This window comes from Phormidesmis sp. 146-12 (genome assembly GCF_052939495.1).
In genome coordinates this window covers 1-57,671 of the sequence record NZ_JBJPHS010000033.1, presented here as the reverse complement: position 1 = coordinate 57,671, position 57,671 = coordinate 1, and the positions used below count along the sequence as shown (strand labels likewise).

General features: G+C 50.2%; 51 protein-coding genes. 29 read left to right on the top strand and 22 right to left on the bottom strand.

The genetic code is table 11. The features are described 5' to 3' along the window. Nucleotides 1-112: 112 nt before the first annotated feature. From ACKFKF_RS15560 to ACKFKF_RS15535, 6 genes are all read left to right on the top strand, one after another. Nucleotides 113-1,540 carry a PP2C family protein-serine/threonine phosphatase gene (locus ACKFKF_RS15560; protein WP_446860544.1) on the top strand — a complete coding sequence of 476 codons (1,428 nt, stop codon included), beginning with the start codon at nt 113-115 and terminating at the stop codon, nt 1,538-1,540. A gap of 357 nt (nt 1,541-1,897) precedes the next feature. After that, the gene (locus ACKFKF_RS15555) at nt 1,898-2,050 is read left to right on the top strand and encodes a type II toxin-antitoxin system HicB family antitoxin (RefSeq protein ID WP_446868508.1); all 153 of its coding nucleotides are present in this window, start codon (nt 1,898-1,900) and stop codon (nt 2,048-2,050) included. Next, on the top strand, nt 2,047-3,210 hold the full coding sequence (locus ACKFKF_RS15550) for a hypothetical protein (RefSeq protein ID WP_446868507.1): 1,164 nt from the start codon (nt 2,047-2,049) through the stop codon (nt 3,208-3,210). The genes ACKFKF_RS15555 and ACKFKF_RS15550 overlap by 4 nt, the downstream gene beginning before the upstream one ends. 189 nt (nt 3,211-3,399) lie before the next feature. Then, the gene (locus ACKFKF_RS15545; RefSeq protein WP_446868506.1) at nt 3,400-4,350 is read left to right on the top strand and encodes a branched-chain amino acid ABC transporter permease; all 951 of its coding nucleotides are present in this window, start codon (nt 3,400-3,402) and stop codon (nt 4,348-4,350) included. Nucleotides 4,351-4,416: 66 nt separating this feature from the next. Then, a complete protein-coding gene (locus tag ACKFKF_RS15540; RefSeq protein WP_446868505.1) occupies nt 4,417-5,343 on the top strand; it encodes an RluA family pseudouridine synthase in 927 nt (308 codons plus the stop codon). A 22-nt stretch (nt 5,344-5,365) separates the two neighbouring features. Further along, entirely contained in the window at nt 5,366-5,983 is a 618-nt protein-coding gene (locus ACKFKF_RS15535; protein ID WP_446868504.1) for a phosphorylase, read from the top strand. On the opposite strand, the gene ACKFKF_RS15530 is transcribed toward ACKFKF_RS15535, so the two are convergent. From ACKFKF_RS15530 to ACKFKF_RS15520, 3 genes are all read right to left on the bottom strand, one after another. Then, nucleotides 5,975-6,370: a RidA family protein gene (locus tag ACKFKF_RS15530; protein ID WP_446860550.1), complete on the bottom strand. Its 396-nt coding sequence runs from the start codon at nt 6,368-6,370 to the stop codon at nt 5,975-5,977. The two genes, ACKFKF_RS15535 and ACKFKF_RS15530, sit on opposite strands and share 9 nt — an antisense overlap. Before the next feature lie 27 nt (nt 6,371-6,397). Beyond that, nucleotides 6,398-6,988 (bottom strand): thylakoid membrane photosystem I accumulation factor, encoded by a 591-nt coding sequence (locus ACKFKF_RS15525; protein WP_446868503.1) that lies wholly within the window; start codon nt 6,986-6,988, stop codon nt 6,398-6,400. Between the two features lie 124 nt (nt 6,989-7,112). Further along, complete coding sequence (locus ACKFKF_RS15520; RefSeq protein WP_446868502.1) at nt 7,113-7,391, bottom strand: hypothetical protein; 279 nt, start codon at nt 7,389-7,391, stop codon at nt 7,113-7,115. A 137-nt stretch (nt 7,392-7,528) separates the two neighbouring features. On the opposite strand from ACKFKF_RS15520, the gene ACKFKF_RS15515 reads away from it, so the two are divergent. The 3 genes from ACKFKF_RS15515 (at nt 7,529) to ligA (ending at nt 13,745) form a co-directional block, all read left to right on the top strand. After that, nucleotides 7,529-10,276 (top strand): ATP-binding protein, encoded by a 2,748-nt coding sequence (locus ACKFKF_RS15515; protein WP_446868501.1) that lies wholly within the window; start codon nt 7,529-7,531, stop codon nt 10,274-10,276. A gap of 78 nt (nt 10,277-10,354) precedes the next feature. Next, nucleotides 10,355-11,644: a sensor histidine kinase gene (locus ACKFKF_RS15510; RefSeq protein ID WP_446868500.1), complete on the top strand. Its 1,290-nt coding sequence runs from the start codon at nt 10,355-10,357 to the stop codon at nt 11,642-11,644. Between the two features lie 49 nt (nt 11,645-11,693). Further along, nucleotides 11,694-13,745 carry an NAD-dependent DNA ligase LigA gene (gene ligA, locus ACKFKF_RS15505; RefSeq protein ID WP_446868499.1) on the top strand — a complete coding sequence of 684 codons (2,052 nt, stop codon included), beginning with the start codon at nt 11,694-11,696 and terminating at the stop codon, nt 13,743-13,745. A gap of 411 nt (nt 13,746-14,156) precedes the next feature. Here ligA and ACKFKF_RS15500 read toward each other — a convergent pair whose 3' ends face one another. Beyond that, entirely contained in the window at nt 14,157-16,127 is a 1,971-nt protein-coding gene (locus tag ACKFKF_RS15500) for a protein kinase domain-containing protein (protein ID WP_446868498.1), read from the bottom strand. Between the two features lie 125 nt (nt 16,128-16,252). Between ACKFKF_RS15500 and ACKFKF_RS15495 the strand changes: the two genes are divergently transcribed. Genes ACKFKF_RS15495 through truB form a run of 3 tightly spaced genes read left to right on the top strand, consistent with a single transcriptional unit; the run spans nt 16,253 to nt 19,527 of the window. After that, on the top strand, nt 16,253-17,974 hold the full coding sequence (locus ACKFKF_RS15495; RefSeq protein ID WP_446868497.1) for an alpha/beta hydrolase: 1,722 nt from the start codon (nt 16,253-16,255) through the stop codon (nt 17,972-17,974). 54 nt (nt 17,975-18,028) lie between these two features. Then, nucleotides 18,029-18,571, top strand: coding sequence for a Uma2 family endonuclease (locus tag ACKFKF_RS15490; protein ID WP_446868496.1), 543 nt, complete (start codon nt 18,029-18,031; stop codon nt 18,569-18,571). A 23-nt stretch (nt 18,572-18,594) separates the two neighbouring features. Further along, a complete protein-coding gene (truB, locus tag ACKFKF_RS15485; protein WP_446868495.1) occupies nt 18,595-19,527 on the top strand; it encodes a tRNA pseudouridine(55) synthase TruB in 933 nt (310 codons plus the stop codon). Between the two features lie 263 nt (nt 19,528-19,790). On the opposite strand, the gene ACKFKF_RS15480 is transcribed toward truB, so the two are convergent. After that, nucleotides 19,791-20,600: a hypothetical protein gene (locus ACKFKF_RS15480; RefSeq protein ID WP_446868494.1), complete on the bottom strand. Its 810-nt coding sequence runs from the start codon at nt 20,598-20,600 to the stop codon at nt 19,791-19,793. 150 nt (nt 20,601-20,750) lie between these two features. Between ACKFKF_RS15480 and ACKFKF_RS15475 the strand changes: the two genes are divergently transcribed. From ACKFKF_RS15475 to ACKFKF_RS15465, 3 genes are all read left to right on the top strand, one after another. Next, complete coding sequence (locus ACKFKF_RS15475) at nt 20,751-20,966, top strand: hypothetical protein (protein WP_446868493.1); 216 nt, start codon at nt 20,751-20,753, stop codon at nt 20,964-20,966. Between the two features lie 23 nt (nt 20,967-20,989). Beyond that, a complete protein-coding gene (locus ACKFKF_RS15470) occupies nt 20,990-21,190 on the top strand; it encodes a DUF2949 domain-containing protein (protein WP_446860565.1) in 201 nt (66 codons plus the stop codon). Between the two features lie 68 nt (nt 21,191-21,258). Continuing rightward, on the top strand, nt 21,259-21,567 hold the full coding sequence (locus ACKFKF_RS15465; RefSeq protein WP_446868492.1) for a hypothetical protein: 309 nt from the start codon (nt 21,259-21,261) through the stop codon (nt 21,565-21,567). Between the two features lie 89 nt (nt 21,568-21,656). Here ACKFKF_RS15465 and ACKFKF_RS15460 read toward each other — a convergent pair whose 3' ends face one another. Beyond that, a complete protein-coding gene (locus ACKFKF_RS15460; RefSeq protein ID WP_446868491.1) occupies nt 21,657-22,214 on the bottom strand; it encodes a DUF4174 domain-containing protein in 558 nt (185 codons plus the stop codon). A gap of 385 nt (nt 22,215-22,599) precedes the next feature. Here ACKFKF_RS15460 and ACKFKF_RS15455 point away from each other — a divergent pair, with 385 nt between their 5' ends. Both ACKFKF_RS15455 and ACKFKF_RS15450 read left to right on the top strand, forming a co-directional pair. Further along, nucleotides 22,600-24,345 (top strand): ShlB/FhaC/HecB family hemolysin secretion/activation protein, encoded by a 1,746-nt coding sequence (locus ACKFKF_RS15455; protein WP_446868490.1) that lies wholly within the window; start codon nt 22,600-22,602, stop codon nt 24,343-24,345. 444 nt (nt 24,346-24,789) lie between these two features. Then, complete coding sequence (locus ACKFKF_RS15450; RefSeq protein WP_446860569.1) at nt 24,790-25,419, top strand: esterase/lipase family protein; 630 nt, start codon at nt 24,790-24,792, stop codon at nt 25,417-25,419. Here the strand turns inward: ACKFKF_RS15450 and ACKFKF_RS15445 are convergent. Continuing rightward, nucleotides 25,416-25,847 carry a VOC family protein gene (locus tag ACKFKF_RS15445; RefSeq protein WP_446868489.1) on the bottom strand — a complete coding sequence of 144 codons (432 nt, stop codon included), beginning with the start codon at nt 25,845-25,847 and terminating at the stop codon, nt 25,416-25,418. The genes ACKFKF_RS15450 and ACKFKF_RS15445 overlap by 4 nt on opposite strands. 61 nt (nt 25,848-25,908) lie before the next feature. Between ACKFKF_RS15445 and ACKFKF_RS15440 the strand changes: the two genes are divergently transcribed. Further along, on the top strand, nt 25,909-26,685 hold the full coding sequence (locus tag ACKFKF_RS15440; RefSeq protein WP_446868488.1) for a TIGR00297 family protein: 777 nt from the start codon (nt 25,909-25,911) through the stop codon (nt 26,683-26,685). Here the strand turns inward: ACKFKF_RS15440 and ACKFKF_RS15435 are convergent. The 8 genes from ACKFKF_RS15435 to psbZ form a co-directional block, all read right to left on the bottom strand. After that, complete coding sequence (locus ACKFKF_RS15435; protein WP_446868487.1) at nt 26,682-27,551, bottom strand: SDR family oxidoreductase; 870 nt, start codon at nt 27,549-27,551, stop codon at nt 26,682-26,684. The genes ACKFKF_RS15440 and ACKFKF_RS15435 overlap by 4 nt on opposite strands. Before the next feature lie 54 nt (nt 27,552-27,605). Beyond that, nucleotides 27,606-28,385 carry an exodeoxyribonuclease III gene (xth, locus tag ACKFKF_RS15430; RefSeq protein ID WP_446860573.1) on the bottom strand — a complete coding sequence of 260 codons (780 nt, stop codon included), beginning with the start codon at nt 28,383-28,385 and terminating at the stop codon, nt 27,606-27,608. A gap of 53 nt (nt 28,386-28,438) precedes the next feature. Further along, nucleotides 28,439-29,758, bottom strand: coding sequence for a protein kinase domain-containing protein (locus ACKFKF_RS15425; RefSeq protein ID WP_446868486.1), 1,320 nt, complete (start codon nt 29,756-29,758; stop codon nt 28,439-28,441). 186 nt (nt 29,759-29,944) lie between these two features. Beyond that, on the bottom strand, nt 29,945-30,649 hold the full coding sequence (locus ACKFKF_RS15420; protein WP_446860575.1) for an FHA domain-containing protein: 705 nt from the start codon (nt 30,647-30,649) through the stop codon (nt 29,945-29,947). A 94-nt stretch (nt 30,650-30,743) separates the two neighbouring features. Next, nucleotides 30,744-31,469 (bottom strand): 6-phosphogluconolactonase, encoded by a 726-nt coding sequence (pgl, locus tag ACKFKF_RS15415; RefSeq protein WP_446868485.1) that lies wholly within the window; start codon nt 31,467-31,469, stop codon nt 30,744-30,746. A gap of 138 nt (nt 31,470-31,607) precedes the next feature. After that, nucleotides 31,608-32,624 (bottom strand): sulfate/molybdate ABC transporter ATP-binding protein, encoded by a 1,017-nt coding sequence (locus ACKFKF_RS15410; RefSeq protein ID WP_446868484.1) that lies wholly within the window; start codon nt 32,622-32,624, stop codon nt 31,608-31,610. A gap of 282 nt (nt 32,625-32,906) precedes the next feature. Beyond that, nucleotides 32,907-33,485 (bottom strand): 6,7-dimethyl-8-ribityllumazine synthase, encoded by a 579-nt coding sequence (gene ribH, locus ACKFKF_RS15405; protein ID WP_446868483.1) that lies wholly within the window; start codon nt 33,483-33,485, stop codon nt 32,907-32,909. A gap of 389 nt (nt 33,486-33,874) precedes the next feature. Further along, on the bottom strand, nt 33,875-34,063 hold the full coding sequence (gene psbZ / locus ACKFKF_RS15400; protein ID WP_446860579.1) for a photosystem II reaction center protein PsbZ: 189 nt from the start codon (nt 34,061-34,063) through the stop codon (nt 33,875-33,877). A gap of 95 nt (nt 34,064-34,158) precedes the next feature. Between psbZ and ACKFKF_RS15395 the strand changes: the two genes are divergently transcribed. From ACKFKF_RS15395 to ACKFKF_RS15370, 6 genes are all read left to right on the top strand, one after another. Then, entirely contained in the window at nt 34,159-36,963 is a 2,805-nt protein-coding gene (locus ACKFKF_RS15395) for a CBS domain-containing protein (RefSeq protein WP_446868482.1), read from the top strand. A 76-nt stretch (nt 36,964-37,039) separates the two neighbouring features. Beyond that, nucleotides 37,040-38,638 carry a serine/threonine protein kinase gene (locus ACKFKF_RS15390; protein WP_446868481.1) on the top strand — a complete coding sequence of 533 codons (1,599 nt, stop codon included), beginning with the start codon at nt 37,040-37,042 and terminating at the stop codon, nt 38,636-38,638. Between the two features lie 199 nt (nt 38,639-38,837). Then, the gene (locus ACKFKF_RS15385; protein ID WP_446868480.1) at nt 38,838-39,158 is read left to right on the top strand and encodes a DUF6825 family protein; all 321 of its coding nucleotides are present in this window, start codon (nt 38,838-38,840) and stop codon (nt 39,156-39,158) included. Between the two features lie 63 nt (nt 39,159-39,221). Then, nucleotides 39,222-41,141, top strand: a complete 1,920-nt coding sequence (locus ACKFKF_RS15380) for an ABC1 kinase family protein (RefSeq protein WP_446868479.1) — start codon at nt 39,222-39,224, stop codon at nt 41,139-41,141. 30 nt (nt 41,142-41,171) lie between these two features. Next, on the top strand, nt 41,172-41,918 hold the full coding sequence (locus tag ACKFKF_RS15375) for a Stp1/IreP family PP2C-type Ser/Thr phosphatase (protein WP_446860584.1): 747 nt from the start codon (nt 41,172-41,174) through the stop codon (nt 41,916-41,918). Between the two features lie 416 nt (nt 41,919-42,334). Then, nucleotides 42,335-42,532: an NblA/ycf18 family protein gene (locus ACKFKF_RS15370; RefSeq protein ID WP_446860585.1), complete on the top strand. Its 198-nt coding sequence runs from the start codon at nt 42,335-42,337 to the stop codon at nt 42,530-42,532. A gap of 327 nt (nt 42,533-42,859) precedes the next feature. On the opposite strand, the gene ACKFKF_RS15365 is transcribed toward ACKFKF_RS15370, so the two are convergent. The 5 genes from ACKFKF_RS15365 to ACKFKF_RS15345 all read right to left on the bottom strand — a co-directional run bounded on the left by ACKFKF_RS15365 (nt 42,860) and on the right by ACKFKF_RS15345 (nt 47,520). Continuing rightward, complete coding sequence (locus ACKFKF_RS15365) at nt 42,860-43,759, bottom strand: hypothetical protein (protein ID WP_446868478.1); 900 nt, start codon at nt 43,757-43,759, stop codon at nt 42,860-42,862. Between the two features lie 178 nt (nt 43,760-43,937). Beyond that, nucleotides 43,938-45,056, bottom strand: a complete 1,119-nt coding sequence (locus ACKFKF_RS15360) for a glycosyltransferase family 4 protein (protein WP_446868477.1) — start codon at nt 45,054-45,056, stop codon at nt 43,938-43,940. Continuing rightward, nucleotides 45,019-46,023: a hormogonium polysaccharide biosynthesis glycosyltransferase HpsE gene (gene hpsE, locus ACKFKF_RS15355; protein WP_446868476.1), complete on the bottom strand. Its 1,005-nt coding sequence runs from the start codon at nt 46,021-46,023 to the stop codon at nt 45,019-45,021. Before hpsE (ACKFKF_RS15355) ends, ACKFKF_RS15360 begins: the two co-directional genes overlap by 38 nt. Before the next feature lie 71 nt (nt 46,024-46,094). Continuing rightward, complete coding sequence (hpsE, locus tag ACKFKF_RS15350; protein ID WP_446868475.1) at nt 46,095-47,060, bottom strand: hormogonium polysaccharide biosynthesis glycosyltransferase HpsE; 966 nt, start codon at nt 47,058-47,060, stop codon at nt 46,095-46,097. 88 nt (nt 47,061-47,148) lie between these two features. After that, a complete protein-coding gene (locus ACKFKF_RS15345) occupies nt 47,149-47,520 on the bottom strand; it encodes a hypothetical protein (RefSeq protein ID WP_446868474.1) in 372 nt (123 codons plus the stop codon). Between the two features lie 115 nt (nt 47,521-47,635). Here ACKFKF_RS15345 and ACKFKF_RS15340 point away from each other — a divergent pair, with 115 nt between their 5' ends. Then, nucleotides 47,636-47,878, top strand: a complete 243-nt coding sequence (locus tag ACKFKF_RS15340; RefSeq protein WP_446868473.1) for a hypothetical protein — start codon at nt 47,636-47,638, stop codon at nt 47,876-47,878. Between the two features lie 174 nt (nt 47,879-48,052). On the opposite strand, the gene ACKFKF_RS15335 is transcribed toward ACKFKF_RS15340, so the two are convergent. Next, nucleotides 48,053-48,217: a type II toxin-antitoxin system HicB family antitoxin gene (locus ACKFKF_RS15335; protein ID WP_446868472.1), complete on the bottom strand. Its 165-nt coding sequence runs from the start codon at nt 48,215-48,217 to the stop codon at nt 48,053-48,055. 164 nt (nt 48,218-48,381) lie between these two features. On the opposite strand from ACKFKF_RS15335, the gene acnB reads away from it, so the two are divergent. Continuing rightward, nucleotides 48,382-50,991 (top strand): bifunctional aconitate hydratase 2/2-methylisocitrate dehydratase, encoded by a 2,610-nt coding sequence (gene acnB, locus ACKFKF_RS15330; RefSeq protein WP_446868471.1) that lies wholly within the window; start codon nt 48,382-48,384, stop codon nt 50,989-50,991. A gap of 451 nt (nt 50,992-51,442) precedes the next feature. Here the strand turns inward: acnB and ACKFKF_RS15325 are convergent, their stop codons facing one another. Then, entirely contained in the window at nt 51,443-53,020 is a 1,578-nt protein-coding gene (locus ACKFKF_RS15325; protein ID WP_446860593.1) for a PAS domain-containing sensor histidine kinase, read from the bottom strand. A 551-nt stretch (nt 53,021-53,571) separates the two neighbouring features. On the opposite strand from ACKFKF_RS15325, the gene ACKFKF_RS15320 reads away from it, so the two are divergent. From ACKFKF_RS15320 to ACKFKF_RS15310, 3 genes are all read left to right on the top strand, one after another. Beyond that, nucleotides 53,572-54,780 carry a GNAT family N-acetyltransferase gene (locus ACKFKF_RS15320; RefSeq protein WP_446868470.1) on the top strand — a complete coding sequence of 403 codons (1,209 nt, stop codon included), beginning with the start codon at nt 53,572-53,574 and terminating at the stop codon, nt 54,778-54,780. A 452-nt stretch (nt 54,781-55,232) separates the two neighbouring features. Continuing rightward, entirely contained in the window at nt 55,233-56,225 is a 993-nt protein-coding gene (locus ACKFKF_RS15315; RefSeq protein ID WP_446868469.1) for a hypothetical protein, read from the top strand. A 142-nt stretch (nt 56,226-56,367) separates the two neighbouring features. Continuing rightward, nucleotides 56,368-57,297: a TIGR04168 family protein gene (locus tag ACKFKF_RS15310; protein ID WP_446868468.1), complete on the top strand. Its 930-nt coding sequence runs from the start codon at nt 56,368-56,370 to the stop codon at nt 57,295-57,297. The last annotated feature ends 374 nt before the right edge of the window (nt 57,298-57,671 follow it).

The following is a 57,671-nucleotide window of genomic DNA, read 5'->3' as shown; positions in this document are numbered from 1 at the left end:
TCACGATTTGCAAGTCATTCGCTAATATTGATGTTCACAACTTGTTTCCTGAATCTCACCAGATAGACATTTTTTTGAACGCGCTGTCTGTTTCACCCCATGCCCTGACCTAATGACTGCTGTGCCCCTTCCCCGACAGCCCTCTCAACCCGATCGCAACGGTGTCCCGCCAGATGTCACCCCTGTTTTTGCACTCAAAGAACTCGTGGCTCGGCTCAACCGTGAGCAACACAAAATTCAGGATTTGTTGAGTTCTCTGGGGTTTGCACTTCGCAGTTTCAACAATCTCAACCAGTTTTTAGAATTGATCCCCTTGATGGCCAGCCGCGTGACGGATGCGGATGGGGGCGCTTTGGTGATGTTTCGTCCCAACGGTCAGGTGAAGCTGGAGCGATTGCACTGTCAAGATAATCATTGGGGACAAGAAATTCGTAAAGCGCTCGAAGCGGCCACCCGACAGATCACGACTTCGCTCGCTGGATTGCCCCCTAGTGAAGCGATTACCAAGTCTCCGCAAGCGATCGCCACGCTGGATTATCAGGTGAGCCGTCATCTGGGATCAGACATTCAGATTTTTGGGACGGCGATTTTGGTCAAAAATAGCGAACGGGGACGGCTGTATGTGTTCAGTCGCGATCCCGATTATTCCTGGACAGAAACGCGGCAAAAACTTGTGAGACTTGTGGCCGATCAGACGGCGGTGGCGATTGAAAACGATGAGTTGACGGTTGAACTTCGCAAAAAAGAACGGCTCGATCGTGAACTAGAAATTGGAGCCGATATCCAACTGCGTCTGTTGCCGCGTCAGTGTCCCAAAATTCAGGGGATTGAGTTGGCTGCCATGTGTAAAACAGCGAGTCGGGTGGGCGGCGATTATTACGACTTTATTCCGGCGGATTATGGGCAGGTTCGCAAGTCTGATGTGGAGAATGCATCGGGGCGGTGGAGTGTGACGATCGGCGATGTGATGGGCAAGGGCGTTCCGGCTGGGCTGATCATGACGATGACGCGGGGAATGCTGCGGGCAGAAGTGCTGAACGGTCACTCGCCTGCGCGAATTTTGCAGCATCTCAATCAGGTGATGTATTCTGATTTAGAAAATTCCAACCGATTTGTGACGCTGTTCTATTCGGAATACGATCCGACGACGCAAATTCTTTCTTACAGCAATGCGGCTCACAATCCGCCGCTACTTTGGCAAGCTAAAAATGACGCAATCAAGCGGCTCGACACGTTGGGAATGCTGATTGGACTGGATGCCGAAACTCAGTATCAAGATGCTCAGGTGCAGCTTAATCCTGGTGACACGCTGATCTATTACACGGATGGCTTTACGGATGCTGCCAATCAATATGGACGCAGATTTGATGAAGAGAATCTGACCAATGCGTTTCGGTGGGCCTGCCGCAATTACAGTGATCCGCAGTTGATTTTGAAGTATTTGTTCGATCGCGTTCAGCAGTTTATCGGCGTGGGCAATCACAATGCAGATGATATGACGCTGGTGGTGATGAGAGTGGATGAGAGGGATGAGGGATGAGGGCGAATAGAATGTGCGCCTAGAAGAACGAAGTTTACCTTCGCAGACTAGATTTAACGTGAATTCGATGAAATCCTTCGCTGCCGTTACAAATCCGGGCAGCCCCCTAAATCCCCCACGAGTGAGGGACTTTGAACGAAGAATCGTATCTAATAGTCCCCCAGATTGGGGGGTTGGGGGGCAGAAGCGCTGAAGACCGAAGCGAAAAACTCCCATCGAATTCACGTCTGATTATCGGTCTACGGTCTGTCTGACAGGGGTATGATTCTTTGTAGGGGCGATCGACATCTGACTTGAAAACGCTAAGATTACCGTCCAAATCCTTCCTCTTGAGAAAACCTGAAGTTGAGGCATCTGATGAAAACTAAAGTGGTCATTCATGAGGCAGAAGCGGGAGGATTTTGGACAGAAGTGCCAGCCATTCCAGGTTGCGCTACCCAAGGAGATACCTTTGAAGAGCTACTGCAAAACCTCTATGAAGCGATCGAGGGTTGTTTAGAAGATGAATGACAACCGGATTTGACAAATTCTCGACAAGCGATCGCCTACAATCACAGTGTCAATATGCGGCTGGATGGCTAGAGATGACGCGATCGTGGACGGGCTGTTTGAAGGGATTTCTAGCGTTGATAGCCAGTTTGCTGCTAATGACGACGAGCGCGGATGCTAATGCGCCTGCACCCCCGTCTTATTTTTGGATGACGTTTCAAGGTCGAGATGCCAAAGCGGTCAACGTCGAGGGTGCCCAGTTTGTAGAATGTGCGACGAAGACATGCGATCGTCCCATCTTGTTAATGAATACAGGAATCTGTACCGGAGAAGATTGTTTAAAGTCGAGTCCCATTCTCAGCGCTCCGCATCGGTTTGATTGTGTGCAAAACACTTGCCTCTATGCAGAATCGCAGTTTAGCCAGCGATCGACCGGCCCTTATTACAAATTGGTGGCTCAATTTGACGATCGCACCAAAACAACCCCCGCCTTCCCCTTAGATCTTCAGAATCCGCTGGTGGGCTATCCCAAACGTTTGAGCGTGACGGTGCAGCCTGATGACTTGACGATTGAAGTCGATCGCGCCCCCATGAAGCCGACTCGCTGGGAAATGTTTGGAATTGCCCTGGGTTTGACTCAGATCGCAGAGTTAAGTTTGGCGGCCTTGTGCCTGTGGAGATTGAAGATTGAGCGATTAGTGATGAGAATTTTAGTTGCGATCGCATTCATCAATCTATTAACTTTTCCAGTCGTCTGGTTTTTCTTTCCAGCGTTGCAGCCGTTTCAATACACCACGACACGAGTATTTGGAGTCTTGAGCTTGCTGATTGCGATCGGTTTCAGCATTTTTCTAGCCACCCGTTCAGAAATTACCATTAGAACGCTGCAAAAAGTGTTTTTGGTCTGGTTACTTTCGCTGCCTGTGGTGTTAGCGATCGGCTTTGTCGTCGCTATCTTCTTGGGATATGGCGAATCACTGCCCCCGGCAATGGGCGTTCCTTCTCTGATCACGCTGCCTGCCTCTGAAATTTTTGCTGTGGGATGGGAGGCATGGCTGATTGATCGATTGAGTCAAAAGCGTCTCATCTTTGCCCAGGTTCTCACTCTAAGTCTGTTGATGAATCTGGTAAGCTTGATTCTCGGTTTGGTGTTGCTTCCTGCAATCCAGCAGTTTGGTTAAGATCAAGCTTTTCCGCTGCGTTGTTTTGGGCTTCTGCCCCCCAACCTCCCAATTCTGGGGGACTTTTGGACAAGATTTTAAGACAAGCTTCTCGATTCAAAGTCCCTCACTCGTGGGGGATTTAGGGGGCAACCCGGATCTGTAACCGAAGCGAAGAGATTCATCGAACTCACATTTGTTAGTGTTTATATGGATGCCACAATATTTTTACAGAATTTCCTCAATGGATTGTCGATCGGCAGCATCTACGCCATTTTTGCATTGGGCTATACGTTAGTTTTTTCGATTTTAGGCATTATCAATTTTGCTCACGGGGCTATCTTTACGCTGGGTGCTTACTTTACTTATGCCCTGATGGGTGGTGCATTCGGATTCAATGGATTATTTGCAAATTTGGTGTTGCCGATCAAGTTGCCGTTTTGGTTAGCGATTATTTTGGGAAGTGCGATCGCTGGCATCGTCTCCGTAATCATCGAACGATTTGCCTTCCGTCCCTTGCGTCGTCGAAAAGCTGATTCTTTGCTGACCGTGGTTTCTAGTTTGGGCGTTGCCGTTGTGATTGTGAATCTGATTCAATATCTGGTCGGCGCAGAAATCTACACCTTTCCCCCAGATACTTACGGAAACTTGCCGCCAGCGATTAACTTTGGCACCGATAGCAATCCCATTCCGATTCGCAGTGTGCAAGTCGTAATCTTCTTAGTGTCGGGTATTGTTCTCAGCATTCTGACTTATCTGATCAATGGAACGAAGTATGGTAAAGCGATGCGAGCCGTTGCTGAAGATCAGACGACCGCTAGTTTGTTGGGCATCAATCCCGATCGCTTCATCGTCCTCACGTTTTTTGTCAGCGGATTTTTAGGCGGCATGGCAGGCACGCTCGTCGGGTCAAGTGTCAGCATTGCCGGCCCTTATTTTGGCATTGGATTTGGTCTCAAAGGGTTGGCGGTGATCGTGTTGGGCGGGTTGGGCAGCATTCCGGGAGCAGTCGTCGGAGGGTTAGCGATCGGCTTAGTCGAGGCCTTCGTTCCAAGCGACTATTCTGCTTACAAAGATGCCGTCGCGTTTAGCATTCTCTTCCTCATGTTGCTGCTCAGACCGCAGGGATTGCTAGGACGATCGCTGATTCAAAAAGTGTGATAAACCGCAGAATTAGAAACTAGCATAGAAGTGAGATAGCTCAAACCGTCCCATGCTCAAAGTTACATGTCCTTATTGACCGAAATTCAGGTTGAAGAAACGACCGATCGCCTCGATCGCTACCTCGCAGATGAGTTGGCAGATTTATCTCGATCGCGCGTCCAAAAACTGATCGAACAAGGACTCGTGCAGGTCAACGGAAAAGTTTGCACCTCCAAAAAAACCGAAGTGAGAGAGGGCGATCGCATCCAGGTCGAGATTCCTGAAGCCCAACCGTTAGAGTTATTACCCGAAAACATTCCCCTCGACATTCTCTACGAAGATGACTCGTTACTGATTCTCAACAAACCTGCGGGAATGGTTGTGCATCCATCTGCGGGACACGAAACTGGTACGATGGTGAATGCTCTGTTAGCACATTGCTCAACGCTACCGGGAATCAATGGCATCCAGCGTCCTGGAATCGTACATCGATTAGATAAAGACACCACAGGCGCGATCGCCGTCGCCAAAACCGAACAGGCGTTTCACCATTTGCAATCCCAATTTCGCGTCAAAACGGCTCGACGAGATTATCTGGCGATCGTCTACGGCGCACCCAGCACAGACAACGGAACCGTCGATCAGCCCATTGGACGGCACACCGTCGATCGCCAAAAAATGGCCGTCATTCCTGAAGAAAAAGGCGGACGGCGGGCAATCACTCACTGGCACATCAAAGAACGCATCGGCAACTACACCCTCATCCACTTTGAGCTAGAAACAGGACGGACGCATCAAATTCGAGTACACAGCGCTTTCATCGGGCATCCTATTGTCGGCGATCAGGTCTACGGGTCAGGACGGTCGATCGGCGTGAACCTCCCCGGTCAGGCCCTCCACGCTTGGCGGTTACGATTAATTCATCCCGTGACTCAAGAATGGGTCGAAGCGATCGCCCCGATTCCCCGATCGTTAACCACGCTTTTAGAAGTTCTCCGACGCAGAGCTTAGATTTCTCAAACGGGAGGTTGATTTGCTGATTCTCGTTCCTCAAGGTGCAGAATATCAAGCGGTTTGTCGGGGAGTCAAGCGCACGGCCCGTCCGCCTCAAGTGGTGCCGATTCCGGTGGGCATTGAGCCTGTGACTCGTTTTTTACAAACCTGGCAGCCTCTTCAATCCGACATTTTGGTCATGGGGCTGTGTGGCAGTTTGACGGCCCAGTTTCAAGTTGGCGATGTGGTTCTCTATCGTGAATGCGTGGATCAGTCGGGGACAATTTGGACGTGTGACGCTTCTCAATTTGAGAAAATTGCCCCTCCGGTCAGAGGGTTGACCAGCGATCGCATTCTCACCTCAGCGATCGAAAAACGCAACTTAGGCAAGCTTCACCAATCCGCTGTCGTCGATATGGAAGGGATCGCCATTCTCAAGGGGTTGCCGGGTGCGTCCATTTCAATGCTGCGGGTGGTGAGTGACGATAGTGAGTACGATTTGCCCGATTTGTCAGGCGCGATCGACTCAGAAGGACGACTCCAACCACTGCCTTTAGCGATGGGACTGATCAAGCAACCGATCGCCGCCACTCGTCTAATTCGCGGTTCTCTCAAAGGGCTACAAGCCTTACAGAGCCTGACTGCAAGCTTATTCTGAAATCACGGCAATACAATCCACCTCGACCAAGACATCTTTGGGCAAGCGAGACACTTCGACACAGGCACGAGCGGGAGCCGTCGCCTCATCAAAATATTGACCATAAACCGCATTCACGGCGGCAAAATCATTCATATCTGCCAAAAAGACCGTCGTCTTGACCACATCTTCGAGGGTTGCTCCCGCCGCTTCTAAAATGGCTTTAAGACTGTTCATGGCGCGCTCGGTTTGCTTGGCAACATCGCCTTCGCCAACGATCGTACCCGTCATTGGATCAAGAGCAATCTGACCCGCGACAAAGACCATCTGACCTTGGGCGGCGATCGCTTGATTGTAAGGGCCCACAGGCGCAGGCGCGGAATCTGTTTGAATAATTTTGCGAGACATACGAGTTTTGAGAAAGTTTTGAGAAGGCTATTTTTTGGCAGGAGCGGGGGGCACGAGTTCGGTGTTGACTTCGTTGACCTGGCGACGTTTTAAAGGAACGGATTCTTCTCGCGGCAATAGGTCAAACACTTTGCGAAATGCATCGTCAATTTGCTCGTAGGGAATCTCCCCCGTTTCATTCAAAACCACCTTACCAGACTGGTCAAACCCAACCGTCTGAGGCACGTAGCCCTTGTAATAGTAGCCCGCTTCGGTCGGCTCATATTTGTCTTTGATCGGCAACGAATCGATGCGAATTGCCAGAATATCACTCGCTCGACCATAAAACGCTTGAAACTGCGAAACAACGGTCGAATACTGCTTACAGTCGCTACTGTCGTCGGTATACAGCACCAGCAAAGTCGGTTTTTTTTGCTTGAGCGAGTCTGCCAGCGAGATCTTGGGCGGCACGAGAGACCCATTTCCGGCGTAGAGCGCAAAAATGTCACCATCATAGCGATCGTCGGTCAAGCCAGCCATCGCCGGAAGCGGAAACAGGAGGCAGACGATCGTCACCAGCGAAAACAAAACCGTCAAAAGGCGAGGGATTGATCGAAGAGACTTTGATCGAAGAGACATAGCGTTAGAAATTACAAGGTCAACATGCTACTCCTATTGTGTGACCTCAAGGGAACATGCTCAAACTTTAGCGGCCAAGGAACGTGAATTTAATAAAGCCAAAGGGTACAGAATTCTGAATTGATCACTCAACTTGCTCTCTCTCTGGCTTACGAATGGTAAAGGAGATTGGCCGCGGCGCCTTGGGGGGGTCAAGTTCGATCGGTTCTGACACAGACGCATCCAAAAACTCATCAGGCAGCAAGTTAAACGGAAAACTAGCGCGTCGATCGTAGTTAGAGGCGATCGCTAGAAAGGCTCCACCCAAAATGAATACGGGCAGCGGCAGCGAAAGATGCTTCATCCACTGAAACAGTTCTGATAGGGCAAACAGCACAAAAAAACTCGCTAACCAAACCTGCATCGTTAACACCACAAGTACATATCTACCAGGCAGAATACTCGATTCTACAAATTTTGCAACCGCATCGCCTCAGATGAATTTGGTATGAATCAAGATCCACTGGGCACACTGGCTTACAAAATATAGCTTGCGCCATCATGGGCTTCAGACTTCCCCAAAAATTTCCCCTTCGCTTTGTTTTAGTTATACCGTTTCTGTTGCAGACTTCTACGGCGGTTGGGCTAGTGGGATATTTTTCCTTTAGAAACGGACAGCAAGCCGTCAATGACCTGGCGCACCAGATGATGAACAAGGTGAACAACCTGGTCGATCAGCATCTTGACAGCTATTTAGCCACTCCTCACAAAGTTGCCCAAACCAACGGAGACGCGATCGACCTTAAGCTACTCGACACTCAGGACTCAAAAACGCTGGGTCAGTTCTTCTGGAAACAGATGCAAAGTTTTGATATAGGCTACATTCTCTACGGCTCCAAGACAGGAGAGTTTGCTGCCGCTGGATACTTCTTCAACAACGATCGCGTCTCCATCAACGAAGTCTCGCCTCGGCAGCATCAAAATGGCGACCTCTACACCTACGACGCAGACAGTCAGGGAAATCGCATCAAGTTAGCCGACATCGCCAAAGACTACGCCTTTCAAAAAGAAGGCTGGTACAAAGCGGCATTTGAAGCTAAGAAACCCGTTTGGAGCGCAATCTATCAGTGGGAGACGGCTCCCTATCCGCTGTCGATCGCCGCCAGTCGCCCTGTCTATGATCGCAACCAGAATCTGATCGGAGCGATCGGCGTTGAGCAGCGTCTTTCTCAAGTGAGTGACTTTTTACGTCAGCTTAAAATCAGTCCGTCTGGCAAAGCCTTTATTTTAGAGCGCAATGGCTTATTGGTAGCCGCTTCTAGCACCGAGCAGCCTTTCACCATTGTTAACGACAAACCGCAGCGACTTAGCGCGATCGACGTGGGTGATCCCCTCATTCAGGCAGCCAGTCAGCAGTTGGTCGCGCGTCTTAGTGACCTCAATAAAGTGCAGGACAGCCAGCAATTTGAATTTTTGCTCAACGGTCAGCGGCAGTTTGTGCAAGTGAGTCCGTGGCGCGATCGCTGGGGATTGGATTGGCTGGTAATCGTGGCGGTTCCCGAAGCTGATTTTATGGGACAGATCAACGCCAACACGCGCACCACGATTTTGCTGTCTCTGGGTGCTTTGGGCGTGGCGACTGTTTTGGGCATCTACACCTCTCGCTGGATTTCCCGACCCATTTTGCAACTCAGTCAAGCCTCCGAAGCCCTGGCCTCACACGTCGCTGATGGCACCAAGACCGGATTGGCTCAACCCGTCGAGGTCAAAGGAATTGGCGAACTCGAAACCCTGGCCCACTCGTTTAACCAGATGGCAACCCAGCTACGATCCTCGTTTGAGGAGTTAGAAATTCGGGTCGAGGCGCGCACTCTGGAACTCAAACAAGCCAAAGAATCCGCCGACAGCGCCAACAGTGCCAAGAGTGATTTTCTGGCGAATATGAGCCATGAGCTTCGGACTCCACTCAACGGCATTTTGGGCTATGCCCAGATTCTTCAGCGTGACAAAACGGCGACCGTCAAGCAAAAAGACGGCATCAGCATCATTCATCAGTGCGGTTCACATTTGCTGACGTTGATTAATGACATTCTTGACCTGTCTAAAATCGAAGCCCGCAAGCTCGAACTGTCTGCCAAAGATTTCTCGATCGACTCCTTCCTCACAAGCATTGTTGAAATCTGTCGCATTCGGGCCGAGCAAAAAGAAATTGCGTTTACCTACGAAGTGCTCAATCAACTACCCAAAGCCGTCTTTGCCGATGAGAAACGGTTGCGTCAGGTGTTGATCAATCTGTTGGGGAATGCGATTAAGTTTACAGATCGTGGCAAAGTCACCTTCAAAGTGGGCGTAGTCGGAGAGTCTCCCAAATCGTCTGAACCCTCGGAGGCGGACGTTCCAAAAATTCGCTTTCAGATCGAAGATACGGGCGTGGGCATGACTCCCCGACAGATCGAGAAAATCTTTTTGCCCTTTGAGCAAGTGGGCGACAAACAGCGCATGGCCGAAGGCACCGGACTCGGACTCGCTATCAGTCAGCAAATTGTAGAACTGATGGGCAGCCAAATTCAGGTCGAAAGTATTGCGGGACAGGGCAGCAGATTTTGGTTTGATGTCGAGCTACCCGAATCAGACCAATGGATTGAAACCGACGGCAAAGCGAGTCACAACATCGTGGGCTACCAGGGACGCAGACAAACGATTCTCGTCGTGGACGATCGCTGGGAAAATCGCTCTGTCATTCTCAATCTCCTGGCTCCGCTAGGATTTGACCTCATAGAAGCCGCCAACGGACAAGAAGGACTGAATCAAGCGATCGCTCAACCCCCCGATCTGATTCTCACGGATTTGGTGATGCCTGTGATGACGGGTTTTGAGATGGCGCAGCAGGTGAGGTCGTTGCCCAACTTTCAAACCGTGCCGATCATTGCGTCTTCTGCCAGTGTGTTTAACTTCGATCGTCAACAAAGTCAGGACTCAGGCTGTAATGATTTTCTCCCCAAGCCTGTGCAGTCAGAAGAGTTGTTTGAGCAGCTTCAGCGCCATCTCTATTTGACGTGGATCTATGAAGAGACAACCGTGTTGAAACCAGTCAATCCGCCGCTTGAGTCCTCGACCATTCCCACGCGCGAAGAACTGGCAGATCTTTATGGGGCGGCTCTCATCGGTGACATCAACGCAATCCAGCAGGCAGCCCTCAAACTACAATCACTCGATCCCACTTACCAGGCTTTTTCTGAACAAATTCTACAACTGGCGGATGAAATGGACGAAGAAGCCATCTTCAAACGAGTTCAGCAGTTTGTCTAAAGCGCAGTGAACTGAGTGAACTTCTAGCGATCGCAGTCCTTTTGTTTCTACTCTTTGTCTCTTTATCTACTTCGACCCATGTCCATTCACCAAGCCCTGATTCTTGTTGTAGACGATAACTCAACCAATATCAAAGTGCTGTTTGATGTGTTGCAAGAAGCCAGCTATCGGGTGCTGGTGTCCAAGAATGGAGAAAGCGCGATCGCCAAGCTACAAGCCGTTTCGCCGGATCTGATTTTGCTCGATGTGATGATGCCGGGAATCGATGGATTTGAAACTTGTCGTCGCCTCAAAGCCTCAGAACACACTCAAACTATTCCAGTTATTTTTACAACAGCGCTAACGGACGTAACCGACAAAGTAAAAGGATTTAGCCTCGGCGCGGTAGACTACATCACCAAACCTTTTCGTCGAGAAGAAGTGCTGGCCCGCGTCCAGATGCACTTAAAGCTGCGTCACCTCAACCAGGCACTCGAACAGCGGGTGTCCGAACGAACGATCGAGCTATCCGAGGCACTGACCAAACTCCAGGATTCTCAACTACAACTAGTGCAGAGTGAAAAAATGTCGGCTCTGGGGCAATTGGTGGCAGGGGTTGCCCACGAAATCAACAATCCCGTCGGAGCCGTTAGAGGCAATCTGGTTCATGCAGGCACTTATCTACAAGATCTCATGCAGCATTTGCAGCTTTATCAACAACAAGCGTCTGAAACAGAAATCGCAGACCATGCGGCAGAAATTGAGCTAGATTACCTGCTCGAAGATTTGCCCAAAATGCTGAAATCAATGAAAGAGAGTGTCGATCGCATTCAAAATATCAGTGTGTCGTTGAGAACTTTTTCTCGAACAGATGGGGAGGTCAAAGTTGCGGCAGATCTGCACGAAGGACTAGACAGTACGCTGATGATTCTCAAGCATCGACTCAAAGCCAGTAGTCAGCATCCGGACATCGAAGTGGTGCAACAGTATGGTGATTTGCCGCTGGTTAGTTGCTTTCCGGGGCTGCTCAATCAGGTGTTTATGAATTTGTTGGCGAATGCGATCGACGCGCTAGAAGAATCGAACCACGATCGCAGTTTTGACGACATTAAAGCTTCTCCCAACCAAATCACCCTGCACACTGAAGCAAACCATCATCAGGTCAAAATCTCTATCCACGACAACGGCATCGGCATGACAGACGACGTAAAGCAGAAAATTTTTGATTACCTGTTTACCACCAAACCGATCGGCAAAGGGACTGGAATCGGGTTAGCGATCGCCCATCAGATCATCGTCGAAAAACATCAGGGTACCCTGGAGGTACGATCTGAGTTAGGGCAGGGTTCAACGTTTATAATAACGCTTCCATTGATGCAAAATGGGTGAATTAGTGGTACACAATTACTATAATGGCAAGTGGTGTAGATAGGTAGATATGGACTCGTTAGAACAAGCAACCCCCGAAATCAAGCAGCGAGTGCAAGAATTAACCAAGATTCTGCAAAAAGCCAGCTATGACTACTACATTCTGGACGCGCCGACGATCGAGGATGCTGTCTACGATCGCCTCTACCACGAACTGCTAGACCTCGAAACCCGCCACCCCGAATTGATTTCGCCCGACAGCCCAACTCAGCGCGTGGGAGAGCGTCCCGCTAGTCAGTTCAATTCGGTTAAGCACAACGTACCGCTTTACAGTTTAGAAAATGCCTTTGGCAACGATGACTTGAGCTTGTGGGAACAGCGCTGGAAACGAGTCGCGCCCGATGTCACCGAGTTTGATTATGTGTGTGAACTCAAGATTGATGGGTCAGCGATCGCCCTCACCTACGAGAATGGCGTTTTGGTCAGAGGGACGACGAGAGGCGACGGCATTTCTGGCGAAGAGATCACGCAAAATGTGAAGACGATTCGCTCGATTCCCCTCCGTCTGAATCTAGAAAATCCGCCTGCTTTGATCGAAGTCCGAGGCGAAGCCTTTCTACCCTTAGACTCCTTTGAGCAAATCAACCGAGACCGCGAACAAGCCGGAGAATCGCTCTTTGCCAACCCCCGCAACGCCGCCGCCGGAACGCTCAGACAGCTAGACCCCCGCATCGTTGCCCAACGAAGATTAGATTTTTTCGCCTACACGCTGCATCTAGGCTCTAATTCCTCAACTCCTCACTCCTCACTCCTCACTCCTCACTCTCAATGGGAAGCCTTGGAACTGCTCAAAACAATGGGCTTTCGCGTCAATCCGGAGCGGCAGCGGTGCAGCACGATCGACGATGTAAAAGCCTACTGTGATCATTGGGCGATCGCTCGGACTCAACTGCGCTACATGACGGATGGCGTGGTGGTTAAGATCAATTCCTTTACGCTTCAAGAACAACTCGGCTTTACGCAAAAGTTTCCGCGCTGGGCGATCGCCCTCAAGTATCCTGCCGAAGAAGCGCCCACGATCGTCGAAAATATCAGCCTGAATGTGGGACGAACTGGAGCCATTACGCCCGTTGCAGACCTTCGTCCGGTGCAGTTAGCGGGAACGACTGTTGCCAGAGCCACGCTGCATAACCGCGATCGCATTGCTGAGTTAGATATTCGGATCGGGGACACGGCGATCGTGCGTAAAGCGGGCGAGATCATTCCTGAAGTGGTGCGAATTTTGCCAGAGTTGCGGCCGGCGGGTGCTAAACCGTTTGAAATGCCGACTCATTGCCCGGAGTGTAGTGAACCTGTGGTCAAGCCTGAAGACGAAGCCGTGACGCGCTGTATTAATCTTTCTTGTCCAGCGATTTTGCGGGGGGCGCTGACTCATTGGGCGAGTCGAGGCGTTTTGGACATTGACAGCGTGGGCGAAAAATTGGTCATGCAACTGGTGGATCAGAAGCTAGTTCGGTCGGTCGCTGATCTCTATGAGTTGACGGTTGAACAATTGCTGACGCTCGATCGCATGGGCAAAAAGTCAGCCGAGAAAATAGTCAAATCGATTCAGGCATCTAAGTCTCAGCCCTGGTCACGAGTGCTGTATGGGTTGGGAATCCGGCATGTGGGCAGCGTGAATGCTCAGGTTTTGACGCAGACGTTTCCCAATGTGGAGCAACTGTCCCAGGCTTCTCCAGAAGCGATCGCCGCCGTCTATGGAATTGGGTCTGAGATTGCTCAATCGGTGTATCAATGGTTTCAAAATCACGCCAATCAAGTGTTAATTGAAAGGCTGCGATCGGCGGGTCTGCAATTAGCGGGCGAGGTCAAAACCCCACAGGCGCAAACTGCCATCACTGGAAAAGTCTTTGTAGTAACTGGAACGCTCCCAACTTTGAAGCGAGATGAGGCTAAGTCACTGATTCAAAAAGCGGGCGGCAAGGTGACAGATTCGGTGAGCAAAAAAACGGATTATGTGGTTGTGGGTGAAGAGGCGGGTTCTAAGTTAGAAAAAGCCCAATCTTTAGGAATTTCTCTCCTTTCGGAAGCAGAATTATTAGCGCTATTAGAGTCAAGTTGACGACAATTTGATGAAGTTTTTTCGCTTCGATGTGTAGCGCTTCTGCCCCCTAAATCCTCCATTCTAGGGGACTCTCAGGATCACGAACTAAATAACTTCGTAGGTTGAGTTGAAGCATGAAACCTAACACCACGTGAATTCGATAAGAGGTTTTCCGCTTCGTTGTTCACGGCTTCTGCCCCCCAACCCCCCAACTTTGGGGGACTTTAAGAGAGGAATTCTGGTTCAAAGTCCCTCACTCGTGGGGGATTTAGGGGGCGTTCCTAGATCTAAAAGCGAAGCGAAGCGTTCATCGAACTGACGTTAACATCCTAGCAATCGTTGGGTTTCGCAAGGCTCTACCCAATCTACAGAAGTCGATGTTATTTAGTTTGCGTTCCTTAGATAAGATTTTAGCGAATTGATTTGAGATTAAGGGTCAATTAATAAGTGGTTTTGTCGTTCTTCTTGATGTTTTTTGCGCCTGTAAAGTAAGTTTCTCACTGGCTTAAAATATCTCATTAGCGTTAGAAAAAATGCGCCATTGCTGACTGCTACAACGAGGGAAAAAAGCAGAAATTGATCCTTTGAAATCCAGAGTGCGCCCCAACTGATTCCGGCGACGATCGCCAACAAAAGAATCCCTAAAGCCGTCACTTTCTTAAATCCTCGTTGACCAAACGATCGCAAAATTCGTCCTGTACTGGTACCGATCGCAGGAATCCAGAGCAACAGTTGGCGAATGACTCGAAAGCTCACCCAAAAGAGAATTTTTGTGACCAGTGCTGCGACCAATAAAGGAGCAAAGCGATCGTACCAGCTCTCCGTCACCCAGTCGCGAATGACGACCCAAACAATGCCAAACAGCGTCCCAAATAACAGTCCGTCAAAGGCTGCAAACAACCGAATTTCGGTGAATAAAGCAACGCTATCTAAAGCACAAAATAGTTTAGCGGTTGGAAACAACCCTCGTAAAACTGACCACCCGATCGCCCATCCGACTGCCGAGATTTCAAACGCATCGGGTAGCGCAACTCCCGAAAAGATTAGCGTATAAACGGTTGCGACAATAGGAATGATGGGAATAGAGGCAATAAAAACACCTATCAGATGAGCGTAGGGCAGAGTGTGGTTGACCGCAAGTGGCGCAATTTTTTGAACTTTGATTGTTAGCTCATACTGACTCGGCTCGGTATTTGTTTTGAGAATTAGAGCACGATCGTAAACCAGATTTGACATTAAATATTCAGGATTAATCGTCAGGTTGAATTGAATTTTGGTTTCGTGATTTTTAAGTTTGGTGCTAAATCTTTCTGGAGAAATTGTAATCCAGGTCAGGCGATCAACCGGAACAACCCATTCTCCCTTAAAGCTTGTGTAAGGAGTTGCATTGACAATCTCGATCGCTTGAGTAAGCTGTGCGGAATTAGTTTGTAAATCGGCTTCTGTAAACGTGAATTCTAACCGCGATCGAGAAACCATAATTTTGGGCAGCAAATCTAGATAAACGTCGTGGGCTGACTGATAGCGATCTTTGGCGATCGGCTCCAACAAATGATTCAAAACTTGTTTTAGCTGAGGCGTGATTTGGCAGCGGTTTAACGCTTCTTGCCACCAGGATTGGCTTTGAAAAAGCTGTTCGATCGCTTGAGGAGATTTCCCAGTGAGTAAGTGTAAACAAGTTGCGCCCAAACTATACAAATCACTGGCCGCCGAGGCACGACCTGAAATTTGCTCGATCGCTGCATAGCCTTCGGTAAAAACTCGCGTTCCAGGCTTACCTGCATTGGTTTCGGTAAATTTTTTGGCTACTCCAAAGTCAATCAACACAAGCTGATTGTCGTCAGTTCGGCGCATAATATTTTCAGGCTTGATGTCTCGATGAATCACATTTCGCCCATGCACTCGCTCGATTACGGGTAATAGTTCCCTCAAAAAACGACGAATCTGAATTTCATCAAAACTTCCTTTTTGTTGCAGTTCTTCTAATAGATTTGTTCCTCGAATATATTCTTGAACCATGTATAGATATTTGGAGGCGGACTGTCCCTTGGGTTGTCCTATTTGCTCTAGTTCTTGCTCAAAATAATCGAATAATGTGGGAATTTGAGGATGATGTCCCAATTCAGACAGCCGCGCCGCTTCTTCTCGAAAAAGCCTTAAGAAAGTTGTCAGTGCAGCGGGATTTTTTTGTACTTCGATCGGAGGCAATAACTGCTTGACCACACAGTGACGATTTGCTTGAGTATCCTCTGACAAAAAAACCTTTCCCCAGCCGCCTTTTCCTAATAGTTGAATCGCTCGATAGCGCTCCATCAACATCAATTTTGCACCACAACTTTGACAGTAGTTTTGACCACCGATCGCAGGAGATTTACACCGAGGATTAAAGCAATAGCCCATTCTTAATCACAATGACAAAGGATGCTTTCAGTAGATAAAAACCAACTTGAGAGCAATTAGAATAACCTGGAAGTAATTCTCAAGGAACGTTGCTCTCTAAGCGTCGAGGTACGGCACAATTAATTATGCCTGCTGCAAAGCAATTTAAGAAATCACCCTCACGGCTTACTCTTGGGCACTTTATGAACGATCGCGCTTCTCATCGGACTCGTCAAACCGCGAGTCAATTGCTCAAACGAATGGGCTGGGGACTGTTGCCCGTGGTTTTGATGACTCGCCCGGCACTCAGCGCTGAACGGCTCTACTTATCTTATGGGCTGCTGGAGCGATCGATTTCTGTGTCTGCTCTCGAAGCTTATGCCCAAAGAGGCGAACTGGACGAAGATTTGCTCGTTTATGCTCAGTACGCCAAGCCCCAAGATTTGCAAAACCTGCGAAAAGCCCTGGTTGCACGGGCAGATTTGACCCCGATCGCCGTCTCTCAGTTTCTCTACACGCCTCAAGGCGAAATTTTGCTGCGACGATTGGGGCAGGTGATTCAGCCAGAGTCTCGCGATCCAGGTTTTTTTGCGATTCGGGCGGCTCTGATTTTGGCATCCGACGATCCCCAGGGATTGACTCCTCTGAATGTGTTTCGCAAATTTCCTACCCGCGGAATTCGCATTGATTTGCAGCGGAGTCTTGAGATTGCCGGAAACCTCGAACAGATTGTCTCCCAGACCAACCGCGCCACCACGACGATCGCTCAACTGGCCACCCAGGAACCTGCCCCCCCTCTACAGGGCATCAGCGATTTGGGCACAAGAGGCCCTTACCCCTGGCAAAAAACAACCCTGAAGCTCATCGATCGCCGTCGAGGGTTTGTCACGGCTTTGGGACGCGATCGGATCTTTCCCGTCGATGTCTATTTGCCGCAGAGTCGGGGCGATCGTCGCGGGCAGATTCCTGTCATTGTGATTTCTCATGGGCTAGGTTCCGATCGAGAAACCTTCCGATATCTGGCAGAACACCTCGCCTCTCATGGGTTTGCGGTTGCCGTTCCCGAACATCCGGGTAGCAGTGCCAAACAAACTCAGGCCTTGTTAGCGGGCGTGGCTAATGACGTTGCAGAACCCAGCGAATTTGTCGATCGTCCCCTGGACATTAAATACCTGCTGGATGAATTGACTCGCCTTGCAAAGTCTGATTCTCGTTACAAACGGCTCAATCTCCAAGAAGTGGGGGTTTTTGGACAATCGTTTGGCGGCTACACGGTCTTTGCCCTGGCAGGTGCCTCAATTAACTTTGAGCAATTACAAAAGGACTGTAACCCAGCTGCCCTGGACGATACGCTCAATATTTCTCTGCTGTTACAGTGTCGGGCGATCGCGCTACCTCAAATCAATTACGATCTGTCTGATCCGCGAGTCAAAGCGATCATTGCCATGAATCCGGTGAACAGTGGCATTTTGGGTCAAGCAGGTCTTAACCAAATTAAAATTCCTACCATGATCATTGGCGGGAACGCAGACACGGTTGCTCCGGCGCTACCCGAACAGATTATTCCTTTTACCTGGTTACAGACGGTCGATCGCTATCTGGTTCTCATCGATCGGGCGACTCATTTCTCAGCTTTGGCTGACTCCAAAAATGATGCTTTCGTGTTGCCGCCCGATGTGGTGGGCCCGACTCCTGCGGTCGCTCGTCGCTACACAAACGCGCTCAGTCTGGCCTTTTTTCAAACCTACATCGCCAATCAGCCTAGCTATCGTCCTTATCTATCTGCCGCCTACACAAGCATTCTCAGTCAGGGTCCCTTGCGGTTGAGCTTGATTCGATCGCTGAGTGCCGACCAGATCGCAAAATAAAAGATGCCAGTTCAAAATAAAGCATAGACTCAAAAATCCTCTTTGGGAGGCAATATGTTACTCACCGCCAAAGACCTGGAAATGCTTCAGGGAGAGCATCCCGACTTAAAGATGGAATTGGTTTCTGGAGAAATTATTGTCAGGAGTCCATCGGGCTACGAATCAGACGAAGTGGCGTTTGAGTTTGGCGCTCAGTTGCAAAATTGGGTTAGACCTCAGAAACTTGGTCGAGTCACCGGGTCGATCGCTGGATTTGTGTTGCCCAATTCTGATACTTGTGCCCCAGATGTTTCGTTTGTGCAAGCCGATCGACTGCGCCGAAGTCCCCGATCGTTTGCCGAGTTAGCCCCAGATCTGATGGTCGAAGTCAAGTCTCCGAGTGACAGTCTGACCCAGTTGAGAAACAAAATCGATCAATTCCTCACCCTGGGAACTAGAGTAGGAATCTTGATCAATCCTGAAGGTCGATCGCTTGAAATTCGTCGCTCTAATCAGGATGCTGTCGTCCTGCATGATGGAGAGACGTTGACCATTCCCGATCTGCTTCCAGGTTGGGAAGTGCAGATTTCTGATCTTTGGGCACCTGAGTTTGATTAATTGTCCCTGTGTAGATTTTGCTTGTGAATGGTTTTATAAATCTCAACAAACCTGCTGGCTTTACGTCTCACGACTGTGTAGCCAAAGTGCGACGGCTGCTCAACACCAAGCGAGTCGGACATGCGGGCACCCTCGATCCGGCTGCGACGGGTGTGTTACCGATCGCCCTCGGTCGTGCCACTCGACTACTTCAATATTTGCGGCAAGACAAAGCCTATCGGGCCACGATTCGGTTAGGAATCACAACCGCTACAGACGATTTGGAAGGGGAAGTTTTGACTCGTCAAGCCGTTCCTGACCTTACTTTGGAAAGCGTCAAAGCGCAGTTACCTCAGTTTGCGGGCAAGATTCAGCAGGTGCCGCCAAACTATAGTGCGATTCAGGTACAGGGAAAGCGGCTCTATGATCTAGCCCGATCGGGACAAGCGATCGACGTGGCTGCCCGATCGGTCGAAGTTCATCAAATCGAAGTGCTGGATTGGCGACCGGGTGATTTTCCAGAATTGGAGTTGGCGATCGCCTGTGGGCCGGGGACGTATATTCGAGCGATCGCCCGTGATTTGGGAGCCGCTTTGCAGACGGGCGCGACGTTGGCAGCTCTCATTCGCACAGAAAGCAGTGGGTTTGTGCTGTCAGAGAGTTTGACGATCGAGGCGTTAGCGGCTCAGATTGAAGCGGGCCAATTTTCTCCCCTGTCGCCGGAGGTGGCGCTGTCTCATCTGCCGATTGTCACGCTGTCTGCGGAAACGGCTCAACGCTGGTGTTGGGGTCAAAAAGTAGCCACCGATGAAGTTTTGATCAATTTGACCAATCAGCACTCAGCCGCCAGAGTTAGTCATCCGTCGATCGTGCAAATTCGCCATGAGGACGATCGATTTTTGGGCATCGCACAGCAGGTCGAGTCGTTTGATAACATTCTGCTGGTTCCCCAAATGGTGTTTGATCCGATGCAGTAAATCGACGTGAATTTACGTGAATTCGATGAAGTCTTTCGCTACGGTTGTTAATCCAGGCAGCCCCCCAACCCCCCAATTTTGGGGGACTTTCAGAGAGAAATTCTGGTTCAAAGTCCCTCACTCGTGGGGGATTTAGGAGGCTTCCCAAGATTGGTAACTTCTCTGCTAGAAATCTCCTTAGATCGAAGGTTCTCAAATTTGTTTTATCCAACGTCTCCTGTCCAATGTCTCCTGTCCAATGTCTTCCGTCCAACATTCCTACCCTACGGCGTTCCCGTGACGCTGGCCCAAAAGTACTTCTTGAACGAGGGGAGATCTATGTCGAGATGGAGTTTTTTTGACCAGGTGTAAAGATCAAAGCTGACGCGCTCTCCCACTGCCACACCACCCAATAGCACCACCCAATGACTCGGAAACGGAATCGGCGGTGGATTGTTCTGCAACATGCCTTCAGCAGTGACCAACATCAAAGCGACACCGCCTGATTGGATGGCGATCGCACCCTGATTTAAGGCACTAACATCATTCATCAAGTAGGCGTGATAATACTCTGACTTGCGGTAGCCGAGAATTTCACGAATCCAGCCGCGCATCTCCCAGGATTTGGTCATGCCCGCGATATTGCGAATCATTTCTGGTGCGTTTGGCTCAACGGGAAACAACAGATTTTCAGACTCGCGCAGCGTTGCCAACACCATCCAATCAGCCTGCCCCATTTTGAGGTCGCCGCGACTAGCCTGACGCAGATTGTCAGAAGCCGAAATCCAGCGGGTCGTCGCTTGTAGTCCTCCTGACTCAAACAGGCTTTGGCAGATTTGCACATAGCGCAACGGTTGCTTTCTGACTAGCTCAAACAAGACCGCGGCCGGCCCACAAAACGGCTGTCCTCCTTGATTGATTTGAAACGGATCACTGACCCGTGATCGCATTTCTCTAATAATCGTCGCCTTGTCCAAAAACACCCATTTGCTCGGTGCGCTCGACTGTTCAAACGTGTCAATAGCAGCCGTGGCCGTTTTAACCAGATCAGGATTGGGAAGATATAACCCGGTTGATGCGTTAGTCACCGTCATAAAAATTCCTCTTACTGAGTTTTCAAAGGGGAGACGTGATGGATATCACTCGATCGCTCACAAAATGTCACACCTGCGCGTCTAACTTGTCACCGAAATTTAACAGCCGCAAGCTGATACTAATAACATCACATTCCCAACAGGTTCCCGATGATTGCTGGCGATCTCCTTCCAGGTGCGATTTCTGAACTCTACGCCGACGCTGCCTCTACGGGCAAACTGACGATCGGCGATCGCTACGCCATTAGAACAGCCCTGGTTAATGATTTGCTCGATCCAGAAGAACAAGGTGCCCTCGATCGCTTGCTCTACGCATTTCGTAAAGGAAAAGTGCAGCTTGTAGAGGAACTGTCTGCTATCCTGTAGTCTTGTTTTCGCAGGGTGCCCCTATGAAGTTATTAACTCATCCCCTCATCCAATTTTTGACTGACGAACTGGGACTGTCTCAAGCCTCGATCGCACTGGCACTAGAGCATTCTGAGCAAACCCCTAGCCTATTGCCAATGACCCTTTGGAAGTATGGACTGATTACACTCCCACAGCTAGACGAGATTTTTGATTGGTTAGAGCATTATGGCTCGCCGCTGTAGTTTTCAGCCTATTGAGGTTGTGAATTGATATAACAGGGACAAGTCCTCAATTCGCTCTTTAGTTTGTGATGAAATTCAAAGTTTTGTCCACCGCCGCTCTCATGACGATCGCCCTGATCGCTCCCGTCAGAGCCGAAAATCAGCCCAAAACCACCGCTCAATCTCAGCCCGATCAGCGTCAGATTCTCGAAGCCTGTGTCCAAAATCGCGCCGAAACTTTACCTAACCCCTTTAGCGATGTGCCCGCTAATCATTGGGCTTTCAAAGCCGTTTTGACGATGCACTACTGCGGAGCCTTTCGCCAGGCCACCCCGCCCAGTCTGGTCGATCGCCTCGTCAACGAATCACAGTCCCCCCGACCGCAGCCCGTCCAATAACTATCATAAAAACACAGCGAATCTCTTAAGGCCCACAGAATTGGCAGCTTGGGGAGCAGAAGCGTTGAACGTCGAAGCGAAAGCGCCATCTAGTTAGCACGATCGCTCATCTCTTGTCGGCGCATGGGCATTTGATCAATTTGGCGGTAGATTGCATTCATCGCAGTAGGAACCGGTTCCCGTCGCTTTTCGGTGCCATCTTTGCCCACCAGAATGATGCGAAACTCGTCTGATTGAATGCCGTAACGCTTTCTCAGTTGAGCGATCGCCTCCGAGTTGATCGCCTGATCTTCAACAAAGCCAGTTTCTTTAAAGACTCGAATCAGTAATAGATTGCGATCGACCAGTTGAGACTGTTGAGCCTTGAGAAACTGAAGCTGCGATCGATAGTCAGGACTGCTTTCAGAAGGCGCAAAGATCAGTAGGAGGCGATTTTTCCACTGATATTGGTCAAGATCCATTGCAGTTCTTTTTGGTAGTAAAGTGGATTGCGGAGCGGCCTGACCTTGCAGCAGTAAAAAGCCGAGCAAAATCGCCAATGGGAAAACAATTCGCATGAGGTAGAGAGGGCCCGATCGTTCAAAAATCTCCTCAAGTCTAGCGATCAAAGCGAGGAAGAAGAATGTCCAAACGGTGGGATCTTCCACTTATTTTTTTAGTCTGATAGGCGATGTGCAACTTTCCTGAAATGCTTGCCAAGATTGCCCTCACCCTAGCCCTCTCCCAGTGGTAGAGGGAAGCGGAACTATCCGGAAGCCTTTCTCCTTGGGGAGAAGGGTTGGGATGAGGGCAAATTAGTTGCACATCGCCTTCTGATCTAATCAAATATAATCATCAGTGGAGCAATGTCCGCTCTAGAGCCACGTTAGAAGTAATCTCTCTCAGGGAAGCATTGACTCGAACCTAGACCCTACTTTCAATCCCAGTGTTGAATTCTCACCCTGAATTACTGATGGAAATTACATCATTCTGATAGCTAACTAAGGGAGCGAAGGCGACGGTTCATTCACTTTGGTCACTCTTTCTCCTGCCATGTCCCCCAACTTTGTCCGTCGCTACCCGGTTTCTCTCGGTTTCTCTGTTTTGGTCGCGAGTTTGAGCCTGCAATTTTCAACGACTCAGGTGATCAGTGCTCAACTGCCGCCTGCGGACAATCCCCTTCCTCGTGAGCCACAGCCGCCCTCAACCCAACCTCAGCCTCTCCCCGAAGCGCCTCCCCGTCTGCCACCTCCCGCCGAGTTGCTTGCGCCCACCGCTCCCACGCCCGGAGAAACACCTTCTGAGGACACGCCCCAATCCATTACGGTGCAGGAGTTTAAAGTCACGGGCAGCACCGTGTTTGAGGCGGCAGACTTTGCCAAAGTGACAGAGCCGTTTACCAAGCGACCCATTTCGCTGGCGGAGTTGTTTCAAGTGCGGGATGCGGTGACCAAGTTTTATGTCGATCGTGGTTACATCACATCAGGCGCATTTATTCCTCCGCAAAAGCTTGAGGCAGGAGTGGTTGAGATTCGCGTCGTCGAGGGCGGACTAGAAGACATCAAAGTAACCGGATCGGGGCGATTGGCTCCTAATTACGTGAGAAGCCGAGTTGCGATCGCGACTCGCAAACCCCTTAATCGCGCCAAACTCCTCGAAGCGTTGCAGCTATTACAGCTCAATCCACTGATTCAAAATCTGTCAGCAGAACTCTCAGCCGGAACCACACCCGGACAAAGTTTGCTCGAAGTCAAAGTGACCGAAGCCAAGACCTTTGCGGCTCAAGTAACGTTGGATAACTCTCGATCGCCCAGTGTGGGCACCAATCGCCGTCAGATTCGACTCAGTGAAGCTAATCTACTCGGTCTGGGAGATGGCTTGAGTGTGGCTTACACCAATACCAATGGCAGCAATTCGGGAGACATTAGCTATACATTGCCGATCAATCCGCGCAATGGCACTCTCAGCTTTGACTTTGGCATTTCGTCGAGCAAGGTGATTGAGCGTCCGTTTGACATTTTGGATATCGAATCGGCTTCTCGCTACTACGAATTAACCTATCGTCAGCCAATTATTCAGAAACCGACTCAGGAATTGGCGATCGGCTTAACGGCGACGCGACGAGAAAGTAAAGCAACCCTTTTGGATGGTGAAATTCCTTTCCCCGCTTTGGGTGCAGACGACGAGGGAGAAACCAAACTCACCGCCCTGAGATTCTTTCAAGAATGGACGCAGCGCAGTAGTCGATCGGTGTTTGCAGTTCGATCGCAGTTTAGTTTGGGCTTGAATGCGCTAGGTTCTACAATTAACGAGACGGCTCCCGATAGTCGATTTTTGGCGTGGCGAGGTCAGGCGCAATGGGTGAGATTGTTGGCTCCCGATACGCTGCTATTGGTGCGATCGGATCTGCAACTGGCGGATCGAACGCTCTTACCGTTTGAGCAGTTTGGGCTGGGTGGACAAGACAGTGTGCGGGGCTATCGTCAAGATGCGTTGCTGACCGATAACGGGTTGTTTGCCTCAGCAGAAGTGCGCGTCCCCATTTTTAGAGCGCCCAGATCAAATCTACTGCTACAACTCACGCCCTTTGTCGATTTTGGGACAGGTTGGAATCGATCGGGCAGACCCAATCCAGAAGACCGTACTTTAGCATCGGCGGGGTTAGGCTTACGGTTACAGGCGGGCGATCGCTTCACCGCAAGGCTTGATTGGGGGATTCCACTGCTGTCAATTTCTGGAGAAAAACGCACTCTACAAGAAGATGGTGTGTATTTCTCCGTCAGCTACAGACTATTTTAAAGAAGGCGTTGCTGAATCAGGGGATGAATTGCCCCAAAGCGGCGGGAAACCCAAGGTTCAAAGTCCCCCAATTTTGGGGGATTTAGGGGGCGAAAAGATGGACACTTCCCACAGATATCCCTCCAATCAGCAACGCCTTAAAGAAAGCCAGAAAGTGTTAGGAGCGTTCATGTCTAGCTGTTGTGTGTCTTGAATAGAAACAGAACGGTCAGCGCAAAAGGCAATGATCACCGTGACGATCGCGCCTTCGATGATTCTCGCTCTGACTTTTGAAACCCCTTGAGAAGGATTATGCAATCGCGTTTGGGGTTAGTTGCCTGATAGGTTAGCTCTCGCATCATGCCATTTCAAACGCTGTCCTCGACCTAACCGCAACGATCGAGGGATTCTACTAAGCTAGTGATCTGATGATGAACTGCTTACCCAAAATCACCTTTCTCAAGAATGACTACCGTAGACTCTCGCAATCCCGTTGTGCTAGTGCATGGATTGACCGACACGACGGCGATTTTTAGAACCATGACCAAGTATCTGGCGACCCACGGCTGGAATGTCTATAGCTTGGATTTGATTCCGTCGAATGGCGATCGCCCCCTCGATTATCTAGCCCAACAGCTTGCCGAATTTGTCGAGACGACTTTGCCCAAAGGTCAGTCCTTTGATCTGGTGGGCTTTAGCATGGGGGGTGTGGTTAGCCGATATTATGTGCAGCGATTGGGAGGACTCGATCGCGTTCAGCGGTTTGTTACGATCTCCTCTCCCCACAAGGGCACGATCGTCGCCTATCTCTCTCAGCGTCCAGGCTGTGTGCAGATGCGTCCTGACAGTTCATTTCTCAATGACTTAAATCGAGATGTGCAGATGTTGGATCGGCTAAATTTCACCTCTGTTTGGACACCGATGGATTTAATGATCGTGCCAGCCAGCAGTTCTCAACTTCCCGTCGGAAAGGCGATTCAGGTGAATGTGCCGCTTCATGCCTGGATGGTGACCGACTCAAAAGGCTTAGAAGCGGTGGTCAATGCGCTCAAAGAACCCGTGCGCGGGGAGAAGGTGACAACCGATGTCCGTTAGCGATCGCCAATTTGCGCCAGTTGACGATCGCCAAAAACAGCAGAACTGTGAGCGTAGTGCTTAAACTCCATCAGATTTGAAAAGGGGTCTGAGAGAAAAAAGGTGCAATGTTCGAGGGGCGTTCCGGCAAAGCGTTCTTTGGGTTGTTGGTAGAGCGCAAGCTGCTTTTGCTGGACTCGTTCTAGAAGAGTTTGCCAGTCCGATCGCGCTGTAAACACCAGCCCAAAGTGACGCGGATAAATGCCCTTTTGAGTGGTCAACGGTTCCTCAGTCAAGTGGGCGACAAGCTGATGTCCATAGAGATTGAGAATCACAGCCTGAGCGCTTTCTCGCCCCAACCCACAGCCCAATCCATCCACATAAAATTCCTTAGTCTGACCAATATCGCTCACTGGGAAGGCTAAGTGAAATAAAACAGGAGAAGTCATGAGAGGTGAATTCCAAGTTGAGGGGTGTCACAATAAATTATCGCGAATTTTCTAATCACCGATGCCCTCACTCCTCACTCTTCACTCCTCAGTCCTCACTCCCTGGGTGATCGCCGTTGCGATTAATACGGTCTTGCTGACGATCGTTTGGTTTGCTCCTAAGAAACTTTTGACTTTAGCGGGTGTGATTCATGCCTGGATATTGGGTGTGATTGTCTGGGGCATTTTGGGCTGGCAGGGGTATGCGATCGTTGGGTTTTACTTCTTAGTCGGGTCGGGCATTACCTTTGTCGGCAAGGCGCAAAAAGAGGCGATGGGAATTGCAGAAAAGCGATCGGGTGCCCGCGGCCCTGAAAACGTTTGGGGGTCGGCTTTGACAGCAACCTTGTGCGCGTTGGGCGTTTTGGGATTACAACTTGCACAACAGCCTCAATTCATTCCCGTCTTGCTGTTGGGCTATGTGGCCAGCTTTTGTACAAAACTTTCTGACACTTGCGCCAGCGAAATCGGGAAAGCGTATGGACAGCGCACTTTTTTGATCACAACGCTACAACCTGTGCCACGAGGGACAGAAGGAGCCGTCAGTTTAGAAGGGACACTTGCAGGAATTGTCGCATCCGTCGCCATCGCTTTCCTCGCCTGGGCTGTGGGCATGATTTCCCCGATCGGAGTCGGATTTTGTATTATTGCCGCTTTTATTGCAACCAATCTAGAAAGCGTAATCGGAGCTACATTGCAGTCGAAGTTTGACTGGCTGACGAATGAATTTGTGAACGTTTTGAATACACTAATTGGAGCGATCGTCGCAATACTACTGGGAATGGCGACCGGCGTTTAATTACTCACATAGCGTCGTAAAAAACTTTCTAACGTCTCCAACTTCAAATCAAACAGTGATTCGATCCGTTCAACTTCCGCAGGCGTACAAAAATACTCATTTGCCAGCAGCGCTCTCAACGTCCCCAAAGATTCCCGGACTTTTGGATTGAACAGCCCAACTACATTGCGAATGCCATCAAAGGCAAGCAGGGGCGGATTGATCAGAATGGGTTCACGGTCAAAGACTCGCCCAAAGATCTGAGGAACATCCTGACGCTGCAAAACTTCTGGGCCGCCCACGGGCAAGATCTGATTTTTGGCACCCTCGACTGAGACGGAGGCGATCGCAATTTTTGCCAAATCATCGGTACTCACGATCGACGTGCGACTTTGAGGATCTCCAATCAGCAGATAGGTTCCCGTGCGGCGAAACTGTTCAGCGAGAGGCAGCAAATTGGACGAAAACCCCGCAGGTCGCAGAATCGTATAATTCAACCCACTGTTTTGTAAGTACTTCTCAACTTCTCGCTTGGCTTTGAACACAGGCGCATCCTCATAGCCACGATCGACTCCCAACACAGAAATGAACACAAAATGCTCAACGCCTGATTCGAGGGAGCGATCGATTAGTTCAATATTGGCGCGATAGTTAATCGATTCACTTTCTCCCCCGTGGGCGCTGATCACATACTGCACATTTTGAACGGCTTTTTGAATATCGCGATCTCTGGACAAGTCACCAATAAAAACGTCTGCCCCACGATTTTCCAGTTCGGCATAGTTTGACATCAAGCGTACAAACGCTCTGACCGCCAAATCTTGCTCTCGCAGCGATCGCACAATTCGACGACCCAATCCACCTGTTGCGCCCGTGACTAAAAACATATCATTGCCTGTTGTGACTTCTTATTGGTAGCGGTTAATGGTCTAAAGTTCAACTTAAAGTTCGACGATGACAGGCGTGTGATCGCTGGGTTGGGTGAGGTTGCGAGGGGTGGTGTCGATCGTGCAGCTCGTCGATCGTTCATACAAATCCGGGGTCAGGTAGTGGTGATCAATTCGCCAGCCTGCATTGCGCCGAAAGGCACCCGTCCGATAGTCCCACCAGCTAAAGTTGCCGCCTTCTGAAGTAAATTTGCGAAACGCATCCGACAGTCCCAAGGACAAAACATTCCGCAGGGCATCCCGTTCTGCATCGGTTGCCATCACTTGTTTCTGACGGTTTTTGGGGTCGTGAATGTCGATATCTTCTAGCGCAATATTGAAATCTCCACACACCAATAGACTGCTGGACTGTTGTAGTAATACCTGCAAGTATTCGCGCAGAACTTTTAACCAGTGAAGTTTGTAAACGTATTTGTCACTGTCGATCGCCGACCCATTGGGCACATACAAATTCACTACTCGAACGCCGTCTACAACGCCCATGATCACCCGCTTTTGCTCATCCAAATCACCCACATCTGGCAAAACGGCCCCAAAGCCCATCCTCACATCTGACAGTGGCGATCGGCTGACCAGCGCCACCCCGTTGTAGCTTTTTTGACCATAAATATAAGTTTCATAGCCCAGATCCGTGAAGGACGATCGCGGAAATAGCTCATCCACGACCTTCGTCTCTTGAAGACACAGCACGTCAACCGGATTCTCTTGAAGCCAATGCGTCACCTGCTCCAGGCGCGTCCGAACCGAGTTCACATTCCAGGTTGCAATTTTCATGAAAATATAAAAATGTCCAGGCAGACGATTTTAACTCGTTTCGCCCAGCATTCTCATCCGATCTCTCGAAGCGCTTCTACCACTTCTTGAGCCGACTGATAGCGATCGCTTGCCTCTGGGTTCGTCAATTTGCGGATCACCTGAGCAATCTCCGTCGTCAGACCCGGCACATATTCTGGATAAAATCGATGACCCTGCTCTCGATAGCGATAAAACGCCTCTGGCTCTTGTCCTGATAATAAAAACGCCAGCGTTGTCCCTAATGAATACAAATCAGACGCAGGTGTGGCAATGCCCTTTTGTTGCTCAGGAGCCGTATAGCCCAGAGAACCGATCCGCGTCCCCGACTGCAAACCCAACAGCCGCACCGCCCCAAAATCAATCAGCGTCACCTCATGAAAAGCCGTAGGCACCGATCGCCGAATCAAATTCTCTGGCTTAATGTCACGATGCAAAACTGACCGTCCATGCAAATATTCCAGAATGTTGCAGATTTCTAGCACCCAAGCGATCGCTTGTTTTTGGGGCACCGCACCCCACTTTGTCACCTGCTGATGCAGCGATCGACCATAGATCATCTCCATCACCAAATACGGCTGTCCCGCTTTGATAAAAAAGTCTCGCCACTCAGGAATTCCCGGATGCTTTAGCTGCCTGAGAACAAAGGATTCACGCTCAAATAGCTCCACCGCCTTACGCTCACCCAGCCAGCGATCGTTCAGCGTTTTGAGAACCAGATGCTTACCATCTCGCCAGACCAGATAAGTGCTGCCCATGCCGCCCTGTCCCAGCAGTTTGACCACCTGATACTCGCCAATCACCTGCTGAATTCTGAGCGGCGCACCACAATCAATACAGAATCTCAGATCGGGCGTTTTGCGAGTGTGGGCACAGACCACATTTAGCTGAGGTGGCTCCATTGCGGTCTTACGATCGGGAAGTTGTGCCCCAACTGCGGCCGAATTCAACGGTTGAGTAGACTCTCTTTCGGGCGAGTGTTCTTCTAAATCAGGCTTGAGTCGCTGAGAAAGCGTCCGTTCTCCCGTGATCTTTTTCGCTTCAGCACGAGCAGACACGCCGACATGAATCTGAATATTGGGGCCCGATCGCGCCAGACGAATAATCATCCCATTCTTAATTGGCACCTGCTCAATGCGTTTGCCATCGACATACGTACCATTAGCACCCAGACTCAAGACAGCCCAAACCGCACTGTCACACTGGATTTCTACGTGATACCGAGAAACCACCGCACTGTAGAGGACAACGTGATTATCCGTCGATCGACCAATGCGAATGACAGATTCATCCTCAAAAGTCCAACATTGAACGGGCGTTAACTGGACGGGGTGCAGCAGGGTCAGAGTAATCACGTTCGCTGGAGAGCATGAAGAGGCAGACAAACCAAAGGGCAACCTGAGAGGCTTTTGATTCTAAAGTTGTGATGAATGAAAAAATCTAAAAAGAAAACAGTCATCCATCTAAATTAGCCCAGAATTATCCAATCAGATTGCCGAAGTTACTAAAGATACCGTGGGTAAACGAGACAAACGCAGACTTTAGGATAACTGAAACAAGAACGAAACCTTGTCTCCTTTACCCAGAGAGATGCGATCGCCTGCCCGCAGTCGATGACGATTGCCCAAAGGTAATGGCGCATTGTTGATATAGGTGCCGTTTGAGCTTCCCACGTCTTCGATAAAATAAGCATCGCCCTCCATGCGAATGTCTGCATGAATCCGCGAGACAATTTCTGAGTCAGGAAAGCCAGACACATCTACATCGGGCGGAATGCGATCGTTGGGTTTGCCCAAATGCACGACAGGTAGACCAGGCGGTAACTCGATCACCACATCGGTTTGAATGTGAAGCAATTTGGCGCTTTGTTGCTGTAGCTGAGTGGCACTGGAGGCAACGGGCGTGACAGGAATCGGAGCCATAACTGCTTCTTCAGGCTCAGAGGCGACGGGGGAAGGATTGGGTGACATTTCAGGAGAAACGACTAAAGGGTCGGGGGGAACCAGGGGATCGAGGTCGATCGAATCCGGGGGTAGATTCACGATCGGGTCGGGCGTTTCCGGATGGCTCTGACTCATGGTGGCTGTCCTCAAATTAAAGCCGCACTGACCACAAAAGCTAGCATCTGCCTGGACGGTCGCGCCACAGTTTGGACATTGCATCGTTGCCGGAAGGGGCGTATAGCAAGCCTCACACTGAACGGCACCCTCCGGATTTTGATGATTACAATTTGGACAAACGATCATGCAGGTTCCCCATTCACCAAAGTTAATGATAGAGGAAGACTGGTCAGAGGAAGGAGTTTGCGTCACCTTCTATTTAGAATTCACGTCTTAGAATTCAGGTCTCTGCTAGGTTCTCTCCGGCGGGTCGATCGAGGAGCCACCACAATTCCGCTTGGGCTTGAATAAACCGGGCAGGATAGGTGTTTCCATCCGCAACGGGCGCAAAAATCTGAGCCAGCGCAGACTGTTTGTTAGCTCCGGTCACCATAAAAAGAACAGTACGCGCTTGATTGATTAGAGGAATGGTAAAGGTGATACGCGGCTGACCGTCTTTGTTGCCTACAGTGATTAGGCGATCGCACACCTGCAATGCGTCTGTGTGAGGAAACAGCGAAGCCGTATGAGCATCATCACCGATTCCTAGCAAGATCACATCCAGGGATGGAAATTCACCCGATTGAGTCTGAAAAAATTCTTGCAGTTCGGCTGCGTGTTTTTGAGCCGCGATCGCCGGATCGGCTTCATCAGTCGGCATCGGATGAATGTTTTTTGATGGGATGTCTACTTTATCTAACCAGGCTAATCGGGCCATTCGCTGGTTACTGTCTGGGTGATCTGGAGAAACGTAGCGCTCATCGCCCCAAAAAATATGCACTTTATCCCACGGTAACGATTCACTCGCTAGCTTTTCGTACAAGGGTTTGGGAGTACCGCCACCTGCCAGCGCGATCGTCGCCATTCCCCGTTCAGCGATCGCCGCTTGTAGTTTCTGAACGACGATTTGCCGCGATCGCTCTACCAGCGCCGTTAGATCGGGCAAAACTTCCACATATTTATCCATACCGTTTCCTGAAAACCACACCGCAAGGATAAAGGAAGATCGCGCGATCGTGCCTTGCTCTCCGGAATAGTTTCACATCTGAGTCACATTTGAGGCAGGATTCTGGAAGCTTTGAACAACACAGATCGATAAATAGTATCAGATCGAATAGTAGAGCGGAAAAGATTTGGCATCTTTGGGCTTGATATAGACATGCTGATCCGGTTCTAGCTTCAATTCATCGAAGCGATCGCGGGTCAGATGGGCGGTCATCACCTGTCCGTCGTCGAGGGTCAGTTCTGCTTGAATTTCCCAACCTAGATGAATCAGGCGAGTCACTCTAGCAGCGACAGTGCTGCCATTGGGCGAGGTCTCTACCAAAATATCGTGCGGCCGCAAAAACATCTCAGGATTGGCTGAGTCAAAGCCATTGTTTTGAAACAGATGAGACGAACTGGGCAACACATTCACCGGGCCAATAAAGCTCATCACAAAGGCGGTTGCCGGATGGTCGTAGATTTGGGCGGGCGTGCCAATTTGCTCGATTTTGCCCTTGTTCATCACGACAATTTCATCGGCGACTTCCATCGCTTCTTCCTGATCGTGAGTCACGAAAACGGTCGTGACATGGACTTCATCATGCAGACGACGCAGCCACGCTCTCAAATCTTTGCGGACTTTGGCATCCAACGCCCCAAACGGCTCATCTAGCAGCAATACTTTAGGCTCAACCGCCAGAGCACGAGCGAGGGCCACCCGTTGGCGCTGCCCTCCTGAAAGTTGAGACGGATAGCGATCGCCCAGTCCGCCCAGTTGCACCAGATCCAGCAGTTCTTCGACGCGCTTTTTGACCTTCCCTTTCTCAGTTTTGCGAATCTCCATTCCAAAGGCAATATTTTGCCGCACCGTCAAATGTTTGAACAAGGCATAGTGCTGAAAGACAAATCCGATGTTGCGATCTTGTACGCTGCGATCGGTGGCATCTTCTCCCGTCAGCCAGATCTTGCCCACATCGGCGTTTTCTAGCCCTGCAATCAGCCTCAACAACGTCGATTTTCCTGATCCAGACGGGCCCAGCAGCGCGACCAGAGAGCCACTTTTGATTTCTAGATTGACGCGATCGAGTGCCTGAAAGCTGCCAAACTGTTTAGATACGTCTTCGACTACAATGCCCACGACAAGAAACCTCTTAAGAACGGTGAGGGATGAGGAAAGTTAATCGCATTCAGGACTTACGGAGAGAGTCCAAGAACTTTGAGCTTCTCATCAACCTTTAATCTCCGGTTTTTAGATGAGATTACTGTAGATTTATAGCACAAAACTGGTAGCAAATTTTCAAGACAATTTGAAACCTGGAATTTAATCCCAGGGTCGTAACCACGATCGCTAGAGGCGATTAACCTCTCTACAAACCCAGTGGGGGCAACACTGAGTCAGGATAAAGCTTTAGGAGTTACTCTACTCCGACGCTTCGGCAACGGCACTGTGCATTGAGGCAGAAAGCGTATGGTGAGCCGCTGGAGAAAGCGCTCCATTAGTAAAGTGTGATGTGCTGCCTTTGATTTGTCGCATCAGACTGGCCATCTCTAGGGCATTCATCCCATAGCCCCAGCCGTGATTGCTCTTGATACCTGCCCGCTCTAAGGCCTGCTGCATGGTGTCAGCAGTGATCACCCCAAAAATTACAGGGACTCCGGTCTGAAACCCAACTGCCGCAATCCCTTTAGAGACTTCGGAGGATACGTAGTCAAAGTGAGGCGTCTGACCGCGAATCACGGCTCCTAGACAGATGATGGCATCGTAGCGACCAGAGAGCGCCAACTGTCGGGCGACAAGGGGCAACTCAAAACAACCGGGCACCCAGGCATAATCGACCTGAGTTCCTTGAGAGTCAAGATCGACGTTTACGCCGTGACGCTTGAGGCAGTCTTGACAGCCTTCTAAAAGTTTGTTGGTGATCATGTCGTTAAATCGGCCGATCACGATCGCAAATCGGAAACTATCAGAATGAGCAAACGATCCTTCAAATAATGTCATTGTTTCAATCTAAGTATCAATGATTCACAGCTACGATCTCAGAATGAGTCTCAAAAACGCTTTTAAAAGCATCTTTGAATCTATTCTTTATGAACCGCATTTCATCCAAAAGATGAGTTCTTCCGGATATCCACTTAATCTAGCGGCATCGTCAACTTTTGAACAGAGCTAATTTAGTGAATTTATGTAGGTTTTATAGTTGAGATGGGTTTTCTGGGTATCAGAGAAAACAATTCGCAACTCTAAACGTTCATAATCAACTTAAGGAAGATAACTTTGGGGTGGCTGAATGACGAATCAGGTCTTAACTTGTTTTGCAACAAAAGATAGCGTTTGAATTGCAACGCCTGTGTTCATCATTCAGCACATTTTGAGAGGTGACTTGAAATTTAAGCAACCAGGAAATTGAGTGCGCCTACGGCAAAAACCAAAATAATCCAAAGTCCCGACCCCAAAAGCAATAACCGCTTTGACTGATCCCAATTGCGAGGAGAAGCGTAGGCAACGGGCACTGCGACCACCATGACAAATGAGAAGATAACGAGAGCAGCTAAGGCAATCTGAAACAAAATTGACATCTTTTTTCTCCCAAACTCAGCAAATAAATAAACCCAGCTTTGGCGGCAGATAGACTGCACTTATCACCAGCCCATGAAAGTAACCTATCAGAAAAATGCACCTGATTCTATGCCATACGACGGCAGATTTTGACACGCTGGGGGCGGCCGTAGGGCTGACTCGTCTCTTACCGGGATCGCGGATCGTTTTGGCGGGGGGTGCCCATCCGACGGTGCGAGATTTTTTGGCGCTGCATCGCGATGAGTTTGCTTTGATTGAGCGGCGATCGATTGCTTCCGATACCATTCATGCGCTCTCTTTGGTGGATGCTCAACGGCGCGATCGCTTCGGCAAAATGGCGGAATGGTTTGATCTGCCCAACCTGACGATCGCAATCTATGACCATCACTCAGCAGCAGATTGTGACATTCCCACTCATCAGCTTTGTGCGGAATCGGTTGGGGCGACGACGACGTTAATTGTAGAAAAACTCCGGTCAGCGCAAGTTTCACTCAACGCTGTAGAAGCCACCGTCATGGCGCTGGGTATTCACGTCGATACGGGATCGCTGACGTTTGAGCAGACGACTGCACGAGATGCGACGGCGTTGGCGTGGTTGATGACGCAGGGGGCAAATTTGCGAACGATCGCCCATTACGTCGATCCTGGACTTTCTCCCACTCTGCAAACGCTGCTCAGTCAAGCTTTAGACACCTTGCAGTCAGAAGTCATGGAGGGCTACACCGTCTCATGGGTGCTGTTAAAAACAGAGGACTATGTGCCAGGACTGTCTAGCCTTGCGTCTCGATTGATTGACATGACTGAAAGTGATGCGCTGCTGTTGGCCCACCAATACTGTCGCGGGGCAAATCAGTCGGAGGCTAATGTTTTGACCGTGATTGGGCGATCGCGCATCCCAGGCACCCATCTCAATGCGCTATTCAAACCTTGGGGGGGCGGCGGACATTCTCAAGCGGCAGCGGTCACGGTGCGAGACGGCGATCCAGACCTTTTGGCACAGTTGGTTACTGCCTTGAGCGCTCAGATTCCCCAGCCGCCGATCGCCCGTGAGTTGATGTCGGCTCCGGTTCGCACAATTCGCCCTGAGACGACGATCGCCGAAGCTCAAAGAATTTTGCTGCGCTATGGGCATTCTGGCTTGTCGGTGGTGGATTCTCAAGATCGGCTTGTCGGCATTGTGTCGCGTCGCGATCTGGACATTGCCTTACATCACGGGTTTAGTCACGCTCCAGTTAAGGGCTATATGGCGACGAATTTGAAGACGATCGCGCCCGACACACGCCTCCCCGAAATCGAATCTCTGATGGTCACCTATGACATCGGGAGGCTTCCCGTTTTGGACGAAGGTCAACTAGTGGGCATTGTGACGCGAACGGATGTGCTGAGACAGATTCATCAACAAGAAACCGGGGAGCAGAGCAGCACCAAGGAGCCGTTCACTCAAATCTCAAAAGTTAACCCTCCAACCCTCGATCGACTTCCTGAAAATCTCCGGAGAATCTTGACGATCGCCGCCCAACAAGCCGAACTGCGAGGCTGGCACCTTTATCTAGTGGGGGGTGCGGTGCGCGATCTGTTGTTAGCCGATTCGGATGTGATGATTACGGACATTGATCTGGTGGTGGATGGCTACCATCGATCAACCGACGTGGGCGCAGGTGTGGAATTAGCGCGATCGTTGCAAACGCTTTATCCCAACGCTCGTCTGGAGGTGCATGGCAAGTTTCAAACAGCAGCGCTGCTGTGGCACAAAGATCCTGGTTTTGATTCACTGTGGATTGACATCGCCACGGCTCGGACGGAGTTTTATCCCTACCCGGCGGCTAATCCAGAAGTAGAGGCGAGTTCGATTCGGCAGGATTTGTATCGTCGAGATTTCACCATTAATGCGCTGGCCTTGAGATTGACGAATCCGCGCTCTGGCGATCTGTTGGATTTTTTTGGCGGCGTTCTCGATTTGCAAACAAAACAGATTCGTGTCCTCCACACCAACAGCTTTATCGAAGATCCGACGCGCATTTATCGGGCAGTCCGGTTTGCGGTGCGGTTGGGGTTTGAGATCGAGCCACAGACCGAAGGCTACATTCGTCACGCGATCGCCAGTGGCATTTACGAACAGATTCAAAAAGTTGCCGGACGGGTCAACGCGCCCGCTTTGCAAACTCGCCTCAAATCAGAACTCAAATACAGTCTGCAAGCCCCTTACTGGAAGGCAGCCCTAGAGAAGCTAGACGACCTGCAAGCCTTGCGCTGCATTCATCCCAATCTGAAATTCGATCAAGCCGTGAGTTGGCAACTGCGATTTGTAGAAAAGCTAATTGCCTGCGATCGTTTGCAAACCCTGACTCCCTGGCAACTGCGGCTAGAAGTTTTGATCGCGCAGCTTGATCCCGCCGATCGCCTTCCGGTCGCCCAAAATCTGCAACTTGCGAGTGATAGCCGCGATCGCCTCTCCCAGTTAGAGACAGTTCAACATCACCTAGACGAGAATCTGCCTCACTGTCATCGTCCCAGTCAAATCGCTCGACTGCTCAAACCTTATGATCTGCCGATGCTCGTTTTAGTGGCGGTCAAGAGTGCGCGATTAGCGCAAGGCGCAACTCCGAAGGAACCGATTCGCAGACAAATTTGGCGCTACGTCACGGTCTGGTCAACGGTGAAACCCGCGATCGACGGGAAGGATTTGCAACGGTTGGGATACAAACCTGGCCCTCAGTTTAAGCAAATTTTGGACGATTTGTGGGCGGCTACGCTGGATGGAGAATTGAGCGACCCCTTGCGGGTAACTCAAAGCGACCCCTTGCGGGTAACTCAAAGCGACCCCTTGCGGGTAACTCAAAGAGATCGCTCTCAGACAGAAGCGTATCTAGCCCAACACCATCCTCTGCCAAATTGCTGAAAAATTCCTAGTTCCTGATTCTAGGTAAATCTGCCCGAAAGGGGTAGCATGGTTTGAACTGTGCAGAGAGACAGCGATGGAACTTAAAGCGGGAATCACTCTCCAGGGCGGAAAATATCTGCTCAATCAGGCGTTGGGCAATCAAGATTTTGGCATCACTTATCTAGCCACCCAGACCTATTTAAGTCAAACAGTAGTTGTCAAGACGATCGACCCCAGCCTGCAAATTACCCGTAGCTTTCCTCACCTGCACCAGCGCTTTGTCGAAGAAACCCGCCTTTTAGCGAGAAGTCAGCACCCTAGCATCGTCCGGGTTCTCGACTTTTTTCAAGAAGAAAATCTGCCCTTTATCGTCATGGATCAGGTGCCCGGAAGAACCCTGGCCGAAATCATCCAGGTCAAAGGCGCACTCACCGAAGCTCAAGCCGTCTATTTTATTCGGCAAATCGGGGCGGCTCTGGCAGTCGCTCACCACAACGGACTGATTCACCGCAACCTCAAGCCTCAAACAGTAATTCGCCGACAAGGAACTAATCTCGCCGTTTTGGTTGGATTTGGGATTGCTCACGACCTAGCAACCTCTGTGACCCCCTCACAAAACTCCGCCGCCGACCTTAACTCATTCGCCCCGCCTGATGCCTCTTGGCTCGGTGACAATCGATTTGCGATCGACCTCTACGCCCTCGTCGCCCTCTTTTATTACTTACTAACCGCCCGTCCGCCCAGTCAGCCCCTGCAATTTGACGGACAACTCTGGAATCCTGCTATCAAGCAAGCGATTTTGCGGGGTCTTTCTAACGACAAAAATGTGCGCCCTCAGACGATCGCTGACTGGCTGCGCCTCCTACCGAGAGAATCATTGCCGCTGGTCGCCCCACCAACTGCTGCCGCCCCACCGCCGCCTCCCGTTTTTAGTAACGGACACTCAGCCAATGCTGCCGTCCCGATTGCTCAAGTTGCGATTTCGCCAGTCCCGCCAAAGCCATCCACCGACAACGGTAAGGGAGCCGCTTTGCCGATCGTGCCCGCCGCCATCACACAGCCCCCTTCTACCGTGAATGCAACCGCTGTGTCTGCCGCCAAAAAACTCGCCCCGGTTCCCGCTGTCTTACCCCCCCGCCTGCCCAAGATTCTTGGACTCACCAGTGTAGCGGCGGCTGCGATCGGCGTATGTTTTGGGCTAGTTTTACGCTTTAGTGCCGCCCAAGCCCCCGGTGCCAGCCTCTTTCACCCCGAACAGTCTTTTCCGTCAAAGAACTGGAAAGGCACGCCAAACGCAGAAGACTTGTCAGAGATTCCAGTCGAGAAGCCTGTCACCGGAGCCTCCACCCGCAACGCCGTCAATGCACGTCCATCAGAAACTTCGATTCCTAGCGGCTCAGACTATAAAAACGCGCCTCCTGCTGATACCTACCTCGAACCCGCTCCGCCCAAACCTGTTGAGCCTCGTCCTGCCACCCCTCGCGCCAAAGACCCTGTTGAGGTAGCTCCCCCGATCGTCAAGCCTGATCCGGTTCCTGCACCCCTCGCTCCCGTTGCGCCTGCCCCCAACTCTCAAGCCCCCGAACCTCCCGCTCCCGAACCTCCTAGCGCCGCGCCGGAGCCGCCCCCTGTCAACAAGCAACCGATCGGAGGCAGCACTCGTGATACTGCTCCCGTCCCGCCTAAAGAATGAGAACTTGAGATTCAGGAACCCATTCCTTTCATTCAATTTGTGTGAGGAATGTAGCCAAATTCGATGAGTCAGCAATCTCTTGCGGCTTTGGTCGCATGGATTTGGAAAACTAGCATTAGCTCAATTAGCAGTTTCTCGCTACCCCACTCCTGAGTTCAAGCAAGCTATAATTCAGGGCAGTGTGCGTATGAAAAACCCCATGAGTAGTCCTTTGATTCACGCCTTTTTTATCGGTCGAGCGATCGCTGAAATCGCCTATGAACAGCTTGAAGCGGGAGTCACAAATGCCCTAAGCGAATTGGGCAAATTTGATGCCGAACAGCGAGAAAACTTGCGAACCTTTGTCGATCAAGTCACCGAACGAGCCAACCGCGAAGCAGAAATGGCCCAGCGATCGCAGACCTCTACGATTGTCCGAGTCGATGCTCCCACTGATTTGCAGGCGACGATCGACGACCTTCGAGCCGAAATTGCTGAGTTACGCTCAGAGTTACAGCGCTATCGCAGTCGTTCTGTTTAGCAATTTAAGCAACATTTCTACATCAATAGCCGATAATTAAACCAAAGTTAGTTGGAAGGTCGAGTGTCTGTTTCTCCGAATGACTCCAGCACGCCCCAGCACCCCGCGGAGCCAGTGACAGGTGCTGAACCACAAGTGTGGCAAAAATTGTCCCTCGATCCGGGTGGGGCAAGCAATGGTGTATCTAAAACACTGCCTTCTCACATGACCCACGAAAGCGACGATTCTCTAGAAGAACTGCCCCTTGGTCACGCTCCCTCAGAAAGTCTGCTTGCTACCCCTTCTCGCAAAGCGATCGCCAAGCCTCACAAAGCCAAAGCCTATCGCTGGAGTCGAGAACGCTACTCAAAACAAGGGCGCTTTATTGATATTTGGGCATTTGTCCTCAAGCTGTTGGGCGCAAGGTGGCTTTACAACAAGTCTTGGAGCTACCAGGGCGGCATCTCGGATGCAAAAAAAGCAGCAAGGCGGCGATCGCTGGCCGCTTGGATTCGCGAAACGCTGCTTGATCTGGGGCCGACTTTTATCAAAATTGGTCAACTTTTTTCGACTCGGGCCGACCTTTTTGCCGTAGAGTTTGTCGAAGAATTGTCGAAACTTCAAGATCGCGTTCCTGCTTTTAGCTACGAACAGGTCGAGACAATCGTTGAGCAGGATTTGGGCAAGTCGATCGCCGAACTCTACCGCAGTTTTGATCCGATTCCCCTTGCTGCCGCCAGTTTAGGGCAGGTTCATCGCGCTCAACTCTATTCGGGTGAAGAAGTTGTTGTCAAAATTCAGCGTCCCGGTTTGAGACGACTGTTTGAGATCGACCTGGCCATTCTCAAGGGGATCACGCGCTATTTTCAAAGCCATCCCGAATGGGGACGTGGACGCGACTGGATTGGCATTTATGAAGAATGCTGCCGGATTCTCTGGGAAGAAATTGACTACCTCAACGAAGGCCGCAACGCCGATACCTTCCGCCGCAACTTTAGAGGACTGGATTGGGTCAAGGTGCCCAGAGTCTACTGGCGCTACGCTTCTCCACGAGTGCTGACCCTGGAATATCTGCCGGGGATCAAGATCAGTCACTATGAGGCGCTAGAAGCGGCAGGACTCGATCGCAAGCGTTTGGCCAATCTGGGCGCAGAAGCCTACCTGCATCAACTTCTTGACAATGGGTTCTTTCACGCCGACCCGCACCCTGGCAATATCGCAGTCAGCGCCGAAGGAGAGCTAATTTTCTACGATTTTGGCATGATGGGGCAGGTCAAAGCCATTACTCGTGAGAAACTGCTTGACACCTTTTTTGGCATTGCTCAGAAGGATGCCGATCGAGTCGTTGAATCCTTAATTGCCTTGGGTGCTTTGGCTCCAACCGATGATATGGGGCCGGTGCGGCGATCGGTGCAGTTCATGTTAGACAACTTCATGGACAAGCCCTTTGAGGATCAGTCCGTTAGCGCCATTAGCGACGATTTGTATGAGATCGCCTACGGTCAACCCTTTCGATTTCCGGCTACCTTTACCTTTGTGATGCGAGCTTTCTCGACTCTAGAAGGGGTTGGCAAAGGTCTCGACCCAGACTTTAACTTTATGGAGGTTGCAAAACCGTTTGCAATGCAGCTTATGACGAATGGAAACTCTTCATCCGAAGCGGGAAGTTTGCTTAATGAATTAAGTCGGCAAGCGGTACAGGTGGGCAACACTGCCTTTGGGCTGCCCCGTCGCATCGAAGACACCCTCGACAAGCTAGAGCGGGGCGATATTCGAGTGCGGGTTCGCTCTACAGAGACCGATCGCATTCTGCGGCGGATGAGTGGGGTTAATATGGGGACAAACTACACCCTGCTGACCTGCGCCTTTACATTGTCGGCTACGATTTTATTTGTTAACAACTTCCCGTGGATCGCGGCGGCGATGGCAGGGGCGGCGGTTGTAAGCGCGATCGTTCTGATTCGGCTACTCGTCCGGCTCGATCGCTACGAGCGTCTGCCTTAGCTCCCAAGTCTTTCCACCCTTCTCCTCGCTATGAAACTCCTTTTTACAGGGATGACGGATACGGGCCTCGTTCGGTCTGTTAACCAAGATGCTTACTACATTGACCCAGCGGGGCACTTTTTTGTGGTGGCAGATGGGATGGGGGGTCATGCAGGTGGGCAAGAAGCGAGCCGTCTAGCTACTGAAGCGATTCGAGCTTATCTAGACACTCACTGGACTTCGACAACCTCCTCTCAAGATCTTCTAGAAAAAGCCCTGCTGGAGGCCAACTACGCCATTCTTGAAGACCAGCGGCAAAACCCAGAGCGATCAGACATGGGGACGACGGCGGTGGTCGTTATTTTTCGAGATGACCAGCCGATATGCGCCCATATTGGAGATTCGCGGCTATATCGTCTGCGGGGCGCAAAGCTAGAACAAATCACAGAAGATCACACCTGGGTGGCACGGGCGATGCGTCTGGGTGAGATTACGCCGGATCAAGCGAGAAGCCATCCGTTGAGACACGTCTTAGCCCAATGTCTGGGTCGAGAAGATTTGCGCCAGATTGAGATCGGATCTTTAGCGGTGCAGCCGGGCGATCGTCTCCTACTCTGTAGTGATGGACTGACCGAGGAGCTTTCTGACCAGTTGATTGCCAATCAGCTTAAATCGATTCGGGCTTGTGAGAAGGCGGCGGCGGCTCTGATCAATGCGGCCAAAGATCACGGTGGACGAGACAATATTACCGTGGTGATCGTGACGATCGATGGTCTGAGCCGTAGCGACAAAGAATGACTCAATCAACACAGACGCAGAGCAACAGGCAAGGTAAGTTCTTGTTGTTGCTTGATTTTGTGGGCAATTGACGATTGACTTTCGTGAATTCAATTTGACAAAGCCTTTGTGGAGTAAGCTTTTCAGCAATGCGTGCGTCCACTTTTCCTATTCATGTTTTGCCACATCGAAGGGAGCTAAGACTGCCTTTTGCTTGCTTACCTGACTCAAGGTGTACGGTTATCCTCCCAAAACTCAGCCAAGTGGAGTATGGTCACTTTGTCAAACACTTGTTATCTTTTGTAATAACGGATTAGTGATTCGCTTTCTGATTTGGGTATCTTTGAGGAATCAACTGAGTTCGTCGAGAATCTACCCTTGACAATCCCAAGTCAAAGATTCTCTGATCAACCTACTCTCTTACATTGGAGCCTGTCATGAACCAACCCGTAGAACTGTCGCTGGAGCAAAGATTCAACATTCGATCGTTTGAAACGCAAGTCGAGAAGATGAGCCGCGAACAAGCCCAAGACTTCCTCGTCAAGCTGTATGAGCAAATGTTGATGCGCGAAACCATGTATCGTCACTTCCTCAAGCATCAATGGGGTCTAGAGCCTGGCCCACAGATGCCGTAGCTTCACTTCTCGCTGTATGGGCGACCTCGATCTCTTGCTTTGTTCTGATGTGGAAAGAAGCTGGTGTGTGGGGCGTTCATCCGAGAACCAACTGACTCAGTACTTGAATCTAAACGAGTATCTAAACTTAAATGATGCCTGCTGTGAGCCGCCTTGTCTGAGGGCGCTCTCAAGAGACAGATTTGCAAAGCTTTGATCTGATACCAAACTTTTCTCCATAGTTTTACAGTCACACGCTTTAAGTACCGTGACTGCCTGCTCTAAATAAAGCGCATTGATGAATTAGAAGCGGGTAGACCTTCTGGTTTCTGCGTTTAGAATCTTTAACTAGCTAGACAGACTGCTATCCGGTGCCAGCCAGAGTACCAGATTTCGCACGTAGGCATGAATGTCGGCGATCGCTCTCGGTTCGCTCATCGTATTGCCGGGTGGCTCATCGACAAAGCTAGGACAGCCCATTTGAGTATCCCAGTTGTAGTCGCAGAAGTGATGAAAGGTGGATTGAGCGATCGCTCGTCCCAAATGATTGCCCAGTTCATCTATCTCACGCTCTAAGGCAACTGCTAGATTAAACTCGCGCCCGGTCACCAAGCTTTTCCCAGTAGCGATCACCTGTGCGTTGGGAGTTTGGGCGGTTACACCAACGGCTCCTTCGTGGGGGTGGGCCGGAAAGAAATCAATGTATCCAGAGGGAGATTGGGGATTTTGAAGGAGATCATGAACGGGGGATAAGCGGGTAATCGCCTGATAATCGCCGTTGCGTCCTGAGTGGTAGTTGGGGTAAGAGATATAGGTGGTGTAAGGATCGTCAATACAATGGCGAGTTGCGTCCGGATCAGGATTTTTGCTGTGAAAGAAGTGGGTTGCGCCGATGCCAGCCAGCGAGCAGATCGAGCAGCCTAAATCCATGTGATCTCTCGTTGCCAGAATGCCGCCGCCCCGTTGCCGAAACGCAGTAATTCCAGCACAATCTTTTTCGGTAATGCCATCGCCGACATCGACCGCGAAGAGCCAGAGTTGGTCAAAGGGTGAGCGCTCCAGCGTACTCAAAATGGGATCGTCGCCCTGGGAATCAGATTCACGATCGCGAGACACGACTTCGCAGAGAGGATTGCCATTATCAGTGAGCGATTCTAAATACTGGTGCAGCAAAGAGAATCGGGCAATGCTCCAGTCGTCTGCTGTCGTGGGAATCGTCGTCTGTAAAAGAATCCGAAGGGGCCGCATATATTCTTCTCTAGCACTGAGAGGATTATAGCGATTCTTGAATTTAATACAATCTGAACTGATACCAATCCTTCATAAAGCTGCACGCCTTCTGATCCTCCCTAACCCGCTTAAAAAGAGGGGAAAAGAATGGGTTGTGAGTTGACTGTCTGAGTACCAATTTGAAGTTTTTGAATCGTTAAGTTTTTGAATCTTGTATGATTGCAGCCTGACCGATTTCTTGATAGATCATCAGGAATTGATCGACGACGCTGACAGGAGAAAACCGTTCACTCACGTATTGATAGGCACTTTTGCCTCGATCGATCGCTGCCTGGGGATTCTCCAAACATACTTGCATCGCAGCAGCGAGTTCTTGAATGTTTTCTGCCTCAAACAGCAGATTATTTGTCCCTGCCATTTCGGGTAGACCGCCCACGTTGGCGACGATCGAGCAAGTCTGAACGCTGGATGCCTCTAGAGTGACGTAGCCTGCGGGTTCTTGCCAGCGAGAGGGGGCAATCAGCGCCAGAGACGATCGCACAATGGGCAAAATGTCCGGTTGAGAATAGTTGCCTAAAAATTTTACGCAGTCCGAAATTTCTAATTTGTCAGCAAGGTCTTTCAGGTCTTTCGCCTGATTTCCATCACCAATGATCAAAACTTTAAAGGGATGATTTTGAGTGCGAAGAATTTTAGTGGCCTTAAGCAAAAGATCAACGCCTTTGTCGTTGTACAAGCGACCGACATAAACAAATGAATAAGGTTTAGAGAAAGTATCGATCGTCTTTTCAGGCTGGTTTCTAGGAATATTAATCGGATTATATAAAGTGTGAACTTTCCAGGGAAAGCTGTGAGACTCGGCGAGAAACTGACTACAGGCTGCCTGACGATCGCTGACCAGGGTTGTAGAAAATCGAGTTATAAGTCTGGCTAATTTTATAAAGGTGTGGAGCTTCCACTTGAGGGGATAGTTGCGTTTGGGCAATGAGTAAATGAATTCTGTTTTGAGCCGTTGTAATAAAGACATTGGCTCATAGTGATCATGAATTGATAGATAAAAAAGATAGTGATATTTGAGGATAATCTTCTTGCCCAAGAGTTTACATAGGATTGCAAAAGCTAAATGATTAGAATTCATATGAACGACATCAGCTTGAGCGATCGCAGTTAGCCAATCTCGAACAGAAGTCTCTTTGGTTGAGATAACCTGTGTCTCGATTCCTCTTTTGTGAAATTCTGGAGCGATGGAGTTGATGTAGGTGAGAACGCCAGCAATTTCATCCTGGACGTGATTGTGTTGAATCAGTAGTTTCATACCTTACATTTCTTTTAAGATTTAAGCGATGGTTCCATAAATAGAAGGGGCTGGCTACGCTGCTTTTAAGTAATTCCAATTCGCAAGCGGCAAATAGGTCGGTTTTAATTACTTTTCTATATTGAATGGAGTGCCTTGTAAGTTTGATCAAGTCATTGACTAAAAACAACGGGAAAGCGATCAGGCGCTGCCAATCTTTAAGCCGAATCATCCGAATGTGATGTTTTGCCAATCCTACCCCGCGCACTAGCTTGATCAAATAGTCTCGCTCCAAGCGCCATTCTGGAATCTGGTGATAAAGGTGCATTTCGGGGTTATACCAGATCTCCCAACCTTGCATCTGAACATGGGCAACCGCTTCGATATCCTCACTGGCTAACATCGAGTCAGCCGTTCTACCAACCAGAAATTGCTGCTGAGGGACGGCATTTAACCAGGCTTCTCGACGAATCACTAAACCTGCGGTCGGAGGAAGGACTCGCCGCTTGGGTGTGTATATGTGGGGTTTTGAACCACGTTCGATAATCGCTAAATAGGTAGACAGTCGTTTGAATTCTTCGGGCGGCTCAACTTCAAACTCTCCATGAATTTGACCGTTGAAAGCTCCCGCTTTGGGATGTTCTTGAGCAAATTTGTAGGCAGCAGAGATCCAATTTTCGTCAGGAAGATTATCGTCATCCAGCAAACAGATGAGTGAGCTATTTGCAGTTTGAATCGCCGTCTGTCTTGCAAAAGCGGCTCCTTGTTTTCCTTCAAAAAGGTAGTGAATAGAACCGGGCTGAGGCCAATCTTTTTGATAAGTTTTAACGACTTCTGAAGTACGATCGCTGCTGTTGTTATCGACAATAATAATTTCCCAGGCAATATTCTCGGTGTTGACTTGCGATCGCAATCGTTCTAATACTTTAGGCAATCGATCAGCACCGTTGTAGGTACAAATCGCAACACTGAGATCGAGTGACTTCATAGGAGTTCTAATTTAATGTCAGTACTTGCAAAACGGTAGAGCGCCCTGTCCCTGAACTTCAACTTGGAACTTCAACTTGAATGGGCTTGTTTCCGCTTTTCGTAGAGGTTCTTCCAAATATGAAAGGGGCTGAACAGTCTGCCCACAAAAAACTCCATTTCACAGGTAGCAACAAGGTCGGATTTAAGGGTGCGGCGATGTTGAATGAAATGTAGCGCAATCTTGCGAAGGTCGTTGAGCAGCAGTAAGGGAAACATGAAGGGTCGCTGCCAGGGCTGAAATCTCAACATGCGAAACCGATGCTGGCTGAGTCCGATGACACGAAAGAAGTTGACTAAATAATCTCTTTCTAGCCGCCACCTGGGAATTTTGTGAACGATCGTCATCTCCGGGTTGTACCAGATTTCCCAGGAGGACTGCTTAATATAAGACAGCGCTTCTGTCTCTTCACCTTTGAGCGAAAAGCCTTTGCCGACGGGGCCCTGAACGATCTGATCTGTCACCCAATCCAGCCAGACCTGCTTGCGAATCACCAACCCCGCCCCGACGGGTAAGCCTCTTTTGTAGGAGTCGTAGCGAAAGGTTTTTTTGCGCTCCATTGTGGGCAGGTAATGGGAGATGCGCTGAAAGTTTTGCGGCGGCTCGACTTCGTACTCTGGGAGAATGCGGCTTCCGTAAGCGCCTGCGTTGGGGTGAGTCTGAGCAAATATGTGGGCGGCCGCAACCCAATTGGGAGTGGGCAGATTGTCGTCGTCCAGAAAAGCAATGATCTGCCCGTTGGCTTCGTGAATAGCTCGACGGCGGGCGATCGCTGCTCCCTGTTGCGGTTCAAACACGTATCGGAGTTGGCATTGGGGCAGCCAATCGCTTTGGTAATCACGAACTACATCCGCCGTGTTGTCGGTGCTGTTGTTGTCTACGATCAAAACTTCCCAACTGACGGATTCGAGTTGGATTTGCGATCGTAGTCGGTCTAGCATTGGCGATAGACGAGCAGCACCGTTGTAAACACGGATGGCTACAGTGATATCCAGCATGGCTCTTAGGTAAAGACTACAAAAGACAAGCGCGTCTCACCTATAATTTGCCCAGGCTAAGGATTTTCTATCAGCCTTTGGAGGGGTGTTATTTGAATAGGGTTAATTTGGCGCGATCGTTCAGTAGGACTCCTCCTTTTTCATTCATGCTGAAGTCGTTTCCGGGAGTTAATCCTTTGTCGATTAGTCTTTTGTAGAGAGTCATGGAGGTAATACGGCGGATTTCTCGCATCACGTAGCCCGGAACGGTGTTTTCGACCGCCCAACAGAAGGCGAGGGGGTCTGTGTGGATCAGGCGTTCGAGGCTGACGAGGACGATTCCGGCGACATCTCGAAGGGTGAGGTGGCTTCGCAGGTTGGCGATGATTTCTTTGCCGATGCAGGTGTTGCGGGTTGCGAAGGCGCTGGTCAGTCTGCTGATGTCTTGTTCGAGTTCGAGATAGCTAATTTTTTGTTGCACGATGTCTAACTCACAAGGGACTTTCGTTAGCAAAATTACGATTCCAGAAAGTATACCCTGAGATAGATTTCCGCTTGTTGCAAAATAACTAACTTTTCTAGGAAGTTTGTTGCTCTTGAGCCGAAAGCTTTGTGAAAACTGGGGTTTCGTCTGTTCTCGTCTTAAAGTCTTCTTAACTCACTTCTTGAGCGATCGTGCTTCCAAGCTCTCTTGGTTTTCTCGCAGACAAAGTTGGGCGCTCTGCAAAGAAACCGCATTCGTTACGACAGAACCTGCGATCGTTAGAACAAAACCTGCGATTGTTACGACAGAACTTACGATCGTTACGACAGAACCTGCGATCGGGCATTCGATTTGAAAGATCCTTCGTACAAGACAAACAACAAGCCCGCCACATCATTGATGCAGAATTTACAGAAATCAAAGCCAAACAACTTCCCCAATGGCAAGACTTATTGAAAAGGTTCTGTAAATGCTACGTGCAGCTCAACGCTTTCACCTTTTCAATGGCACCCTCAACATTTGGCAAGGGTTATCCACATTGTTCTGCGGTTTCAATCCAAAGTTTTGCGGCAATCTCTAGTTCTGCCAAAGTTTCGGGCAAAGTTTCGCCTTGAGCCAAACATCCTTTCAGCGCTGGAATTTCAGCTACATAGCCACCCTCACCACTGGGATAAATCACGATCGGATAGTTCATGACAAAGACCCGATGTTAGGAGTCGATGGCACGCCTGTCAACTCAGAAAGAAACTCTTCATACTGAAATAAGAGACGAAACCTGGCAAAATTCCTCGATAAAGTTGAACTAATCGACCGAACGCCGCAAAATCGTTGAATGCCGATCGTTAAGAGAAACTTCACATGCTTGAATCCTACCGCCACCACGTAGCCGAACGCGCTGCTTTGGGCATTCCTCCGCTGCCGTTGACCGCTCAACAAACCTCTGAACTGTGTGACCTGTTAAAAAATCCTCCGACGGGCGAAGAAGAAGCGCTGTTGTCCATGCTGCGCGATCGCGTTCCTCCGGGCGTGGATCAGGCTGCTTATGTCAAAGCGGGATTTCTCACGGGGATTGCAAAAGGGGCGATCGCCAGTCCTTTGATTTCTCCCAAAGAGGCCGTGTTTTTGTTGGGCACGATGATGGGCGGCTATAACGTTCACTCGCTGATCGAACTGTTGTCCTCAGACGACGCAGATCTGGCTAATGAAGCCGTTGCCGCTTTGAGTAAGACGCTCTTGATTTTTGATGCGTTTCACGATGTTCAGACGTTGGCTGAGACGAATGCGTTTGCCAAACGAGTCATGCAAGCCTGGGCAGATGCCGACTGGTTTACCCACCGTCCCGCGCTCGCAGATGAAATCAAAGTCGTCGTCTTCAAAGTGCCCGGAGAAACCAACACCGACGATTTGTCTCCCGCGACTCATGCCACCACTCGCCCCGACATTCCGCTTCACGCGCTGGCCATGCTCGAAACGCGGCTACCTGGCAGTCTGCAAACGCTGGTCGAATTAAAGAAAACGGGCTACCCGATCGCTTACGTGGGCGATGTTGTGGGAACGGGTTCTTCGCGCAAGTCGGCGATCAACTCGGTGCTGTGGCACATCGGACAGGATATTCCCTTCGTGCCCAACAAGCGGACGGGTGGATATATTTTGGGCGGGACGATCGCTCCTATCTTTTTCAATACAGCAGAAGATTCGGGAGCCTTGCCGATTCAATGTGACGTGACTCAGATGGAAACGGGTATGGTGATCACGATCCACCCCTACAAAGGTCAGGTGACTGATGAATCGGGAACGGTGTTGGCGACGTTTGGTTTGCAGCCGGATGCGATCGCCGATGAAGTTCGAGCAGGTGGGCGAATTCCTCTAATCATTGGACGTGCACTCACTGACAAAACTCGGCTGGCAATGGGGCTGTCTCCCAGCGATTTGTTTGTGCGTCCCCAACTGCCTGTTGATACCGGGAAAGGCTTCACGCTGGCTCAAAAAATGGTCGGCAAAGCGTGTGGTTTACCAGGCGTGCGTCCCGGAGCGTCGTGCGAACCTGCAATGACAACAGTGGGATCTCAAGATACGACTGGCCCCATGACCCGCGATGAATTAAAAGAATTGGCCTGTCTGGGATTCAGTGCTGATCTCGTCATGCAAAGCTTCTGTCACACGGCCGCTTACCCAAAACCCGTCGATATCACCACTCATCACGAACTGCCTGATTTCATCTCATCCAGAGGCGGTGTGGCGTTGCGTCCCGGAGACGGCATCATACATTCCTGGCTCAATCGGATGCTGATGCCTGACACAGTGGGGACGGGCGGCGATTCTCATACGCGGTTTCCGTTGGGGATTTCCTTTCCGGCAGGATCGGGACTGGTGGCATTTGCGGCGGCGATCGGCGTGATGCCTCTCGACATGCCCGAATCGGTTTTGGTTCGCTTCAAAGGTGAAATGCAGCCAGGGATCACGCTGCGAGATTTGGTGAATGCGATTCCCTATGTGGCGATTCAGAAGGGTTTGCTGACGGTGGGCAAAGAAAATAAGCAAAACATCTTTGCTGGCAAAATTATGGAGATCGAAGGACTCCCTGATCTCAAAGTCGAGCAAGCATTTGAACTCACCGATGCCACTGCCGAGCGTTCTTGTGCGGGCTGCACGATCAAACTCAGCATCGAAACGGTTTCAGAATATCTGCGATCGAACGTTGCCCTCTTAACCAACATGGTCGCCCGTGGCTATCAAGATGCCAGAACGATTATGCGCCGCGTCGCCCAAATGGAAGCGTGGCTGGCTAACCCTGTCTTACTCGAAGCCGACCCCGATGCGGAATACACCGAAATCATCGAGATTGATTTGAATCAGATCAAGGAACCGATCGTTGCCGCACCCAATGACCCCGATAACATCAAGCTGCTATCTGAAGTCGCTGGAGACAAAATCGACGAAATTTTCATCGGCTCCTGCATGACGAATATTGGTCACTATCGAGCCACCGCCAAAGTGCTAGAAGGTGCGCCCCCGGTGATGGGTCGTCTGTGGATTTGTCCCCCCACTCGCATGGACGAAAAGCAGCTTAAAGAAGAAGGCATTTACGGCATTTTTGGAGCGGCGGGAGCCAGAACCGAGATGCCCGGATGTTCACTGTGTATGGGCAATCAAGCACGAGTCGCCGACAACACAACCGTTTTCTCAACCTCGACGCGCAACTTCAATAACCGCATGGGCAAAGGCGCACAAGTCTACCTCGGCTCTGCCGAACTGGCCGCCGCCTGCGCGTTGTTGGGTCACATTCCCACCATTGAGGAATATCTGGAAGTCGTGTCGAAGAAGATCAATCCCTTTGCCGATGATTTGTATCGCTACCTCAATTTCGATCAGATCGCCGGATTTGACGACGAAGGCCGCGTGATTCCGCTAGAAGAGATGCCCCGCATTGAGGACATTTTGGGACTGCCGATCGCCGCCGGGAGATAGTGTCGATTTAATTTGTAGATGCGACAAATCTTCAACCTCCCCCAACCCCTCATTAGTTAGGCTACCGTGTACACACAAGTCGTTATCGCTTCGTTTCAGGCGGCTTCAGCCCCCTAAATCCCCCAGTCTGGGGGACTTTGACCAAGGAAAGATTTCCAAAGTTCAAAGCCAGGACGACGGCTCAAAGTCCCCCATTTTTGGGGGATTTAGGGGGCGAAGGATCTCAGCAATGACAGATCGATCGACGTGTGTGTACACGGCAGCATTAGTTAAGCAGGGAATAGCTGCCGTGAAGACAAATTAAACGCACCTAGACGAGTGGATGGGCGGCCAGTTCTCAAATCATCCCTCTCGCGGAGCGTGCCGCCAGCAGCAACCCCTCATCCCCCATCGCGAAGCGGATTATCCAAAAAGGGGAACAGATCATTGAAGTTCTCCCTCATCCCTTCCCTCACCCAATCCCCAACCTCTGCGTCGCCTGTCCATCCGCCGCTCCATAATCTGACCTCGAATCGACTGCCCCATGACTCAGCGGCAATCGGATCGTAAATCGGCTGCCCTGACCCTCTTGAGACTCAACCTCGATCGTGCCAAAGTGCAGTTCTGCCAGTCTGCGAGTGAGGGCCAACCCCAACCCCGTGCCTTCGTGTCTGCGCGAAACAGAGCCATCTACCTGCTGAAAAGGCTGAAACAACAAATGCTGCTTGTCTTGAGGAATGCCGATCCCCTTGTCCCAGACGACGATCTGCATATCACCCGCCTGCACTTCGACATCCAGCCCGATCTGCCCGCCTTCTTCAGAAAACTTGATCGCATTAGACAACAAGTTGAGCAACATCTGACGCACTCTCAACTCATCGGCCATCAAAGGCGGCAAATTTAATTGGATCGAGTGATGCACTTCTAGTTTGCGGCTGCGGGCCTGTTCGCTGACCAGTCCTAGCGTGTCTTCACAGAGTTCGTTGAGGGCGATCGGCACAATTTCTAGCCGCATCTGACCCGCTTCGACCTTGGAGAGATCCAGCACATCGTTGATCAATCCGAGGAGGTGTTGACCGCTCTGATTGATTTGCTGAATGTAAATTTCTTGTTTGGGATTGAGAGAGCCAAAAATCTGTTGCCGCAAAATCGACGAAAAGCCCAAAATTGCCGTCAGTGGCGTTCGCAACTCATGAGACATGTTGGCCAAAAATTCAGACTTGAGGCGGCTGGCTCGCTCTAGCTCCAGGTTTTTGGCGGCGAGTTCGGCTTCGATTTGTTTTTGCTGAGTGATGTCTCGTGTGATAAAGGAAACGGCTGTCGTGTTGTCTCGCTCATCACAGATGGGGCCAACCGACACCAGCGCCGAAAAGCGTTCTCCATTACGACGACTGCACAACACTTCACCGCTCCATCCGCCTGCGATCGCCTGCTGAATCAACCACTGAGTTTGCCGCCGCTCTGGATAAAACACGCCCGAATTTTTGCCCAACAACTCGCCTAACTGCCAGCTAAAGATGCGACTGGCCGCAGGGTTGGCGTAGAGAACTTGACCGTCTAAATCGGTGATCACCGCGCTATCGTAGGCAGATTCTACGGCTCTAGAAAACATTTGCAGTTGTTTTTCGATCCGCTTGCGCTCGGTGACATCTCGCCCAATGCCAATGCCGCCAATCAGTTCCCCAGTGCGGTGCAACAGTCGCCCATTCACTTCTAGATAAATTTCGGCCCCGACTCGCGGCTGAAGGACAAACTCAAAGTCTCTGAGTTCGCCTGTGGTCATCAGGTTGCCGAAAGCTTTGGCAGTTTTTTCGCGAAACGGAGGTGAAACAAACTCTAAGTAAGGGCAGCCTACAACGTCTCGGTCTTCACAGCCTAATAGTTTTTTCCCATAGGAATTCATGTAAGTGAGCCTACCCAACAGATCCACGGTATACACCATGTCATTTGCGGCTTCTACATAGGCTCGAAACAGTTCTTCTGATTGTCCGAGACTGAGTTCGATCGCACCCATCCGCAGAAAGGGATCGTCGGAATTGGAGTTCAACATTTTATAAGGGTAACCAGGTTCTGAGTTCGGCAGCGCTGGCGCGAAATTTACCTTACGTGGACAGCAGAAACACGACGGAGGGCAAGTGAGGGATTCAAACTTTCAGGGGTCGCGGGTCAGCTTAGAGATTTGGTAGAACTTAGAAATTTGGTAGAAGAAGAGATTTGGTAGAAGAATGGCTTCAAGTCCCTTAATCTCACCAGTCAAATCTACCCATTATGCTTAGATGCAGGTAGTTAGATGCAATTAGTTAGATGCAGTTAGTTAACAGTGTCTATCAGGTTTCCACTTAGGCTAACAGGGTTTATACGGATCATCCCCTTGTGGATTTAATAAATTTAGCAAAGAGGATTCCGTATTTCTACAAGGTGTACTGGTGAAATGGCTGAGAATCTTGCGTCTATGAATACTTTATAAGTAAATCAAAAGATTATTCTGTGTACACGCGATAAGTATAAATTCGGGAGTTGCCAAGATTGCGGATGCTGAGATGAAGAATTGTTGGTTGGGCAAAGACGATCGCGCTTCCCCGGAGGCGATCGCGTAGGATAATGCCTTTAGCTCATTTGGGAGAACGATCGATGTCAGTAGGTCGATTTGAGTGTCGCATTCCAGCCAGCCAGACCGAAGTCAATCAGCTTGGACAAATTCTGGCTCAGTGCTTTAACGCGCCCCCTGCTGATGAATCGGTCTACATGAGTCGAGTGGGCATCCAGAATATTCGGGTGTTGTGCGATCAGGATCGGGTGATCGGTGGTTTGGGACTGCTAGAAATGGGCCAATGGTATGGATCACGGGTGCCAATGGTGGGGATCGGCGGCGTGGGAATTTTGCCAGAATATCGGGGTCAAGGCGGCGCGATCGCTCTAATGCAAACCGTCTTGCAAGAACTTCACACTAGAGAAATCCCACTTTCAGTCCTGTATTCTGCGGCCCAACCGCTCTATCGCAAAGCAGGCTACGAACAAGCAGGCACTCTCTGCATTTGGAGCGTTTTGACGAGCGAACTTGAGATGAGAGCGGATCGTTTGCCGATCGAACGGGTTTCGCTCAATGTCGAGGAGTTTGCCCCACTTTATCAACAGCAAGCCTCGCAAACAAATGGGTTCCTCGATCGCAATCCGTTTATCTGGCAGGGACTCCTAAACGCTGACAAAGGAATGCCACTCCATGCTTATCGGATCGGCACTGCCACCCAGCCAGAAGGGTATGTGATTTTTGAGCATCAGAACGAGGGCGACTATAGCCAGATTGTGATTCGAGATTGGGTGTTGTTGACTCCGGCGGCAGTGAGAAAGTTTTGGGCGTTTTGGGCGGTTCATCGATCGCAGGTCGATCGCATTCAATGGCGCAGTTCTGCGATCGAAGCGTTGTCTCTCGTGTTGCCAGAGCAAAAAAATGTCGAGATCAAAACCCACAGTCGCTGGATGTTGCGAATTGTCCATGTGCAAAAAGCGCTAGAACAACGCGGCTATTCCCCAGACGTTTCGGCAGAGTTACACCTTGAGATTCGAGACGGTCTGTTTCCAGCAAATGCGGGCAAATTTATTCTTACAGTAGAGAAGGAGCAAGCAACCGTCACAAAGGGAGGGCGAGGCGACCTACAACTGGATGTCAGCAGCCTGTCACCGCTCTACACGGGATTGTTTTCGCCCGCTCAATTGCAGTGGTGCGATCGTTTGACGGGTTCGGATGCTGCGCTGGCGATCGCCACTCAACTTTTTGCGGGGTCGCCTCCCTGGATGCCTGATGCTTTCTAAACTGATGTGAATTCGATGGGAGGTTTTCGCTTCGTTGATCGCGTCTTCTGCCCCCCAAGCTGCCAATTTGGGGACTTTTAGATAAGACTCCGGTTCAAAGTCCCTCACTCGTGGGGGATCTAGGGGGCGAAGTCACTTGGCAATAAACGATCCTATTTAATTCGCGATCCTAAGTTGGGGGCTGAAGATCAAAACCTGCATGATGAGCAACTTCCTCCGCAACAGTCTCAATTGTTTTACCCTCTGTGTGGAGATGAGTCGAAAACCTCTCATCTGACAGCGATGCCAAGCGGCGCAAGAGTTGACTCCATCACCCCGCCGACGTAGCCGACGTAACCCTGAGACCGTAAACTCACGCCACACTGAATGATTCCGAAAGTCTTTAGGGCTTTCTCACTTCGACTACAAACTAGCACTGATCTGATAGACAGCACTTCAACAGCCTTTACATCATGAGTACTCTAGAAACCAATCATTTATCCCGATCGCTTCTCAGCCGCTATCCTGAATGTAGGCAAATTGTCAAAGCTGATATCAGTATGGTTGGATCGATCGAGCAAATTAGACAAACCCTTGCGACTTTAGACAAAAAAATTGAAGCGATCGGGGACGAGTTTTACAGCACTTACTCTGGCTATTTGACAGCCCTGGGACAAGTCGTACAGCAGCAGTTAATTTTGTCGGGCTACCACGTTTGCACCGAAGGCTACCCAGAAGCGTTTCTCAAACTGTCGCTTAGTCAACGCCAACAGCTTCAGCAAGCCTTAAAAGCTCTAGCCAAACGAGGTCAGACCGGATTGATTGCCTGCTTAAGACCGATCGCCCGTGAAGTCAATTCCGAGCCTCCAGCAGATATGCCTCCCGTAGACACGTCAGAGTTTTCTCAGGAAGTGATGAACCTTCCTAGTGACGCAGAAAATGCTTTAGAACTGTTGCTCAATGCGGCAAGGGCCAAACGCAACGCTCAAAAATCGCCCCCCACAACGCCCCTAGAAATTCTCGTACGGTGGCAAGAAAATCTAGAGCGCGCGATCGCTCAACAGCTACAAACCCTCTCGCGTGACACCAATCGTCTGCTACAACAGTCCGACATCTTACCCAAACACCTTCCCGAACCCGTCCTGGAAGCGGCAGCCCAGGCAGAAGGCGACCCCGTAGCAGGCACTCCCAATCTGTTGAATCTCTTGATTGAAGCCAGCGAAAAGTCTTCCAATTCTGACGAGAAAAAAGAACTCAGTGGTGCAATCCTTCACGTCGTCGCCGTTCAGCTTCGTCTCACCGAGCTTGAATTCAACGACCCAACCATCATGACCTGGCGCAACAAATTGAGAGATCTCAAAAAGCGGCTTCAAGGGTTGGCAAAAGAGTATCAAAAAAAGCAAACAGAACGAGCGATCGCCGAAGCCCAAGTCATGTGGCGCTCAACCTGGTCAAACGACGAATAATTTTTGAGTCTTAACCTACGAACTAAAAATTTCCTCCCTCCTCCCTCCTCCCTCCTCCCTCCCAAAATTCTCTGTCCCAAAGAACTATCCAAAATCTAGACATCTTGCCTATGCTGGAAGAGGACAGCGACAGGAAAGCAGAATGGTGGCCAGTCAGAGGATTAAAATTGCCGTTATCGGAGACATTCATGACCTTTGGGATCACGAAGACGAAGCGGCACTTAAAGCGTTAGACGTTGACTTAGTGTTGCTGGTAGGTGACTTTGGCAACGAATCTGTCGAAGTTGTTAGGGCAATCTCTCAACTCAGCCTTCCCAAAGCGGCAATTTTGGGCAATCACGATGCCTGGTACAACGCGACTGATTGGGGAATTAAGCAGTGTCCTTATGATCGCCGTCGAGAAGACCGCCTTCAGCAACAGATTGACTTATTGGGCGACAGTCATGTGGGATATGGCAAGCTTGACTTTCCTAAACTGGGCGTGAGCGTGGTGGGCAGCCGTCCGTTTAGCTGGGGTGGCTCGACTTGGAAGAATGACAAGTTTTATCGCGATCGCTGTGGAGTCAATAGTTTTGAGGAATCCGTCGATCGCATTACTGCGGCCGCTGATAGCACGAATCACGAAACCGTCATTTTTATCGGTCACAACGGCCCAACCGGATTAGGCAATCTGCCCGAAGACCCCTGCGGCAAAGACTGGCAACCGATCGGCGGCGATCATGGCGATCCTGATTTTGAGCAGGCGATCGCTCAGGTTCATCAATCTGGCAAAACGATTCCTCTGGTTGCTTTTGGTCACATGCACCATACGCTACGCCACACAAAACAACAACTGCGCCGATCGATTCACACGACCCCCCAAGGAACCGTTTATCTAAACGCAGCGAGAGTGCCGAGAATTGTGCAAAATCAGGGCGATCGCTTGCGGAATTTCTCTCTGGTGACGCTCGAATCGGGGGTTGTCTCCCAGGCTTCGCTGATTTGGATGGATCAAAACTTCAACGTCAATTCAGAAACGATTCTCTACAGCGCTCAGAGGAATGTGCAGACAATGGCGGAATCGATCGCTTAGGAATGAGAATTAAATAACTTCGACAATTGTAGAGCCTCGGATCGCCCTCCTCACGAAGTGGGGCGAAGCCCTCGCCAACCCTTCTCCCCAGGGAGAAGCTACCGTGTACACACAAGTCGCTCGCCGCTTCGTTTCAGTCGGCTTCAGCCCCCTAAATCCCCCAAATTTGGGGGACTTTGAAACCTGGAAATTGCTTTCAATTGAGGAAGCCTTCTCGTTCAAAGTCCCCCAGAATGGGGGATTTAGGGGGCGAACCCTAGATAAGCCGAACCGAGAAGAATTTGTGTGTACACAGTAGCCAGGGAGAAGGGGGCTAGAATCTGGTTCCCTCTCCTTGGGGAGAGGGCTAGGGTGAGGGTGAAATTTCGGAGTTA

What these genes read in the sequence shown, in the direction of transcription:
- ACKFKF_RS15560 (WP_446860544.1), top strand. Translation starts at nt 113, where the DNA reads ATGACTGCTGTGCCCCTTCCCCGACAGCCCTCTCAACCCGATCGCAAC.
- ACKFKF_RS15555 (WP_446868508.1), top strand. Translation starts at nt 1,898, where the DNA reads ATGAAAACTAAAGTGGTCATTCATGAGGCAGAAGCGGGAGGATTTTGG.
- ACKFKF_RS15550 (WP_446868507.1), top strand. Translation starts at nt 2,047, where the DNA reads ATGACAACCGGATTTGACAAATTCTCGACAAGCGATCGCCTACAATCA.
- ACKFKF_RS15545 (WP_446868506.1), top strand. Translation starts at nt 3,400, where the DNA reads ATGGATGCCACAATATTTTTACAGAATTTCCTCAATGGATTGTCGATC.
- ACKFKF_RS15540 (WP_446868505.1), top strand. Translation starts at nt 4,417, where the DNA reads ATGTCCTTATTGACCGAAATTCAGGTTGAAGAAACGACCGATCGCCTC.
- ACKFKF_RS15530 (WP_446860550.1), bottom strand. Translation starts at nt 6,370, where the DNA reads ATGTCTCGCAAAATTATTCAAACAGATTCCGCGCCTGCGCCTGTGGGC.
- ACKFKF_RS15525 (WP_446868503.1), bottom strand. Translation starts at nt 6,988, where the DNA reads ATGTCTCTTCGATCAAAGTCTCTTCGATCAATCCCTCGCCTTTTGACG.
- ACKFKF_RS15520 (WP_446868502.1), bottom strand. Translation starts at nt 7,391, where the DNA reads ATGCAGGTTTGGTTAGCGAGTTTTTTTGTGCTGTTTGCCCTATCAGAA.
- ACKFKF_RS15515 (WP_446868501.1), top strand. Translation starts at nt 7,529, where the DNA reads ATGGGCTTCAGACTTCCCCAAAAATTTCCCCTTCGCTTTGTTTTAGTT.
- ACKFKF_RS15510 (WP_446868500.1), top strand. Translation starts at nt 10,355, where the DNA reads ATGTCCATTCACCAAGCCCTGATTCTTGTTGTAGACGATAACTCAACC.
- ligA (WP_446868499.1), top strand. Translation starts at nt 11,694, where the DNA reads ATGGACTCGTTAGAACAAGCAACCCCCGAAATCAAGCAGCGAGTGCAA.
- ACKFKF_RS15500 (WP_446868498.1), bottom strand. Translation starts at nt 16,127, where the DNA reads ATGGGCTATTGCTTTAATCCTCGGTGTAAATCTCCTGCGATCGGTGGT.
- ACKFKF_RS15495 (WP_446868497.1), top strand. Translation starts at nt 16,253, where the DNA reads ATGCCTGCTGCAAAGCAATTTAAGAAATCACCCTCACGGCTTACTCTT.
- ACKFKF_RS15490 (WP_446868496.1), top strand. Translation starts at nt 18,029, where the DNA reads ATGTTACTCACCGCCAAAGACCTGGAAATGCTTCAGGGAGAGCATCCC.
- ACKFKF_RS15480 (WP_446868494.1), bottom strand. Translation starts at nt 20,600, where the DNA reads ATGACGGTGACTAACGCATCAACCGGGTTATATCTTCCCAATCCTGAT.
- ACKFKF_RS15475 (WP_446868493.1), top strand. Translation starts at nt 20,751, where the DNA reads ATGATTGCTGGCGATCTCCTTCCAGGTGCGATTTCTGAACTCTACGCC.
- ACKFKF_RS15470 (WP_446860565.1), top strand. Translation starts at nt 20,990, where the DNA reads ATGAAGTTATTAACTCATCCCCTCATCCAATTTTTGACTGACGAACTG.
- ACKFKF_RS15465 (WP_446868492.1), top strand. Translation starts at nt 21,259, where the DNA reads ATGAAATTCAAAGTTTTGTCCACCGCCGCTCTCATGACGATCGCCCTG.
- ACKFKF_RS15455 (WP_446868490.1), top strand. Translation starts at nt 22,600, where the DNA reads ATGTCCCCCAACTTTGTCCGTCGCTACCCGGTTTCTCTCGGTTTCTCT.
- ACKFKF_RS15450 (WP_446860569.1), top strand. Translation starts at nt 24,790, where the DNA reads ATGACTACCGTAGACTCTCGCAATCCCGTTGTGCTAGTGCATGGATTG.
- ACKFKF_RS15445 (WP_446868489.1), bottom strand. Translation starts at nt 25,847, where the DNA reads ATGACTTCTCCTGTTTTATTTCACTTAGCCTTCCCAGTGAGCGATATT.
- ACKFKF_RS15440 (WP_446868488.1), top strand. Translation starts at nt 25,909, where the DNA reads ATGCCCTCACTCCTCACTCTTCACTCCTCAGTCCTCACTCCCTGGGTG.
- ACKFKF_RS15435 (WP_446868487.1), bottom strand. Translation starts at nt 27,551, where the DNA reads ATGTTTTTAGTCACGGGCGCAACAGGTGGATTGGGTCGTCGAATTGTG.
- xth (WP_446860573.1), bottom strand. Translation starts at nt 28,385, where the DNA reads ATGAAAATTGCAACCTGGAATGTGAACTCGGTTCGGACGCGCCTGGAG.
- ACKFKF_RS15420 (WP_446860575.1), bottom strand. Translation starts at nt 30,649, where the DNA reads ATGATCGTTTGTCCAAATTGTAATCATCAAAATCCGGAGGGTGCCGTT.
- pgl (WP_446868485.1), bottom strand. Translation starts at nt 31,469, where the DNA reads ATGGATAAATATGTGGAAGTTTTGCCCGATCTAACGGCGCTGGTAGAG.
- ribH (WP_446868483.1), bottom strand. Translation starts at nt 33,485, where the DNA reads ATGACATTATTTGAAGGATCGTTTGCTCATTCTGATAGTTTCCGATTT.
- psbZ (WP_446860579.1), bottom strand. Translation starts at nt 34,063, where the DNA reads ATGTCAATTTTGTTTCAGATTGCCTTAGCTGCTCTCGTTATCTTCTCA.
- ACKFKF_RS15395 (WP_446868482.1), top strand. Translation starts at nt 34,159, where the DNA reads ATGCACCTGATTCTATGCCATACGACGGCAGATTTTGACACGCTGGGG.
- ACKFKF_RS15390 (WP_446868481.1), top strand. Translation starts at nt 37,040, where the DNA reads ATGGAACTTAAAGCGGGAATCACTCTCCAGGGCGGAAAATATCTGCTC.
- ACKFKF_RS15385 (WP_446868480.1), top strand. Translation starts at nt 38,838, where the DNA reads ATGAGTAGTCCTTTGATTCACGCCTTTTTTATCGGTCGAGCGATCGCT.
- ACKFKF_RS15375 (WP_446860584.1), top strand. Translation starts at nt 41,172, where the DNA reads ATGAAACTCCTTTTTACAGGGATGACGGATACGGGCCTCGTTCGGTCT.
- ACKFKF_RS15370 (WP_446860585.1), top strand. Translation starts at nt 42,335, where the DNA reads ATGAACCAACCCGTAGAACTGTCGCTGGAGCAAAGATTCAACATTCGA.
- ACKFKF_RS15365 (WP_446868478.1), bottom strand. Translation starts at nt 43,759, where the DNA reads ATGCGGCCCCTTCGGATTCTTTTACAGACGACGATTCCCACGACAGCA.
- ACKFKF_RS15360 (WP_446868477.1), bottom strand. Translation starts at nt 45,056, where the DNA reads ATGAAACTACTGATTCAACACAATCACGTCCAGGATGAAATTGCTGGC.
- hpsE (WP_446868476.1), bottom strand. Translation starts at nt 46,023, where the DNA reads ATGAAGTCACTCGATCTCAGTGTTGCGATTTGTACCTACAACGGTGCT.
- hpsE (WP_446868475.1), bottom strand. Translation starts at nt 47,060, where the DNA reads ATGCTGGATATCACTGTAGCCATCCGTGTTTACAACGGTGCTGCTCGT.
- ACKFKF_RS15335 (WP_446868472.1), bottom strand. Translation starts at nt 48,217, where the DNA reads ATGAACTATCCGATCGTGATTTATCCCAGTGGTGAGGGTGGCTATGTA.
- acnB (WP_446868471.1), top strand. Translation starts at nt 48,382, where the DNA reads ATGCTTGAATCCTACCGCCACCACGTAGCCGAACGCGCTGCTTTGGGC.
- ACKFKF_RS15325 (WP_446860593.1), bottom strand. Translation starts at nt 53,020, where the DNA reads ATGTTGAACTCCAATTCCGACGATCCCTTTCTGCGGATGGGTGCGATC.
- ACKFKF_RS15320 (WP_446868470.1), top strand. Translation starts at nt 53,572, where the DNA reads ATGCCTTTAGCTCATTTGGGAGAACGATCGATGTCAGTAGGTCGATTT.
- ACKFKF_RS15315 (WP_446868469.1), top strand. Translation starts at nt 55,233, where the DNA reads ATGAGTACTCTAGAAACCAATCATTTATCCCGATCGCTTCTCAGCCGC.
- ACKFKF_RS15310 (WP_446868468.1), top strand. Translation starts at nt 56,368, where the DNA reads ATGGTGGCCAGTCAGAGGATTAAAATTGCCGTTATCGGAGACATTCAT.